The organism is Hyphomonas pacifica (assembly GCF_000682675.1).
GTDB classification, from domain to species: domain Bacteria; phylum Pseudomonadota; class Alphaproteobacteria; order Caulobacterales; family Hyphomonadaceae; genus Hyphomonas; species Hyphomonas pacifica.
Window position 1 is genome coordinate 1 of sequence record NZ_AWFA01000003.1, and the last position, 57,158, is coordinate 57,158.

Below are 57,158 nucleotides of genomic sequence, written 5' to 3' on the forward strand. Positions count from 1 at the left end.
GTCAGCGGTTCGAGCCCGTTACCGCCCACCACTTAACCCGAACATCTATCCGGCATTTCCCGATTCTGGCGATTCTGATCGCCGCAAGTGTGGCTATTTTGCCAGATTTGGGGGGAAATCGAAAAAAAGAAATATTGGAAAATTTTCTTCCTGTTCTGGTCTCATGGGCAATGAGTCTTTGATTTATAGGGATTTGTCCTTGAAAAATTTACATTATTTATGAAACCGGTTTCACAGTTTCCGGACCCGGTTTCCCGAAAGTGACTTTTTTATTTCGAAGCCTACTTGATAGCGCAAACATTTAATGGTGGATTGTGTCTCGGGTAGGTCGGAGTGCAGGGGCATTCCATCTAACCGAGACAAGCATTGAAGACGGGCACCCGCATCGGTAGGCCGCGTCTCAGGGAGGATTGTAATGACTGTTTCCACGGACAAGGTCCGTGCAGCTTCTGCACGGAAGAAAAAATGGGGAACGCTGCTTTGCAGCGCGTCAGCCGTATCCCTGCTTGCAGCCCTGCCAATGGCAGCGCACGCACAGGAAGCTGATGAAGATACGTTGACCCAGGAGACTGTGGTGGTGCAGGGGATCCGCGGATCTCTCCAGCGCGCCATGGATATCAAGCGCGACGCAAGCGGGGTGGTGGACGCTATCTCGGCCGAAGATATCGGCAAATTCCCGGACACAAACCTGGCTGAATCGCTTCAGCGTATCACGGGTGTGTCCATTGATCGGGTGAACGGGGAAGGGGCCGAAATTACTGTTCGCGGCTTTGGTCCGGGGTTCAATCTGGTCACTCTTAACGGACGCACCATGCCGACTGCAGAGGTTCGCGCGATCGGCCAAAGGGGCAATTATGGCGCCGGCGGCGACCGCGCCTTTGACTTTTCCAACCTCGCCTCTGAAGGCGTTAGTAGTCTGGAAGTCTATAAAACCGGTCAAGCGGTTCTGCCGTCTGGCGGCATTGGCGCCACGGTAAATATCAAGACGAGGCGCCCTCTGAACCTTTCGGAGAATTCCCTCTCATTGGGTGCAAAGATCCTCAATGATACGAGCAATGAGAATGGTGACGATTTTACACCGGAACTTTCAGGTGTAGGTAACTGGACTGATAAAACTGGACGCTTCGGCGTCGGGCTGTTCGCGTCTTATTCGAAACGCGACTCTGGTGCACCGACCATGCAGGTTAATGACTGGCTGGTGAATGATCCGGCAACTGCAGGTGCGTTTGAGGACAGCAGCTATGTTCGCTCTGATGGATCTACACAGATCACAAATGCACCCAAGGAAGGCCAACTTTGGGCTGTGCCTCAAGACAGCCGTTATGATTTTTCTGACATTACCCGTGAGCGGATCAACGGCCAATTGGTGTTGCAGTTCCGCCCGATCGACAGCCTTACGTTGACGGGTGACTATACGTTTGCTCAAAATGAAGCTGAAGAGCAGCGTTACGAGCAGACAAACTGGTTCGCTACACCTTTCGATCAAGTCATTTTCGACAATGATGGCCCGGTCGCCACAGCGGTTTTCCTTCAGGAAAACAATGATGGCACGAAGGATATCGGCTTTGAACAGACTTATCGTGCAACCAAGGATACGCTCGACTCTTTCGGCTTTAATGCCGAATGGGAAATGAACAGCGATATGAGAGTTATCCTTGATGCCCATAGCTCTACTGCCGAATCTGGGGGCAACAACCCGCTAGGCCATACGGCGACCTTCGTTGCGATTGGCGCTCCGGTAAACCTTCAGCACCAAGTCGATTTCCGCAATGGATATCCCATACAGGACTTCACAATTGACGACTCTGCCAAGGGCAACGGCAACGGCACTCTGGATGTAGGAGATCTGGCATCCCAAGTTGCTCGCAGCAGTTCCTCGGACATGAAGCATGAAGTCGATGAGATTGACTTGCGCTGGGTCTGGGAAGTCGATGGTAGCAAGCTTGAGGTTGGCGGTAATTATCGTGACACTACGATGACCCGCAAGACACTGACGTCGCAGCAGGATCTTGGTAGCTGGGGATTCTCCAATCCACAGGATGTCGAACAGTTTGCGCCTGGTCTGCTTGAAGCTTTTTGTATGTCGTGTGTTTTTGACGACCTGCCTGTTGGCAAAGCGGACACCGCTTTCAAGGGAGATGCGACAAAGCTCTACACAGCGCTTGTCAATGCGTATTCCCAGCCAATTGGTCCTGGTGATGAGCCTAATGCTATCAACGAGACTCCAGGATTGGATATCGTGGAAGAAGAGATTGCATCTGTTTTTGCTCAATTCACGATGGAAGGTGAGCTGCTGAACATGCCAGCTCGGGTGACCGGCGGCGTGCGCTACGAAGAGACCAAGGTGAATTCCACCACCGAACAGGCGGTGCCGTCGAACATATTGTGGTTCTCTGAAGACGATTTCCTCGTTCAGCAAACGGGCGTTCTGGAAGATGTGACCGGAGAAGGTAAATATGACCACATTCTGCCAAACCTCGATTTCCAGGTAAACCTGACCGAGGATCTTCTGGGCCGTGTATCGTATAGTAAAACGATTGGCAGGGTAGGCTATACCAATCTGTTTGCATCAACCACGGCAAATGCCCCTAACCGGCCTACCGCTCTTGGTGCCCAGACAACGGGTTCTTCTCAAAACCCGGGCCTTCTGCCGCTGGAGTCGGACAACTTTGATGTCGCTCTTGAGTGGTATTATGATGATGCGAGTTATGCTTCCGTCACTTGGTTCAACAAGGATGTTGCGAACTTCACTGGTACAGCTGTTGTAGACCGCAACCTGTTCGGTTTGCGGGATCCATCTTCAGGTGCGCCGGGGTCTCGGTCTGGCGATGCTCTCAACATAATTGCTGATGTTGGTGTCGATGAATCCGCACCGAACCTGTTTGCTCTTGTTGCCCTTATTGACAAGAATAATGGTGACCTAGCAGCTGCGCAGGCAGAGTTTGAGGCGGCACTTGTAAATGGGGCCTTGCCACAATCTTATGTTGACCAGTTGAATGCCACTTACGACATCGTTGCGGATGCGAACGACCCGCTTCTGACATTTGCGGTCGAGCAGCCGATCAACAACCGTGAGGCCAATATACGCGGTTGGGAATTTGCTCTGCAGCACTTCTTCGGCGATAGTGGTTTTGGCTTTGCTGCAAACTACACGGTTGTTGAAGGGGATGTGGACCTTGACCCGGGTTCCAATCCCAACGTCAACCAGTTTGCCTTGGTCGGTCTTTCCGATACTGCCAACTTCACAGCAATTTATGAGAAGTACGGTTTCTCTGCCCGTCTGGCTTATAACTGGCGTGACACTTTCCTCGCGGCTGTGAACCAAACAGGCGACCGGTCCGGTGTTTATGTTGAAGACTATGGTCAGTTTGATCTGAACGTCAGCTATGACATCAACGAAAGGACATCTGTATCCTTCGAGGGCATCAACCTGACCGGTGAAGATCAGCGGACCTATCACCGTGTGCCGGAGCAATTCTACTACGCCTACGAACTGTCGCCGCGTTACCTTCTGGGCGTGCGCTACAAGTTCTAAGGCCGGGCCAACTTGTAGGTAATATCACTATTGCGAAAGGCCGCTGGAGACAGCGGCCTTTTTTGCCCCTGTTGAGTGCCACGCGGCTTTATTCCATGATGTATAGGAAATGCTGCTGTGGGCTGGCTATGGTGCCGGGGCGCTCACAGGTTTTCCCATACTGAAAGGCACAACATGTCGAATATGGCACTCCTGAATAATATCGATCATTCGGATTTGAAGATCATACGTAAATATGGCGCCGAGTTTGGCGACAGCGTGAACCAGTCCGTTGCCTTCCCGACCGAATTTGCTGAGCTGCAGCGCATCTATCCGATCCTGTTCCGCAAGGATGAGAAAGGCGAGTTTCAATCCGTTGTCCTGCTTGGCCTGGACAAGGGCGAGAATTTGTTTCTTGATGGGGACCAGTGGCAGGCGCGCTATGTGCCGGCGCTGCATGAGCGTGGGCCTTTCAAGATCGGCTTCCAGAACCAGGAGGTTGACGGTGAGGTGCACCGCGAGCCCGTCATACATGTCGATCTGGACAGTTCCCGCATCAGTCGGGAAGAGGGGGCGCCGCTGTTCTTGCCACAGGGCGGCAATGCGCCTTATCTGCAGCATGTCACCCATGTGCTGCGCGTTATCAATGTCGGCATGGACATGATGACGCCGATGTTTGAAGCCTTTCAGCAGGCAGAGCTGATGGAGCCGGTGTCCCTGGAAGTGAAGCTGGATGAGGCGACCACATATCAGGTGCCGGATGTCTATACGATCAGTGAAGAGAAGTTGGCGGCGTTGAGCGGGGAGGTGCTGGAGCGTCTGCACAAGGGCGGCTTTCTGCGCGCGGCCTATCTGGTGCTGGCCTCGCTCAGCAATATCAACACCCTGATCGAGATGAAGAACGCCAAGCGTATGGCGGCGGCCAGCTGAGCCATGAGAGGATAAGGCCGGTCATGCTGAACATTGAGCGCAAGACACGTATCATGCAGGGCGTCGCGCCGGATGCCATTCCCTATGATGCGCTGATGCGGGATCAGGAGCCGGTCATTCTTAAAGGCCTGGCCAGTGACTGGCCGCTGGTACAGGCTGGGCAGGAGGGCCCGGAGGCGGCGATGCAATATCTGCTGCGTTTCTATCAGGGACGTCCGGTTGTCGGCTATACGGCCGCGCCGGAGATTGGCGGGCGCTATTTCTATACAGACGACATGCGCGGCCTGAACTTCCAGCGCAGCCGCGTGGCGATGGATGAATATCTTGATACCATCCGTGCACATCTGGGACAGGCGAATGCACCGTCCTATTATATCGGATCAACCGATCTGGACATTTACCTGCCGGGCCTGCGCAGCGAGAATGATCTTGTGCTGAACAATCCGATGTTCGAGGCGAACACACCGATTGTCAGTATCTGGATGGGCAATCACACGATTGCGTCTGCGCATTATGACATGTCCAACAATCTGGCTTGCTGCATGGTGGGCAAGCGACGCTTCACGCTGTTCCCGCCGGATCAGATTGCCAATCTCTACCCCGGCCCGCTGGAGCCAACGCCAGGCGGACAGGTCGTCAGTATGGTGGATTTCCGTGACCCCGATCATGAGCGTTACCCGCGCTTCCGCGACGCATTGAAGACCGCGCAGGTAGCGGAGCTGGAGCCCGGCGATGTGCTGTTCTATCCGGCTCTATGGTGGCACCATGTTGAGGGGGTTGGCGAGTTCAACGCCATGATCAATTATTGGTGGAATACAAGCCCGGCCTTCATGGATACCCCCCAGAATACGCTGTTGCATGGCCTGCTCAGTTTGCGGGACCGTCCGGGGCCGGAGAAACAGGCCTGGAAGGCGCTGTTTGATTATTATATTTTCGGTCCGGCCGAATTGCCGGCAGAGCATTTGCCCGAAGCGGCGCAGGGTAATCTGGGGCCGATGGATGAAATGAAGGCTCGCCGTTTGCGGGCCATGTTGCTGCAAAAGCTGAATCGTTAAGAGACAAAGACCGGGAGGGTCATCAGGAGATGCAGAAAGTCAGGAAAGTCGTCATCGCGGGCGGTGGCACAGCAGGCTGGATCACGGCAGCGGCCCTGTCGCGCATGCTGGGTCCGCTATTGGATATCACGCTGGTGGAATCCGATGACATCGGAACAGTCGGTGTAGGAGAGGCCACGATCCCAACACATCGCACCTTTCATCATCTGCTGGGTATTGATGAGCGTGAGTTCATGCGCGCCACCAAGGCAACCTTCAAGCTGGGCATCGCCTTCGAGAATTGGGGCGGGATTGGCGACACTTACATCCACTCTTTCGGGCAGGTTGGCAAATCGAGCTGGATGGGTGAGTTTTACAATATCTGGCTGGCTGCGCGCGAGAAGGGTATTGGCGAGGATCTGGACGCTTATTGCTTCGAATTGCAGGCTGCCAAGCACAACAAGTTTTACACGGACGAAAAGTTCAACATCAATTACGCCTACCATCTGGATGCTAGCCTCTATGCCAAATTCCTTCGCGCCTTCTCGGAAGAGAAGGGTGTGAAGCGGGTTGAAGGCCTGATTGGCGGGGTGGAGCAGGATGGCGAAACCGGCTTCATTACGGCGCTGAAGCTGAAGTCCGGTGATCGGATTGAAGGCGATTTCTTCGTTGATTGCACGGGCTTTCGGGGTCTTTTGATTGAGCAGACACTGAAAAGCGGCTTCGAGGATTGGGCCCATTGGTTGCCAACAGACAGTGCCCTGGCGGTTCAGACGCGGTCTGTGGGTCCGGCGCTGCCCTATACGCGCTCCATTGCGCATCAATCCGGCTGGCAGTGGCGCATACCGTTACAGCATAGGGTTGGCAATGGCCTCGTCTTCTGTAGCCAGTATATGCAGCCGGATGCGGCAGAGGAGATTTTACGCAATAATATTGAAGGCGAGCTTTTGGGAGAGCCGCGCCTGATCCGGTACAAGACAGGCCGTCGGCGCAAGGTGTGGAACAAAAACTGCGTGGCGCTTGGACTTTCGAGCGGCTTCCTGGAGCCACTGGAATCCACCAGCATCCATCTGATCCAGATCGGCGCGTCGCGGCTGGTTCAGCAATTCCCGTTTGATGGGGTTTCTGAAGCGATTGCCAATCACTATAATGAGCAATCCTTGCGCGAGCTGGAGCGTATCCGCGATTTCATCATCCTGCACTACAAGGTGACCGAGCGCGATGATAGCGCGTTCTGGCGAGATCGCCGCGATATGGACGTCCCGGACTCGCTAGCCCAGCGCCTGGATGTGTTCCGTGAGAATGGCCTGGCCTATCAGGCCACGGATGATCTGTTCCGCGTTGATTCCTGGTTGCAGGTGATGATGGGACAGCGCATGAGGCCAAAGGGCTATCATCATATGGGGCACATGATTACGGAAGATCAGATGCGTCGGGCCCTTGGCGGGCTCAGCAGTGGCATTGCCAACACGGTGGCTAAGATGCCGACCCATCAGGACTTCATTGAACGCTACTGCGCGATTGAGGCCGAAGCGGTCTGATCAGGCTTTCGGCTGCACGTTCAGGCCTGCCAGCATCTGATCGACAATGTTCTGGGAATGTACAACTACGTTCGAGACCAGTTCGTGGGAAAAGCTGGCACCACCAAACCATGTTTGTTGCTGGCCCTGAACGCGGCGCAAGACAGCGAACAGGCCGCCGCGAACGGCCTCAGCCTTGTATTGCGGGAAGTATTGCCAGCATTTCTGCTGGATCACGCTTTCAATATGGAAGCCATGAAAGTCTGCTTCAGCCTGCAGGATTTCGCGCAATTCTGACGGTTCCAGATCCTTGGAGAATTGCCCGGTGACATAGAGCTTGCCGCCAAGTTCTGCGCTTTCGCCTTCGCGCCGTCCTCCCAGAATGGCGCCGCGCAGAGAACTGTCGCGGCTGGCACGGGAAAAGCCGATCACCTGATACCCCTCAAACCAGTCCGGTGAAGAGAAGAGGGTGGTGGTGTAAGTCTGCCATTCGATTGCATCCTTCAGGAAGGATTCATCTTCGCTGAGCTGGCTGAACGCGGAAAAGGCCTGCATCGGCACGGTGGAGAGCACGGCGTCAAATTCCTCGCTGGTGCCCCCTGCGAAGATGACCGGGCGCGGGCCGGATCGGTCGAGAGACAGGACGGGGCTGGAGGTGCGCACGTTCAGGTCTTCAGAGAAGCGCCGCCAGAACTCGCTCCAGCCCTCATCGGGCATGTGCAACTGGTTCAGAACGCCAGAGAGAATGAAGTCCAGATCGCACCATTGCACGGTCTGGCCGATGGTGGCCTCATCAATATAGCCATAGCCCTGTGTGGTCTGGATGCGGTGCATGGCCAGTTCCATTTTGGGCAGGTTCAGTTTGCGCACCCATTCCTGCGTTGTCATCGCCGCTTCGCGACAGACATCCGGATCGGAGGGACGTTCGGCAATGGCCCGGCGCAGGCGGCGGGAGGCGTGGACGAACTTGATTGCCTGCACGGCCAGAGGGGCGCCGCTGCCGGATTTAACATAGTCCACCACCTTGCGGCCATCAAAGCGGGCTTCGCCGAGGCGTGTCAGGTGGATGCCATATTCCTTCATCCATTGTTTGACGATACGGTGGGCCCGCGTGGTGTAGCAGGTACCCAATTCATTGAGCGCATCGCCATGCAAAACGGAATAGGACTTGCCGCCAATCCGGTCTTCCGCTTCATAAACGGTTACCTCGTGGCCAGCATTTTTGATGAATCGCGCAGCCGACAGGCCCGCAGGCCCGGCGCCGATGACGGCGATCTTCCTTGGATTGTCCTGGCGGGGCACGTGTCTGGGAATCCTTCCAAATCGGAATGCATGCTACAGAAGCTGCCTTGGGGGAGGCAACACCCTGTTTCCACCCATGTTTGGTTAATTGACGCGTTAACGACAAGTTTCACCACTCATGAAAACCGCCAGTGCCGGTAAAGCGGAATTTTCACTTTACCGGCTTATAGCGGCAATATGGCTAAACCGGAAAAATCTTTCTTTTCATATCTGACGCGCAGCACTCTGCCGCGTGAGACGCCGGCTGATGCCTTGATTATGCTGCAACAGCATATCGATTTTTCAAAACATGCATTCACAATGGCCATCATCATGACGGTCAACGTGTTCGGCGCCAGTTTCCTGGTGACGCGCTGGGTGAAGGACAGCCATATCCAGATTTGGGGCGCGATCAATCTGGCACTGGCCCTGTTGCTGATCCTGGACACGCTGTTGAAGCGCGGGCGGCCCTTGCCGAAAAAGGTGAGCGGCAGATATTTGCGCCGGTCTGAATTCCTATCCATACTGTTCGGCGGTACCTGGGGGGCGCTGCCTTTCTTTGTTGGGCATGATGAAGACCTGGCGATGATTTTGACGGGGCTGATGATTCCACCCATGGCGTCTGGCATGTCCAGCCTTCTGACGCGTGTGCCGCGTATTGTGCTGCGCTATGCATTCTCTGCGTCTATTTCGGCCTTTGTCTACTGCGCCTATACGCAATCTCTTGCGGGCATGACAGTCTGCATAATGATGAGTTTCTTCCTTGTGGCGCTGTATCTTGGCGCGCGCAACAGTTACGATGCCTACACCTCCGATGTGCACGCTACATTGCAGGCTGAAGAATCCAGGGACCTGCTGATCGGCGCGCTGGAAGCCAGCCACCAGGCCTTTGTCATCTTTGATGCGGATGGCGATATCATTGTCGAAAATCAGCTGTACAAGCAGATATTCGCTAAGGAACAGGATATCCTCAAGCCTATCGATACGCCGATCAAGCGGAGTGGTCTGTACTGGCAGAAATCGGTCCAGAATATTGATGGTGTGGGTGACGTTGTTGTCTATACTGATGTTTCGCGTATCGAAGAGGCGCGCTCCGAGATCGAGCATGCGCGGAATGAAGCCGAAGCTGCCAATGAGGCGAAGACGCGCTTCCTGGGTTCTATGAGTACTGAGCTTAAAGCCCCGCTGGATGTGATCTCTGCCTGTGCTGGTGTGATCGGGTCGTCCTCAAATATTCCCTGTACTGAGGAAGAGGTGCGTGACTATGCTGACAAGATTGCCGAGCAGGCACTGATTCTGGCTTCCACGCTGGATGGCATCATCAGCTTTACCCGTATGGATAATGAGGATTACCTGTCCCATGCGTCTGAAGTTGCTGTGGCGGATACGATTGACTCCGTTGTTCGCAAGGTCATGGATGGGCCGAACAAGCGTATCTCCGGCAATGTGAAAGTCAGTGTTCCGAAGAATCTCTGCGCCACGATGGACCAAGCGAGTTTCGAAGTGATCATTCGCAACCTTCTGAAGAACGCTCTTGAGGCGGGCTCTAGCGTGCCGGTCATCCTGAAGGCAGGCATGGTGTCGGGGGTTGGTCTGGTCGTGATGATTCGTGATCGGGGTAGGGGCATGACGCACGATGTTCTGGAAAGCGCGTTCGAGCCATTTTTCCATTCCCGCCCGGCCCACCAGAAATATGATCAGAATGCGGGCGTCGGCCTTGGCCTGAGTGTAGCCAAGTGTCTCGCGGAAGCTCAAGGGCTGCGCATTCGACTGCGCTCTGAGCCAGGCAAGGGCACAACGGCTTTCCTGACCATTCCGGAAGGCCTTGTCCGCCGCACCAATACGAATGAGCCCGTCGATGACATGCTGGACCTGCCGGGAACAGAACCTCGCACAGCGTGATGCGGACAGGTTTCGCTTTTAGGATTTCCTACATAAGCCCTCGCTAGTGTGCGCAGCTGAAGGCAGCCACGAGCAGGGAACGGACATGCGCCTGAGCGGAGAGAGCAGCACGGGGGTCCCCCTCAAGGCGACGCTGATCTGCTTGCTGGTTATGTTCAGCCTGTTCGCCACCAGCTTTGCGCAGGGCCGCTTTGGCCAGATTGGCTCTGACAATGATGACGTCATGCGCCTGGTTCAGATCAAGGATCTGATGGCCGGGCAAGGCTGGTTTGACCTGACGCAGACGCGCCTTGGTCCGGATGGCGGCACGTTGATGCACTGGTCACGCCTCGTAGACCTGCCGATTATGCTGCTGACATGGTTTTTTGACCTCTTCCTGGCTTCGGATACCGCGCTTGTCTGGGCGTATTCTGTCTGGCCGCCGCTATGTGTGCTGGGCGTGCTGGCGGGCGTGTATTTTGGTTCTGTAAAGCTGGCGGGTCATCAGGCGGCACTGTTCTGCCTGGCGCTGGCAGGCATTTTGCTGCTTGGGCATTACCGCTTCCTCCCGGGAGCCATTGATCATCATAATATGCAATTGGCGCTGATGGTGCTGGCCATCGGACTGCTGGCTGATCCGCGGCGCGGGGCTGTCCAAATGGCCTGGGCCGGATTGGCGACGGCGTTGTCGGTGGCCATTGGTGGAGAGGTGTATGTGTTTGCCGGGACCATCTGCGCATTTGTGGCGCTGGATTGGGCGCTGACGGGGCAGGCGGCGCGCAATGGCGCTATCGGTTTTGGCGCCGGGTTGGTTGCGGGTCTGGAAGCATGTTTCTTCGCCACGATTGCCCCTGCCGATTACACGCGGGTTGCGTGCGATGCGCTGTCCTCGGTCAGCCTTCTTGCGGGCATGGTGGGCGGGCTGGGCCTTGCGGTGGCGGCTTTGCTGACCTCCGGCCGGAGCCTTGTGTTGCGCTGTGTTGCGCTGGGTCTGGTCGGCTGTGCAGCGGGGGCAGTTTTGCTGCTAACGGGGCCGCAATGCCTGTCCAATCCGCTTAGCGAGCTTTCGCCACAGGTCAGGCATCTCTGGTTGGATCAGGTGAACGAAGCTCGGCCTGTGCTCGCGCCGTCCCCGGCCTTCTTACAGGACGTACCGTTCCGGCTGGGCGTTATGGTTGTGGCGCTGATCATATGCGGCTGGCGGATCTGGCGGCGCGTGAATGTGCGCGCGCATCTGTTGTTTTTGGCGCTGATCGGCGCGGCATTGGCACTGACCTTCTACCAGGCCCGCTTCTACGCTTTCGGGCATGTCTTTGCCATCCTGCCTCTGGGGCTGTGGGTGGCTGATCTCTACCGGCAGGGCAAGGCCAAGGGGGAAGGAAGTGTGGTCTATCTCGGTGCGCTGGCCCTGTCCCTGCCAATCGTTTGGGGCATGCCGGGCTTGTTGTTGACCCAACGTAATGCTGAAATCAGCCTGGCCGCGCGGGCTGACAATGCGGCCTGCCTCGGAGACGAACTGTACACCCAGCTCAATTCCCTGCCGCAGGGACGTATCCTGGGCTCGGCGGATTTTGGCCCCATCCTGTTGCTGAGGACGCGCGATAGCGTGCTTTATGGCAATTATCACCGCAATGCGATGGGCATCGAGCAGGCAATCCAGCTGATCCTGTCACGTCCGGGCGAGAGCCAGGCCCTGCTGAACGATGCCGGAATTGCTTATGTTATTGCCTGTCCGTCAGACCCCGAAACGCGCTTCATGACACAGCAGGATTCTGAAGGTCTGATGGCCCGTCTCAACCGCGGTGAAGTGCCGTCCTTTTTGCGGGCTGTGCCGCTGCCGGAGACCCGTTCGGGCGCGGCGACGCTTTATATTGTCCATCCAAATTGGACCGATAATTCTGTGGATGACGACATTTCTTAACGGCGATTACCTCATCGTTAACCATTGCCGTACGATGCGTTCCGATGAGAAGTCCTGGGTAATAAAAATAATCATAAAAAAGATATAAAAAACAAGGCTAGAATTATGTATGAACGGAGCGTACCGTTTATCTGTTGCCTATCCCTTGCATTAAAGCGGCGTTAACGGCACATGGTGTATGGGGCTGTGTATAGAATTGCACACGCGCGCCGGGTTTTGTCTCCTGGCCGCTCAAGAAAGAGCTTGGGTAAGACATGATTGGTAGCCTCCTCGGCATGCTGTCCACGGACATGGCCATTGACCTTGGGACAGCGAACACGCTCGTCTATGTGAAGGGACAGGGCGTTAAGCTCGATGAGCCCTCTGTTGTCGCCTACATGACCCAGGGCGGTCGAAAGATCGTTTATGCGGTCGGCGAGCAGGCCAAGAACATGCTCGGCAAGACTCCGGTGAACATGGAAGCTATCCGCCCGATGCGCGATGGCGTGATCGCCGACTTCGAAGTCGCCGAGGAAATGATCAAGCACTTCATCCGGAAGGTTCACAACCGCCGGGCGTTCGTGTCTCCCCTCATCATCATCTGCGTGCCCAGCTCTGCGACCAGCGTCGAGCGCCGCGCCATTCACCAGTCGGCCCTGGCCGCCGGGGCGCGTGAAGTGCAGCTGATCGAAGAACCCATGGCCGCCGCCATCGGCGCGGGCCTGCCGATTGATGATCCGGCCGGCTCCATGGTGGTTGATATCGGTGGCGGCACGTCGGAGGTGGCCGTGCTGTCGCTGGGCGGTATCGTCTATTCGCGCTCCGTCCGCGTGGGCGGCGACAAGATGGACCAGGCCATCGTCAATTATCTGCGCCGCGAGCAAAAGATTCTCATCGGGGAAATGTCTGCCGAGCGCATCAAAAAGGAGATCGGCACAGCCATGCCGCCGGAAAACGGCACCGGCATGGCGCTGACCGTGCGGGGCCGCGGAACGCTGGACGGCGTGCCGAAGGAAACCGAAATTACCGAAGCCATGATCGCAGAAGCCCTGCGCGAACCGGTGACGGATATCATTGATGCTGTTAAAATTGCCCTCGAAGCCATGCCGCCGGAACTGGCGGCAGACATCGTGGATCGCGGCATTGTGCTGACAGGTGGTGGTGCACTGCTTCGCAATCTCGACACGGTGATCCGGGAACAGGCACAATTGCCTGTGATGATTGCGGACGATCCTTTGAAATGCGTCGTGAATGGATGTGGACACGTGCTGGAGAATTTCTCCAAGATGCGCACTGTTCTTTCGCCCGAAGTCTGACGCAGACTGAACACTTGGGGTAACGGCAAGGAAACAGGCCAATGGCACGCCTCGGCCGATCAGGACAGAAGACCCGAAAGCGCTCTCCAAAGCGCCTGATCCTCGGCGTGTTCATTTTCGCCGCAGCGGCCCTTGTCCTTGCCCAGTCTGCCCCGCAAATCCGCAGCTTTTTTGATCCTGTCCGCACAACCGTCGGTGACCAGCTGGGCGGCAGTGACGGCTTTGATGTGTGGGCTTGGGCAACCGGCCAGACCGCTCGCGAGCGTCGTATTCGCGAACTGGAAGCCGAAGTGCGCGATCTCTCGCGCTACAAGGCGGCGGCCATCTCCATGGCCGAGCGGATGGAAGCCTATGAGGAAATCCTGAATCTGATGGGAGAGCCGCCCGCGCGCGGTGTGACCGCTCGGGTTTCTGCCGAAAATAACGGTCCGTTTGCGCAGACCATTCTGGCCAATGCCGGCCGGGCCCAAGGCGTTGAGCCGGGCGCTGTGGCCCTGAATGAAGGCGGGCTTGTTGGCCGCGTCATCCAGCTGGGCGAGCATTCAAGCCGCATCCTGCTGATCACGGACTTCAACAGCCGCGTGCCGGTGATGGGGGAGGTGAGCGGTGTGCGCGCCATTCTCTATGGTGGCCGCGATGGCCTCGGCAGCCTGACTGACATGCCGGAGCACGATGCGTTCATTGAAGGCGAACGTATCCTGACTTCTGCCGAAGGCGGCGCGTTTCCGCGCGGTCTGATCGTGGGGGAAGTGCGCAATGTCGGCGGAGACTGGCGCGTCAAATTCTCTATGGCTGACCGCGAGGGCGGCTATGTGCAGATGGTGCCGCCGCCTGTAATTGCCGAGCCGGAAACGGTGGAGGCGCAGCCCATCTCTGCCAGCCCGGCGCAGGGGGTGCGTCAGTAATGCCAGCCTCATCCCCCCGCAAGAAAAAGAGCCTCTGGTCTCAGACCGGACCTACGCCCCGCCTTTTGTTCGGGGCGTTTGTCATTGCGACCATCGGCTTGCTGGGACTGACTCCAAAGGAATTTTTCGGCCTGTCGATCGCCTGGCCCTATGCGGCGCTGTGGGGCGCGGTCGGTTGGGGGCGTGTCGGCCTGTCTGTCCGCCCCATGCTGTTGCTGATCGTGTTCGGCCTGATACAGGATGTGACATTCCATGCGCCGCTCGGCTGTTTTGTCATCGTGAACCTTGTCTGTTACGGTGCGAGTGCGATGATTGCTGACATGTTCGATGTGATGAACGAGCCGCTGATCGCGATCCTGTCCCCAGTTCTGCTGTTCTCCGGGGCTTTCCTGGTTTTGTGGTTGATAGCATCTACTCTTGAGGACCATCCTGTGCGGGCCGTACCTTTGATGGCCTCTCTTCTGACGACGGGCATCATCTATGCTGTGAGTCAGAAGATTTTCGATCTCGGGCGCGCGCCCGGCGAAGGCGTAGGTCAGGCGACATGAGCAACAAGAAGACAGCCGATCTCGATTTTGCCTTTTCCCGCCGCACGGCGATTGCCGGCGCAGCAGGCGGTCTGGTCTGGGCCGGCCTTGTGGCACGCCTGTTCCAGCTGCAGATCCTTGAGCAAGAACAATATCGTCAGCAGGCGGAAGCCAATCACATCAAGCTGCAATTGGCCCCGCCCCAGCGCGGGCGTATCCTTGATCGGTTTGGACGGCCACTGGCCTCTCACCGCCGGGCCGGTCGGGTCTCTGTCATACCGGAGCAGACCGACAATCCCGAGCGCACACTGGCGCAGATTGCCGAGCTGATCGAAATTCCGGATGACAAGCTGGAGCGCCTGGCCAATGACATCCGCTATAACCGCCGCCGCAATGCCGCCTTTGTGCCGGTCACGATCGCGAACGAGCTGACCTATGAAGACTTTGCACGGATGAATGTGCATGAGGCCGAAATTCCCGGCCTGAATGTCGAAATGGCGCTGACGCGATCCTATCCCCGCGGGCGGGATTTCGCGCACGTTCTGGGTTATGTCGCACGGGCCAGTCAGGATGATCTGACCCGTCTTACAGATGGTATGACCGGCAAGGAAGCCGAGACTCTGAAAACCATGTTCCGACATCCGGACATGCGCACCGGTCGTCAGGGCATGGAGCGCTTTGCCGAGGAATGGCTGCGTGGCAAGCCGGGCTATCGCAAGCTGGTGACCAATGCGCATGGACGAATCATTGAGGAAATTCCGGATGAGCGCCTGGCGCCGATGCCGGGCCGCGACCTGTTTGTGACCATCGACTCCGATTTGCAGCGCGTTGCGATTGAGCGCTTTGCCGGCGAAAGCGGCGCGGCGGTCGTGATGGATGTCGAGACCGGGGATGTGCTGGCCATGGTGTCTACCCCGGCCTTTGATCCGAACGACTTCGTGAACGGAATATCCTCGGCAAGCTATGCAGAGCTGCGCGATGACAGCCGGTCTCCGCTCTATCCGCGCGCGCATGGCGGTGTGTACCCGCCGGGCTCCACCTTCAAGATGGTGGTGGCGACCGCCGCGCTTGAGGCCGGGGTGATCAAGCCGGAAGAGCGTGTGCACTGCAACCGCTACTATCATTTCGGAAACCGTACCTGGCACTGCTGGAAACCGGGCGGTCATGGTTCGGTCAACATGCACCAGGCCATCAAGGGCTCCTGCGACGTCTATTTCTATGAAATTGCGCGCCGGACCGGCGTCGACAAGATTGCCGAGACCGCGCACAAATTCGGCTTTGGCGAAAGCTGGGTGCTCGGCATGACCGGGGGGCGCAGTGGCTTGGTGCCGGACCGCGAATGGAAACAGCGCGTTCGCAAGGAAAATTGGTATGAGGGCGAAACGCTGAATTTCGGCATTGGGCAGGGACAGCTGGGCGTAACGCCACTCCAGCTGGCGCTGATGACCGCGCGGATCGCGACAGAAGGCAAACCGTTCAAGCCCCGCATGATCGGTATCGGTCCGCAATCGGATGAAGATCAGGTGCTGGATGCGCCGCTGGATCAGGAGATTATGGCGCGGATGAAGGCCGGCATGTATGGCGTGACGTCCGAAGGCGGCGGCACAGCCTATCGCTCAGGCGATCTGGGGCTTGGCGGTCCTCGGCTCGCAGGCAAGACCGGCACCGCGCAGGTGCGCCGCATCACGCGTGAGGAACGGGCGAGCGGCATCCGGAAGGGCGAAAACATTGCCCGCGAGCTGCGCGATCACGCCCTGTTCGTTGCCTACGCTCCGGCGGACGACCCGAAATATGCCATCTCCGTCATCGTGGAACACGGGGAAGGGGGCTCCAGTACGGCCGGGCCTGTTGCGCGCGATATTCTGCACTATGCGCTGAAAACTGACAGCCGGCGCAAGCCAGCCTATTCGCAAAGCGCCTCTCTCTCTCCCAATCTTTCCGATGAAGGGGAGCCGACATGAGCCGTGATGGCTATACCGGCTTTTCCCGCGGAGAAGCGCGCACCCGGACGGCGACTTCGCTCAGCTTTGAGACACAAGGGCCGCTGGACAAGTTCATGCGGCTGCCCTGGGGCTTTATCCTTCTTATCGCCGCCATGGCGCTGACCGGCATTGCGATGCTGTATTCCTCCGCCCACACCAACCCAGCAGAGTCGCATCTGTGGCGCCTTCAGCTGATCCGCTTTGGCGTCTGCTTTGTCATGATGATTGTGCTTGGCCTGTTGCCGCTGTCCTGGTGGATGCGGCTGGCCTTTCCCGCCTATGTCGGTACAATTGTGTTGCTGGTGCTGGTGGAGGTTATGGGCTTTTCAGGCGGCGGCGCGCAGCGCTGGCTGCGCATCGGGCCCATCGGTGTTCAGCCTTCGGAGTTTGCGAAACTTGCCGTGACGCTGGCCCTGGCGCGTTATTACCAGATGGTGCTGCAACCGCAGACGGGGCGCATTCTGGTGCATCTGGGGGCGGTGGCCATCATGGTCATTCCAGCTGCACTGATCTTCATACAACCGGATTTCGGCACCACGCTGGCCTTGCTGGCATCCGGTGCCGTGGTGATCTTCCTGGCTGGCCTGTCGGCGCGGGTAATCCTGACCGGCATTGTCGGCGGCGTGGCCTCTGTCTGGCCAATCTATCAATTCGTGCTGGCACCCTATCAGCGAGAGCGAGTCGATACTTTCCTGGCGCAGCTGTTTGGCGGGGCTACGAATGCCCTCGGCGAAAGCTATCAGATCGAGCAGGGCAAAATCGCGATTGGCGCAGGCGGCCTGAACGGGCGCGGCTATCTGCAGGGCATCCAGTCCCAGCAGGACTATGTGCCCGAGCAGCATACAGACTTCATCCTGACCGTGATTGCGGAAGAGTTCGGCTTTATCGGAACGACAGCCCTGCTGATCGGGTTTGCCGTGCTGCTTGGCTGGTCACTCTACAGCGCCGGACGTTCGGCCAGTTGGTTCGGGCGGCTCGCTTCAGCAGGGGCGACGGCGACGATTGCGTTCTACATCGTGTTTAATGTCGGCATGGTGCTGGGCCTGTTGCCTGTGGTAGGCATGCCATTGCCGCTGATTTCTTATGGCGGTACGGCGATGCTGACGACGATGGCCTGTTTCGGCTTGATTTTGGCGGCGCACATGCACCGGGATGAAAAACTGACAGCCCGGGGGCTGTTCTGACCACAATATAACAAGAGATGTTGATTTTTGTTTCGCGCTATATAGTTTCCCGCGAAACATTATACCCGGGGAGAGGGATATGGCAGGAGAAATTGGCCGCAAGACGGAGCACTGGGGCTCACGCTTTGGTTTCATCATGGCGTCAGTCGGTTCAGCCGTCGGACTCGGTAATTTCTGGAGATTTCCATACACGGCAGGGGAGAATGGCGGCGGTGCCTTCATCCTTTTCTACATTATTTGCGTTCTGCTGATCGGCCTGCCTCTGCTGATGGCGGAATATGCCATGGGCCGAAAGTCCGGCATGTCGGCCATTGAGGGCATACAGTCTCTGGCGCGTGCCGAAAGCCGGTCCCAGAATTGGGGCGTTGCGGGCTGGGTCGGATCTTTGACCTCTTTCTTTATCCTGTCCTTTTACATGGTGATTTCCACCTGGCTGATGGCCTTCCTGATCCAGTCCTTTGGCGGGTTTGAAGGCATGGACGCTGCCAGCTCCGGTCAGAACTTCGTGGATACGATTGGCCAGGGCGAGCATCCGATGCGGTCCAAATGGTACATGTTGGGCCTGCTGGCGGTCTTCCTGGTCGCGAACATCATCATTGTCGGGCGTGGTGTTAAGGGCGGGATCGAAAAGGCGGCGACCTTGCTGATGCCGGCCTTCTTCATCATGCTGCTGGTTGTGGTCGGCTTCTCGATTGCCAATGGCGATACGGGCAAGGCTGTGTCCTTCATCTTCGAACCGAAATGGGAAGATGTCGGCTTCAAAACCTTCCTTGCGGCGCTGGGCCAGGCCTTCTTCTCGCTCAGCATCGGTGTTGGCCTGATGATCACCTATGGCGCCTATCTGGAGCCGGATACCAATATTCCGCGCTCTTCCGGCCTGATTGTTGCGTCCGATACGCTGGTCGCGCTGATCGCTGGCTTTGCGATCTTCCCGATCGTCTTCTCGGCAGGCCTTGATCCGAGCAGCGGCCCAAGCCTGTTCTTCATCTCCATGCCGGTGGCGTTCGGCAGCATTCCGGGTGGGGCGATCATTGCGCCGGTCTTCTTCGGTCTCGCCCTGTTCGCTGCGTTCACCTCCTCCATCTCCCTGATGGAAGTGGCGGTATCCTGGCTGGAAGAGCGTCAGGGTGTGACCCGTCTCGGCGCGTCCATCGGCGTTGGCTATGTGTTGTTCATGATCGGCGCAGCTTACGTGTTCTCGCTGGAATATCTGGACTTCATGGACTTCATGACCGAGGGGCTGCTACTGCCGCTTGGCGGTCTGCTGGCGTCCTATTTTGCCGGTTGGGTGCTGAGCCGCGAGATGCTGACCTCGGAACTAGGCGAGGGCACGATCATGAATGCGTGGCGCTTCCTGATCCGCTGGTTCGTGCCGCCCTTTATCTTCCTGATCCTGGTGTTTGGTTTCATGGACAAGATCCAGGACCAGTACCATGTGCCGCTGCCAGGCTTTCTGACCATGCTACTAGGGCCGAACTGGGTACCGCCAGCCGGCTGAGGGGCAGCCATCTAATTTCATGAAATCGGGGGCGGTTATCCGCCCCCTTTTTCATGTCCGGACTGCAGGCGGGCGCGCGCGAATCCGGCGGGCATCAGGCCATGGCAAAGTGCACGCCGTCATCCGGTCCTCATGGGAGCGGATGGGTCCGGCAGAGCACCAGATCTGCAGGTCCAGTGGGCAGAAGGCTCAGGGTCGCAACCTGATCCCTCTGTTTGATATCCCTACCTGCGGCGTCTGAGTTTTCTGCCCGCTACATTTCCTGACAAATCCGGAAGGCGAGGGGCCTGTCCGGCCCTTGGCGCTACCTGCCAATCAGGCTGGCATACTTCACAGCGAAATCATCCGTTGCCTGAATCAGGCGATCAACAATACCAGGCTCCATGGACGAGTGGCCAGCATCCGGAATAATGTTCAGCTCAGCCCTCGGCCAAGCCTTTGACAGGGCCCATGCTGTCGACAGCGGTGTCACCACATCATAGCGCCCATGGACGATGACGCCGGGCACATCCTTCAGCTTGGTTTTTGCCTCTTCGAGCAGCCAGTTGTCTTGCGCGAAGAAGCCGCGATTGACGAAATAGTGGCACTCGATGCGTGCGAAGGCATCTACGAAATCATCCTCATTGAAGCGCGCAGGCGTCGTGGTCGGGCCCTTGATTGACAGGGTTTCGCCTTCCCAGCGGGCCCAGGCGCGGGCGGCTTCTACACGCGTCTGGCGGTCATCCCCGGTCAGGCGACGATGAAATGCCATCAGCAGGTCATCGCGCTCGTCTTCGGGGATAGGGGCAAGATAGCGGTCAAAGGCATCCGGGAACAGACGGCTTGCGCCGGACTGGTAGAACCACTGGATCTCAGCCTTTGAGACCAGGAAAATGCCGCGCAGGACGAGGCCCAGCGTGTTTTCCGGATGGCTGACCCCATAGGCGAGTGACAGTGTGGAGCCCCAGGAGCCGCCAAAGACGAGCCATTTCTGCACGCCGAGCATCTCGCGCAGCGCCTCCATGTCGTCGATCAGATCCCAAGTCGTATTCTCACGCAATTCGGAATGCGGCGTGGAGCGTCCGCATCCTCTCTGGTCGAAAAGGATGATGCGATATTTCCCCGGATCGAAGAAACGCCTCATTTCCGGGCTTGAGCCGCCTCCGGGGCCTCCATGTACGGCAATAACCGGAATTCCCTCCGGATTGCCTGATTCTTCCCAATATATCTCGTGAATTTCGCTCACGCGGAGTCTGCCGGAGCGCCGGGACTCCAGTCTGGGGTACAAAATGCGGCGGGCGGGACGTCTGTTCATGCAGTCTTCACTTATTCTCAGCCAATATTAGCCTTGTTACTGGACTTAGTTCCTTACCGTTCGTAAACTTTACTGCAGGTGTGGTCCAATTCAGGTGTGCAGGTGGCTGTTAGATGCGTAGTTTAGTTCTGGGTGTATCCCTATGCCTTCTGACGGGATGCGCAACCGTCTCTATGATTCCAGGCGAGGCATCCTTCGAGACAAGCCTTACACAGCACCAGTCTGCTCTTCGTAAAATTTCAGCTGATTATTGTGATGCAACGGTCGAGAATGGCTGGGTCGAGGCGTCCGGTGGACTGATGGGCTTTGCTAACACCCTGATCAATGGCCGCTCGGAAGAGGCGGAGGACTATGCTTCCCGCATCGGCGCGGCAAGCTCTGCCCCCTCTCTGGTCTTGGCCCGTATCGTTTCCGATACCCAGGCTGCCCGCAATGGACTGTCCAATGTCAGCCGCGAAGCCCGCGATCTGCTCCGGTCTGAAGCAAATGATGCGGCAAGCCGCACGGATGTGATGAGCTATGAGCGCGCCCTTGTTCGCGCGCAGATGGCCTATCGCAATTTTCAGGGTGCGCTGGGCGAAGTTACGGCTCGCGAAGACATGGACATGGATGTTGCCCCTGTGGATCGCGAACTGAAAGCCTTTGCGGACACGATCGACAGTGCACGTGACACGGCCGATGGTCTGGCTGACAAATACGCCTCGCTGAGCAGCTCTTCCAGCTAGCCCTCGCTTCGTGTGGCGCCCCAGCCGCACAGCGCCCATCCCGCCAGAAATGACAAGCCGCCAATCGGCGTGATTGCGCCTGCCCAGCCAGGTGCTCCTAGCGCCAGCGCATACAGCGTTCCGGCAAAGATGACCGCGCCCACCAGCATCGCCCAGCCCCCTGCGCGGACCAGTCCGGCTCGTCCGCTGAGTGCAATGGCAAGCGCCGCCGCAGCGTGGGGCAGGGCATACATGGTCGCGGTGTTCCACCACTCATGGCCCTGAACGGTCAGTGTGCCATCAAGTGCATGGGCCCCGAACGCGCCAAGGGCGACAGCAAGAAATCCGACAAGGGCGGCTGCACGTGCAAGCATGGGTCAGTGTCTCTCCGACTGGTTGGTGTATATTATGTCATACCACTGGGGGTGCGGGGAATGGCATAGGTGACAACCGCATGGCTGGAGGCTTTCTCTGCGCCCTCGATCCGCACATCCACATCCATCACAGCCAGTGCCTGGCCAATCTTCATCACGCGCGCGTCCACGATCACGACATCCCCGATGCAGGGTCGTAGGAAATTGATATTGAGATTGCTGGTCACCGTCATCGGTTCCAGGCCTGTATAGGTCATCACCGCAAAATAGGCGGCTGTATCGACCAGAGACATCTGTGTTGGCCCGGAGATATAGCCACCCGGTCGCAAATGGGTGTGGTCAGCTTTCAGGCGCACCATGGCGCGGCCTTCTTCCATCAGGATGATTTCACTGGGGGGGTGGGCCGTATCCCTGTCAAAGGATCTTTGCAGATATGCGTTTGCCTCATCGGCCGTCATTTTTGTCATGGGTCTTGCCCTCCCTCTGCGTCACGTCTTGAACCGCGCGTTTGCCTCGTCCACCCTAGCCGGGAGATGTCGCCCGCCAAGTGGTGACCCAGAGGAAGGGAACGCCCATGCTGACCGCCGGAGATGAATATCCTATCCACCAGACCCCTGAGCCGGTGGCCTATGCCGGGTCTGATCGGAATTTCTATGACCGCTATTTTTTCAATGGGTATTCAGCAGATGGCAAAACCTTCTTCGCTGCGGCGATGGGCATCTATCCGCATCTGAACATCATAGACGCTGCCGTTTCTGTTTTACGCGACGGCAAACAGCATTCGGTTTTCTTTTCCCGCTCTCTGAACATGGAGCGGATGAATACATTTGTGGGCGGCTTTTCCGTGGAAGTGATTGAGCCGCTGAAGCGGGTCAGGCTGAAAGTGGAAGAGACAGAAGGCATCGCGCTGGACGTGGAGTTTGAGGGGCGGGCCTTCCCGATTGAGGAGCCGCGCTTCACTCGCCGTCAAGGACCACGTATGCTGATGGATGTGACGCGCATGACGCAGAATGGCCGTTGGTCCGGTATACTGCGTCTCGACGGGCATGAGTTCAATGTGACGCCCGATAGCTGGATGGGCACGCGCGACCGCAGCTGGGGTGTGCGGCCGATCGGGGCGCAGGATACCCAGCCGCTTATCCCAGCCCTGCCGCCGCAATTTTACTGGATCTGGACCCCGACGAATTTTCCGAACCTCTCAATGTTCTATCATGTGAACCATGATGAAGCAGGCGAAGCCTGGAATACGCGCGCTGTATTGGCCATGGATGGTGCAGGGCAGGGGGAGCTGATTCACCTCGAAAAGCCGCACATGGATATCAAATATGCCCGCGGCACACGGCGCATGCAGTCTGCCATGCTCCACCTGGAAGACGGGCAGGGAAATCCGCACACGGTCAGCTTTGAGCCAATGGGAAGTTTCTTGATGAAGGGAATAGGTTACGGGCATCCGGACCGCCGACATGGATCCTATCATGGAGAGGAATTGTCCGTTCTCAGAGAGGATTATGAGCCGGGCAAGATGCCATGGCAGGATCCTGAAAATCTGCATATTCAGGAAATTGCCATGGCGCGGCATCAAGGACCGGACGGACTGTCCTCCGAAGGCATTGGCGCGTATGAGCAGCTATTCCTGGGGCCTCATGTGCCCAGCGGCTTCAAGGATATTCTGGACGGCGCGGCCTAGACCGGATGGGGCGCGACACCGTTCAAGAATATATCCACCGCTCGTCTTACGGTAGACTCAACTTCTTCCTGTGTCGGGCGGAAGCCTGAATCCAGCAGGGCCCGCGATTGCAGGCCCATGCGCACCATGTCCAAAAACAGGCTGGCCAGCTGGGTCGGGTTCTCCGCATTGATCTCTCCAGCCTCTTCCCGGTCTCTGAGATAAGCCGCCAGGGCTACACGCACCTTGTCAGGGCCTTTTTCCGAGAAGGATTTTGCGACGTCCGGAAACTGGCGTGCCAGGCCCACGATCAGGCGATAGGTTTCCAGCGAGTCCGGGCGCGTCAATTGTGAAACGAACTGAATGCCTATCCTGTTAAGTCCTTCGCGCACAGGCGCGTGGGTCTGGGATTCAACTTTCATGGCATGCGTGATTTCTGACAGGCTTTCATCCAGCATCGCCAGGAAGATACCTTTCTTGTCGCCAAACTGGTTGTAGAGGGTCGTCAGCGAACCACCGGCCCGGCGGACGATTTCCGACATGTTTGCGGCTTCGTATCCTTGCTCAAGGAAGACTTGGCGGGCTGCCTGAAGAAACGCCTTGCGACGCAGCTCGGCGCGATTATTCGCGATGGGGGGAGAGTCAGGAGAGGGCATTTATGTAAGCGTGACTTGATTCTTGTGTAATGATCATTACTTTCGGATCGGTGTAATCATTATTACATATTTTCGGGGTTTATACATCCTGTAGCTGAGAAGATGATGCCATGAACGTGCGCTTCCTGAAAAAATCTCCGCAATCTGATGCCGAAGTGGCGAAAGGGGAGGGAGCTCCCTTGCCATTGAATGATGATATGCCGATAGCGCAAACAGACAAGGAAGAAGACGGTCGCCTTAGCCCGCGCCGCATCATCATGATGCTGGTCGCTGCGGTGGCTGTTCTTGCCATTGGGTACAAGGCCGTGGACTGGTTTGTTGCAGGCCGGTTCGAAGTCTCAACCAATAACGCCTATATCCGTGCGGACATCGCGACGATTGCCCCGAAAGTGCAGGGTTATGTCACCAATGTGCATGTTCTGGACAACCAGCAAGTGAAGGCAGGCGACCTGCTCGTGACGCTGGAGAGCGCCGATTATGCAGCGCAACTCGCCGAAGCAGAAGCGACCCTGTCGCAGGCTGAAGCAAATGCTGTGCAGTTGCGGGCAAGGGTTGCCTCAGCAGAAGCCGCTCTTGAAACGGCCCAATCAGAGATTTCCGCCCAGCGTGACCGTCTGGCAGAGGCCTCTGCGCAGGCCGATGCCGCTGCGGCGAATGCTAACCTCTCGGCCTCAGACTACACCCGCTACGAAGAGCTGGCAGCGAGGGGACATTATCCGAAGGCGGCGCTGGAAGCGGTTGCCTCCAAGGACAAGGCCTCTCAGGCCAGTCTGCAGCAAAGTCGCGCCGCCATTACAACCCGCCGGAGTGAACTAAGCGTTTCTCAGGCCTCTTACCACCGCGCCCAGGAAGAGTTGAGCGCCGCAAAGGCAGCTGTGACCGGTGCCGATGCCAACGTGGAAGCCGCACGGGCCCGTGTGGATGCGGCGAAACTGAATGCTGCCCGTACCGAATTGCGTGCGCCAATTGACGGTGTTGTGGCAAATCGTGCGGTGACAGAAGGCCAGTTGATGAATCCCGGCCAGCAAGCCATGTCCGTCGTGCCGATCCAGTCATCTTATATCATCGCGAATTTCAAGGAAACGCAGGTTGAGAACATGCGGGAAGGCCAGCCCGTGCATGTACGTGTGGATGCCTATCCGGGCCTGAAAGTTGAAGGCTATCTTGCCTCCATCGCCCCGGCGACGGGCTCCCAGTTCAGCCTTATCCCGCAGGATACGGCGACGGGCAATTTTACCAAGATCGTGCAACGTGTGCCTGTGCGGATCGACCTGTCAGATCACGCGCTTGCCACGGGGCTGATGCGGCCTGGCCTCTCGGTTGAGGTAACGGTTGTCACACGGAATGATGGCTGAGTGTCATGCAAGAGCAGACGCTTTCCCGGGGTGAACTGATCCGGCTGAACCTTGGCTTTCTGGCCATGGTCATTGGCATGTTCATGGCCATTCTTGATATCCAGATCGTCGCCAGTTCAATCAATGAAATTCAGGCGGCCATGTCGGCCAGTTCCGAAGAGATCGCCTGGGTTCAGACTGGGTATCTGATTGCGGAAGTTGTCGGTATCCCGCTGTCTGGATTCCTGAACCGGGTGTTCGGGATGCGCAAGCTGTTCGTTATGTCCGCAGGCGGATTTGTGCTGTCGAGCGTGATGTGTGCGATGGCGTGGGACCTGCAATCCCTCATCGCTTTCCGTGCCATTCAGGGCTTTGCCGGCGCTGCCATGGTGCCGACCACGATGGCCGCTGCCTTTACACTGTTCCCAGGCGGACGGTCCATGACCCAGCAGGTGATGATTGGCATGGTAGCAACACTGGCCCCTTCCATCGGGCCGACGCTGGGTGGATGGATCACGCAGCATATGAGCTGGCACTGGCTGTTTTTGGTCAATGTTCTGCCGGGCATTATTGCCATCGGGGCCGTCTGGTGGCTGATCCCGCGCCAGAAGATGAACATGAATCTGCTGAAGCGTCTGGATGTGATGGCGCTGATCGCCATGGCGCTGTTTCTGGGGTTGCTGGAATGGGTGGTCGATGAAGGCCCGGGGGAAAACTGGCTGGAAAGCCGCGAAATCTGGGAGGCGGGGATTGTCTGCCTGATCGCGGCGGCAGTGTTTTTCTGGCGCGTGTCGAAGAATGACACACCGCTGGTTGATCTTACCGTCTTCAAGGACCGGAACTTTGCATCTGGTGCCTTCATTGGCTCCATCATGGGCTTTGGCCTCTATGGCGCGACCTTTATCCTACCGCTCTTTCTGGCGCAGGTGAGAGGGTATTCCTCATTCCAGATCGGTCAGATCATGAGTGTGGCAGGCATTGCCATGTTCCTGTCTGGGCCTGTGGCAGGTGCACTGACACGGCGGCTGGATGCCCGCATCGTTGTGGCATTGGGGCTTTGCCTGGCGGCAAGTGGCACATGGCTGAATGGCCATCTGACCAGTCAGAGCGGGTTTAATGAATTACTTTGGGCGCAGGCGCTGCGCGGCAGCGGCCTTATCCTGACCATGGTGCCCGTGACCAATCTGGCGCTCGGCACATTGCCGCCGGAACGGGTGGCGAATGCGTCCGGCCTGTTCACGGTCTGCCGAAATTTGGGCGGCGCAATTGGCATCTCGGTGCTGACGACCATGCTGCAGCATTATAATCGTCTGCATCAGCAAGAGATTTTTGCCGGGCTTTCGCCTGCGCGCCCTGAAGTGCAAGGTTTCCTGGCTGCGGCAAAGTCACGGCTGGAGGCAGCAGGAGTGGCAGACCCCGAAACTGCAGCTATGGCGCAACTGGTCATGCGGGCCAAGCTGGAGGCGACGGTGATGACCTACAACAATCTGTTCATGACGATGTCCATGTCATTCGCCATGGTGGTCCTGATCGTCCTGATGCTGGATAAACCGAAGACGGCGCCTTCCGCACAGCCAGCCCATTAGATTCTTATCCCCAAAGCTCAGGGGTCGGCGGGTTGACCGTGCCTTCTGAATACACAAGGCCGTTCTCTATGTCTTCTACCAGCCAGATCGGGCCGTCCAGGTCTACCGCATCTGCCAGGCTGGCCAGAAGCATGGCTGGTGCCATTGAGAGAGAACTTGCCACCATGCAGCCGATCATGACGCCCATGCCGCTTGCGCGTGCAGCTTTCACCATACGGATGGCTTCTGTCAGCCCCCCGGTCTTGTCGAGCTTCACATTCACGGCATCATAGCGGCGGGAAAGATGCTGGATCTCTGCGCTCGTATGCGCGCTTTCATCTGCGCACACGGCAATAGGGCCGGGGCGTCGCAGCAAGCTATCATCCTTGCCGGCAGGGAAGGGCTGTTCGATCAGGACAACGCCAAGGCTTGCGGCGCGTTTGACGATCTGGGGGAATTGATCCGGCAGAAGACCTTCATTGGCATCGACGATAAGCCGTGCTTCCGGCCGCGCCTTGTGGACGGCTTCAATACGGGCGAGGTCTTCCGGGTCGCCAAGTTTCAGTTTCAGCAGCGCGCCGGGCGTGGACTTTGCCGCATCACCCATCGCGTCTGGCGTATCCATGCTGACCGTGACAGCCGTCTCAACGGGTTTGGGCTCCGGCAGGCCCGCCAGCTGCCAGACCGGTGTGCCGGTCAGTTTGGCTTCAAGATCCCAGAGCGCGCAATCGAGCGCGCATCGGGCGGCGCCTGCAGGCATTGCGGCGTTCAGTTCTTCGCGCGTCATGCCAGCCTCAATGCGGGGCTTCATCTCTTCAAGCGCCGCTTGCACGCCGGGCAGGGTTTCGCCATATCGCGGATAGGGCACGCATTCCCCCCGGCCGATGGCGCTGCCTTCGCGCAATTCCACGCGCAGGGTCTCGGCAGATGTCTTCGCGCCTCGCGAGATAGTAAACGCGCGGTTCAGGTTTGAAGAAACATGAGTAATTTCAAGTGTTCGCTGGGCCATGTAAGGTTCTGATCTATGAAATTTTATGGATTGCGCTGCGCCGACGTTAAGCATGTTTGGATACAGTGATCAGGTGATTAACACTGAATGATTGAGACTAGCACCCCCGAATTCGCGTTGGAAACCAGCGGCGAACAAACAATCCTCCGTGTCTCGGGAGATTGGACCGTGCGCACTGTGCAGGCGGTCGATTCCGATTTGCGCGCGCTGACGCACACTGGCCGGGTTGTGATTGACGTCTCGGATCTGGGCCAACTGGATACGGCTGGCGCGTTTGTGCTCGACCGGACAGCTCGACAATTGTCAGATGACGAGCCCGAAATTCGCGGAGAGCATCCAATTGCAGATAACCTGATCAGTCAGGTTCATGCCGTTACCGATGTTGAAGAGCCCAAACGCAAGCGCGATGGTGGCCTGATCGATATGCTGGAGCGGACCGGGCGCGGGTTTCACCACATGCTGCAGGAAGCCATGGCAACACTGGCCTTTCTGGGCGAGACGTTGGTGACGACCTCCCGTCTGCTGCTAACGCCATGGAAGCTGCGCTGGACATCCATTGTCGCCGTGATGGAAGAGGCAGGCCTCGATGCGATGCCGATCGTCGCCTTCCTGTCATTCTTTGTCGGCCTGGTTGTGGCTTTTATCGGTGCGACAACGCTACGTGATTTGGGGTCTGAAGTTTTCACGGTTGAACTGGTCGGTTTTGCCATGTTGCGGGAATTGGGTGTTCTGCTGACAGGCATTGTTCTGGCGGGCCGGACGAATTCCTCCTTCACGGCACAGATTGGCACCATGAAGATGCGTCAGGAAATCGACGCCATGCAGACATTGGGCCTGAAGCCCATGGATGTTCTGGTCGCGCCGCGCATCATCGCGATGGTTGTTGTCACGCCTGTGCTGGCCTTTGTCGGGACATTGTCGGGTGTGATTGGTGGTATCATTGTCGGCTGGCTGGCGCTGGATATCAATCCGGCCCTGTTTCTGGACCGCCTGCAGAACAATGTACCGGTTGACCAGTTCTGGATCGGCATGTCGAAAGCGCCGGTCTTCGGCTTTGTCGTGGCACTGATTGCTTGCCGTCAGGGCCTGAATGTTGGTGGCAGCGTGCAGTCGCTGGGCAGCAAGACGACCACATCCGTGGTGCAGGCCATCTTTTCCATCATTGTCATTGATGCGCTGTTTGCCATCTTCTACATGGAGATGGGCGTATGAGCGAACATATCATTATCCGCATTCGTGACCTCAAAACCGCCTATGGCGATCATGTGGTTCATGAACATCTGGACCTTGATGTCCGCAAGGGTGAGATCATCGGGATCATCGGGCCGTCCGGGTGCGGCAAGTCCGTTCTGCTGCGGGCGATTACCGGCCTGAAAAAGCCGGCCGCCGGAAGTATTGAGGTTTTTGGCAAACAACTTGAGACCTTGTCGGAACGCGAACGTGGCGAGATTGAGCGCCGTTGGGGTGTTATGTTTCAGGATGGTGCCCTGTTTTCGAACCTGACCGTTCGTGAAAACGTCATGGTGCCGATGAAGGAACACACAAATCTGTCAGAGCAGCTTAGCCGCGAACTGGCCGACATGAAAATTCTAATGGCGGGACTGGAGCCGAGTGCGAGCGCCAAGTTTCCGTCTGACCTGTCCGGCGGGATGCGCAAACGTGCAGCCCTGGCCCGCGCGCTGGCGCTGGACCCGGAACTTCTGTTCCTGGATGAGCCAACGGCAGGCCTCGACCCGATCACGGCAGCCGCTTTCGATGAATTGATCCGGCGCCTGCAAAAGGCGCTAGGTCTGACGGTTTTTCTGGTTACGCATGATGTCGACACGCTGAACGCAACCTGTGACCGGATTGCTGTGCTTGGCGATAAACATGTGCTGGCGGTTGGAACCATAGACGAGCTGAGAGCCTTCGATCATCCGTGGGTTCAGGAATATTTCGGAGGTCCGCGTGGGCGGGCCGCGACGGGACACTAGAAAGGGAGCCCGGAGACGATGGAAACGCGTGCGAATTATGCGCTGATCGGAGCCTTTGTGATCGCTGCTGTACTGGCAGTGGCGGCCTTTGTGCTATGGTTGGGACAATCTCAATTCCGGCAGGATTTCGAGAATTACGACATTGTGTTCGAAGGCCCGGTCAATCTGGAAGAGGGGGCCTCTGTCCGATACATCGGCATCAAGGTGGGTGAAGTCTCCTGGGTGCGGATCGACCGGGAAGACGCCTCCAAGGTGCGTGCCCGCATCCGCGTGGATTCCGAAACGCCGGTAAAGACAGACTCGACAGCATCCATCCAGCTAGCCGGTATTACAGGCGTTACCTTTATTCAGATTACGGCCGGGTCAGCCAATGCGCCCACGCTGAGGGCGCGGCCGGGACAGCCTGTTCCAGTCATCAAGGCGGAGCGGACGCAGCTGGACGAGATTGTGGCGAGCGGAGCAGAAGTGCTGGGCAAGGCATCCCTCGCGATCGAGCGGATCAATAGTGTGCTGTCGGATGAAAACATCACATCGGTGGAGAATTCGATCAGGAACGTGGAGATGATTACACAGAATCTGGCCAGCAATGATGGCCTGGTCGGGCAGGCTTCCACGACAATGAAGGATATTTCCGCAGCGGCGGACCGGGTTGAGGCTGCGGCCGCGTCTGTCCAGAAACTGGGCGATGATACGAACCAGCAGGTGGCCGAGATCGGCACACAGCTGGAGGACCTGATCGACGAAGTCAGCGAAGTTGCCACCAATACGAACAAGACGGTCGAGGAGAGCGGACGTGCCGTCACGGCAGCGGCAGATGCCATAGAGGGACCGGCAGTGCTGGCGCTGAATGATGCCCGTATCGCCACCCGGGACCTGCGTATCCTGATCAGCCGGCTTGACAAGGTTGCACGTGAACTTGAGCAGAACCCGCAGGGTTTCGTTGTCGGCGATCCGGTCCCATATGAGGAGAAACGCTAATGTTGCGTCCACTTACTGCCGGGCTTTGTGCCCTTGGCCTGACGGCCTGTGTCTCTGTTCTGCCTGAACCGAAAGTGCCAGATGGTCTCTACCGTTTTGGCCCAATGGAGGCCGAATATGATCTGCAGGCATCCGTAATTGTGCGTGAGCCTGATGCCTCCCGTCTGGTGGCAGGACGCGCGATTGCAGCCGTGGATGAAACCGGCGCTGTGCGACTTGTGCCTGGGGTTGAGTGGACAGATTCTTCAACGCATCTGATGCAGATGGCCATGCTGGACCTGCTGAAAGGTCCGCGAGGTGCAACAGCCGTTTCGCCCGATTCCGGTGGATTGGCTGACTACGAACTATTCTGGACCGTGACGGATTTCAGTCTCTCCGGCAGCACAGGTCATTGCCGCATTCGTGCCAGTCTGCTGGACGGCAGCAGCCGCGCTGTTCTGGAGCAGACTGTTGTCTCAACCTCCGCTGAGGCGACAGGGAAGGGCAATCCCGCCCGCGCTCAGGCGCTGAGTGAGGCAGGCCGTAAGTGTGTGAGAGATGTTGCCGCCTTCGTTTCGGAAAAAGCCGTTCCAAAGGATGAGGAAACGCCTGAATTGGAACTGTAAGTCCGAGCGTGTGAAACAAACCCATGTAAAAAGCCCCGGCCGCATGGTGCAGCCGGGGCTTTTCTGTCTCAGGGGAATGAGACGAAATCAACCGCTTTTCATCTGGTCGAACGGGATATCCTTGTCGACCCGTACATCCTGGGGCAGCCCCAGAACGCGCTCGGCTATGATGTTTTTGAGGATTTCATCCGTACCGCCTGCAATGCGCAGGCCGGGGGCCCACATGAAGCTTTGCTGGAAGATGGCATCTGCCGGCATCCGGTCTGAATCGGTCATGATGCCGTAATGATCCTGCATCTCGATGGCCGAGTTGCAGATATCCTGCAAATGATTGGCAGTGATGATCTTGCCGATAGAGTTTTCCGGGCCGGGTGTCTGGCCGCGGGAAAGCGCCGTCTGGGTGCGGAACTTGGTTAGCTTGTAGCCTTGCGCGGCGACATACCAGTCTGCCAGTTTCTCGCGGAAGGCCTGGTCTGACATGGTGCCCGCCTGTTGGGCGTAAGCCATGATCTCTCCCCAGTCCGGGCCGGGGGAACCGCCAACGGCGAGGCGTTCATTCATCAGCGTGACGATGGCGACTTTCCAGCCCGCGCCGACTTCCCCGAGACGGTCTGAATCCGGAATGCGGACATCCGTGAAGTAAACCTCATTGAACTCCCGGCCGCCAGAGGCCTGGTGGATCGGGCGCACTTCAACACCGGCCTGCTTCATATCCACGATGAACATGGTGAGGCCCTTGTGCTTTGGCACGCCAGGGTCTGTCCGGGTCAGGAGAATACCGTAATCGGAATAGTGTGCGCCGGACGTCCACACTTTCTGGCCATTGATGACCCATTCGTCGCCATCCTTGACGGCGCGAGTCTTGAGGCCGGCCACATCGGACCCGGCAGACGGCTCGGAGAAGAGTTGACACCAGATTTCCTCGCCCTTCAGGGCCTTGCCGACATAGCGTTTCTTGTGCTCGTCAGAGCCGAAAGCGATAACGGTGGGAATGCACATGCCGAGGCCGATGGTGAACGGGCCGGTCGGCGCATCGAACTTGCCTTCTTCCTGGTTCCAGATGACCTGCTGCATCGGCGTGCCGCCGCGGCCGCCGATTTCCTTCGGCCAGGTGATTTGAGCATAGCCGTTTTCGGCCTTGGTCTTTTGCCACTCTTTCGCGCGGCGCATGAATTCGGTGCCGTCCACGCGCTGGCGCAAGGGTTTGTCACCTTTCGCGTCGAGATGCTTTTTCAGGAAAGTGCGCGCTTCTTCGCGGAACTTTGCTTCTTCAGGGGTATCGTTGAAATCCATAACGTTATTTCCTCCCTATGCTGCATTCTTTTGTTCTAGAGCGCGGACGAGTTTTTCCTTCCACACTTTGGGGGCACCGGCCTGAACGGCCAGTAGCTTCGCGCGGCGGTAGAAGAGGTGACAATCCACCTCCCAGGTAAAGCCCATGCCGCCATGGGTCTGGATGTTTTCCTTGGAGGCAAACCAGAAGGCTTCGCAGGCAGCAATGCGAGCCGCGGCGGCCGCTTCCGGCAGTTCCGCAGCATTCGTGGAAACCGCCCAGGCGCCATAGAAGCAGTTGGACCGCGCCACTTCATTCTTCACATACATTTCGGCCAGCTTGTGCTTGATGGCCTGATTGCCGCCAATCGGACGGCCGAAGGCGTAACGCTCTAGCGCATAATCCTTCGCCATTTCCAGCGCGCGGGATGCCCCGCCAAGCTGTTCAAAGGCGAGCAGCACAGCCGCGCGGTCCATCAATTGGGTGTTGAGAGCGTCTCCCTCACCAGCCTTGCCGAGGCGGGTGGCCGGGGCCTTGTCAAAGGTGATCTCGGCATGGCTGCGCGTCGGGTCCAGCGTCTGGACGGTCTTGCGGGTCACGCCATCGCCGGTGAGGTCGACCAGAACAAGGCTCGCGCCGGAGCCTTCCTTGGCGAGGACGACAGCATGCGTTGCGACATCACCATCCGTAACCGGAATTTTCGTGCCGGACAGTGTGGAACCGTCAAAGCTGGTTTTCACATTCGAAGCGTCCGCGTTGCCGGGGCCTTCGCTCGCCGCGTAGCAACCGATTACGTCGCCGCTGACAATCTTCGGCAGGATGTCTGCCTGTTGCTGATCAGAGCCGGCAAGCTTCAGGGCTTCGGTGAAAAAGTATACTGTCGAGGCCCACGGCACTGGCGCCAGGACGCGCCCCATTTCTTCTGCCAGAACGCAAACTTCCAGCATGCCGAGCCCCAGGCCGCCATGTTCTTCCGGAATGGCCGTGCCCAGCCAGCCCATTTCTACAATCTGTTTCCATACATCCTGATTGTGGCTGATATCGTCATCATTCAGCACCAGCCTGACCGCCGTCATGGGACATTGGGCTTCGAGAAACTTCCGTGCCTCATTGGCAAGGAATTTCTGGTCTTCGGAAAAGTCGAAGTTCATCTTGTCTTGCGCTCCCCTTGGTGGCCGGGAAGGGCCACTCGTCTTGTTGCTATAAATCGAAAATAGCGCGGTTTACGTGCGCGGAAAGCCGTCACCCAACGGAAAGGACAGGGCGTTGCGCGAACAACGTTGCGGAAGGTCTTTCAAATTTGACCGTTTGGCTTCACGTGAGTGAAAGCTGGGGCAGGCATTTTGAGGAGTTGAGATCCGGGAGCTGCTGATGGCCAAGGCGCAATTTCATAAATCCCAGCGCGTTTTCGTGAAGCCTGTCGGAACATGGGCGCTGGTTGAGCAAGTCATTCCGCATTGGGTGAAGGATGTGGACGAGCCGCTGCGCATTTCCTATGAGTGCGGCCTCGGTAGGCAATTTCAGGCGCATGAACTGGTCGCCGAGCAAAATCTCACGGATAAACCTTCCCGCTTGTCCCAGGATGAGGACGATTTGCTGGTGGAGCAATGGCAGATTGTCCGCCGCAAGGCGAAATGGCGCGCACGACTTGGCGAGGTATCCCTGTCTGAGGTGGGCTCCTATCCCGTTATTGTGACGGATGAGGATGATATTGGCGGCTGGCGCGTCTCCGGCAGCGAATATGACCGAGATCCTACGCGTATTGAACACCAGGCGCGGATGATCGCTTGTACGCCCGACCTGTTGCGCGTCGTGCGCAAGTTTTCGGAATATGCAGCAGAACACCCGGATGAATGCCCGGCAGAGTTGAAGCTGGTAATGCAACGGTGTGCTTCGATTCTGCGCTTTGTCTATCAGGTGACCGATGAGGACACCGCGACGCCTTCATTCGTAGCGGCAGAGTAGGGCTTAAGCTTTCAATTCCTGCGTAGCAGTTTCGCGGCGAGCACGCCGCAGGCTGCCCCTGCCGTATTCGCAAGCGCGTCTGCGATGGAGCCTTCACGGCCGGCATCTCCCATGTCCTGGGCGACTTCCATGGCGAGGCCGTACAGGATGGCCACGATCAGGGCATAGATCCCTCGCTTCGGTCCAAATGCCGTGGCGAGTGTACCCACCAGCACGAAATACGCCGCAAAATGCTTCACCTTGTCCGAGACTTGCGGGGCAGGCACGTCCGCTGCTGGGGAGAGGGACAAGTGGGCAATCACGATGATGAGAATGATCGTGGCAATCACGGCCAGCGCTCTGGTCAATTTGTGGGATAGCAGGGCGCGCATCAGATTTCTTTCATCTTCACTGCATGGACATAGCCTGTAGACCTCGACGCAGCCAGTTGGAGCCCCTAACTCAGAAGGGAAATCATTCCATCTGGAGATATCATGCGCACCGAAGCCCCCGTCGCGGTCAAGCTATCAGACTATACACCCTATCCGTTCGAAATTGAGCAGGTGGACCTGCGTTTCGATCTCGATCCGGAAGACACACGTGTTCGAGCGGATCTTAAGATCAGGCGGACCGGGGACAAGGGCGCTGCGCTGGAACTGGATGGTGAGGCGCTGGAGCTGAAATCTGTTGCGATTGACGGGAATGCGCTGGACACGTCTGCCTATGAGTTGACAGAAACCGGGTTGACGATTGCCTCTGTGCCGGATGAGTTCACGCTGACGACGGAAGTGAAGATTGCTCCGGCGAGCAATACGGCGCTATCCGGGCTCTACATGTCCGGCGGCCGTTTCTGTACGCAGTGCGAGTCTGTCGGCTTCCGTCGCATCACCTTCTACCCGGACCGCCCGGATGTGATGAGCAGCTTCAAGGTCCGCATGACGGCTGACAAGGAAACCTGCCCGGTACTGCTCTCCAATGGGACACCGGGGGATGCAGGCGATACGGGCGAGGGCCGCCATTTTGCTGTCTGGGATGATCCGCACAAGAAACCATCCTACCTGTTTGCGCTCTGCGCGGGCGATTATGATATCTACCGCGACCAGTTCACGACAATGAGCGGAAAGGTCATCGACCTCGCGATCCATGTCGACAAGGGCGATGCTGAACGCGCCGCCTGGGCCATGGACAGCCTGAAGCGCTCCATGAAGTGGGACGAGGAAACCTATGGCCGGGAATATGATCTCGGCGTCTTCAATATTGTCGCTGTACGGGACTTCAATTTCGGTGCCATGGAGAATAAGGGGCTGAACATCTTCAACTCCGCCTATGTCCTGGCGGATGAGACCTCTGCCACGGATGCCGACTTTGAAGCCATTGAGAGCATTGTGGCGCACGAATATTTCCATAACTGGACCGGTAACCGGATTACCTGCCGGGACTGGTTCCAGCTGTGCCTGAAGGAGGGCCTGACAGTCTTCCGTGATCAGAACTTCTCTGCAGACATGCGGTCTCGCCCGGTGCAGCGCATCAAGGATGTGATCCGTCTGCGTGCCCGCCAGTTTGCTGAAGATGCCGGCCCGCTGGCGCATTCGGTTCGCCCGGATACGTATGGCGCGATCGACAATCTCTATACGGCCACCGTCTATGAGAAGGGCGCCGAACTGATCGGTATGCTGCGCCGGATGATTGGCGAGGAGACCTATCGCAAAGGCATGGACCTCTATTTTGAGCGGCATGATGGTCAGGCTGTGACGATTGAAGACTTCTATGCCTGCTTTGAAGAGGTGAGTGGACAGGATTTCACCCAGTTCCGCCGCTGGTACGCCCAGGCGGGAACTCCTGAGGTGAAGGTTGAGGAAACCTGGAAGCCGGACAGCAACGAGATCGAAATCACGCTGAGCCAGAAAACGCCTGCCACGCCGGGCCAGCCGATCAAACAGCCTGTTCCCATTCCGTTGAACATGGCGCTGTTGGATGAAGAGGGCAATCTTGCGGAATGGATGACCGTTCTGGAAGATGAAGAGGTGACGCTGACCTTTGACCTGCCGGAGGGCACAAAGCGGCCGCTGGTCTCCGTGAACCGGGACTTTACCGCGCCTGTGCGTGTGGCGCGTTCGCTTAACCGCGAAGAGCGCCTGCAGCTCGTCCGTCTGGAAACAGACCCGTTCAATCAGTGGGATGGAGTGCAGACTCTGGCCAAGGAAGAAATCCTGGCGCTAGCCGAAGGTAGCCAGGCCGAGCCGGACGCTGATCTGGTGGACGCTATTGCCACTGCCATCGAGGGCGCGCTGGGCGATCCTGCCTATGCCGCGTTACTGACGCGCCTGCCGGATGTCGGCGAGATGTTTCTGGAACGCCAGCCAGCCGATCCGGTGGCACTGAACACTGCGCGCAAGAAGCTGCAAAAGGCTGTGGCTGACAAGCTTGAAGATCTGATTATCCGTGTGCTGGGGCAGCCATCTCCGCAGCCCTTTGATCCGGGGGCCGAGCAGGCCGGAACACGCGCGCTGCGCACCGCCTTCATCACCCTGCTGGCAGGTTCTGGCCGCGAAGATGCCGATACGCATCTTCTGAAGCTGTACGAAGCCGCGCCGAACATGACAGAGAAGCTGGCAGCCTTGCGCGGTTTGGCTGGCCTGGAAGGGCAGGCACGCGACAAGGCGCTGACCGATTTTGAAGAAGCCTGGAAAACCAATCCCCTTGTGATGGACAAATGGTTCAGCGTGCAAGCGGTTACGGGCGATGCGGGAACCGTTGCCAAATTGGCGTCTCACCCGGATTTCGACCTGCGCAACCCGAACCGGGTTCGCTCTGTCGTTGCCGCGTTCGCGATGCAGAATTTGTCGGCTTTCCATGCCCCGGACGGGGCCGGCTATAAAGTGGTTGAAGAGATTGTGCTGAAGGCGGACAAGGCCAACCCGTCGCTGGGCGCGCGCCTGCTGACGGCTTTCGAACAATGGCGGGTTCTGGAACCACAGGCGCGGAGCGAGGCCGAGGCCTGCCTGCGCCGCCTGCAAGGTTCTGATTTATCTAAAAATTCTGCCGACATCGTGGCCCGTGCCCTGGGGTGATTTTCATAAGGTTAACGAAATCGTCAGATTCCTTAACTTTTGCGCAAGGATTACGTCAGACAACGGAAGCTGAGCCCTTGTTTTTGTACGAAATGGGCAAGTGAGAAGTGCCTTGTCGCAGACAGACGCCACAGCCCAGAGTGAACCGGGTTCGGAGCCGTCTTCCGAGCGTGATTCTGCGCGTCTGAAATGGACCATTGCCGCCATCATCCTGCTGATGGCGGGGGCACTTGGCCTGAAAGCCTGGGATGAGCGCCAGACAGCTGATCAGGCGTCTCTCAGCCACCTGCAGGCCGAAGCCCGCGCAATTGCCGCCAGCCTGACCGGACATGCCGATACGGCGGAAATGGCGATCCGCCTGATTGCGGATACGGGCGCGTCACGCTCTGCCGTAGCTCGCGCGACGCCGGGGGTGGATGCGGTTGTCACTCTGACGGATGCGGACGCTGCGCCGGATGGCAGCCGCCTCAAAGAGGCCGCCCGGACGGGCGAGGCCCTGCTGAAAGAAGGTCGCCGCATTGGCCTGAGCGAGCAGGGGGATATTGTTGTCATCAGCGAGACCGGCAAGGGCCTTTCTGTTCTTGCGCTGGCGCCTGCAGGAACATGGCTGCCGCCCGTTTCTTCCGCCAGGCGCCTGACCCTGATCGACGGGGCGCAGCGGGCTGGCAATGGCGAGGAAGCGATGGCACCTGGTGTTGAGACCGGGTTTACGTCAGTTGGCCGCCTTGATCGTCTTGCGACAGGGTGCGCGCCCGTGGACGGCGCGGGGCTGGTGTTGTGTGCCAGTCAGCAGGCCCCTCTCTTTACCCTAGATGATTTGATCCGTATTCTAATCTTTGGGCTTCTGCTGGCTGCGCCGGTTCTCGCCATTACCGGCCTGATGGCGCGCCTCACCCATCGGGAAGAGGAAGTGATCATGGATGAGGTTCGCGATGATGAAGTGAACCGCATCATGAATATTGTCATGCATGGCGCGCGAGCAGGCTATTGGGAATGGTCGCATGAAAGCAATGCGGTCTACCTCAGCGATGGCGCGTCGGAACTGATGGGGATGCGTGGCCATGGCGAGCTTAGCATTGAAGACCTGCTGCATCAGGTGCATCCCGAGCATCGTGACCGTATCCGTGAAGCCTTCCGGAAGGGACAGGAGATCGGCTGGGTGCAGGCGCATTTCATGACCAGCTTCCAACCTGCGCGCTGGATGGAGCTGCGCGGCAGCGTCACAGAGATCAGCGATGATCATACGCGTGTCTTTGGCGGGATTATTCTGGACATTACGGAAAGACGGCAGTCGGAAGATCGCGTGAAAGCGGCCGAGCGTCGTCTGCGCGGCGCCATTGAAGGCTTCAACGGGCCATTCGCCTTGTGGGACCATCGTCGCAGGCTGCTCTACTGGAACCGGGCCTTCGCGCTGGATTTCGGCCTGGAAGGTACGCTGCGGGCAGGAATGGGACACGAGACGGTGATGATTGCGAGGGCAGGCGCTCTGAGATCCGAGCAGCCGTCTGACACAGATCCGCAGACGACACTTGTTGCGTTGAATGATGGGCGCTGGCTGAAGATGGTTGAACGCCCGACAGCCGATGCAGGCTTGATCTCGGTCGGTGTCGATGTGACGGAAAATGTCCGTAATGAAGAAGAGTTGAAGCGCCAGACGGCGCAGATGCGCAAGACCGCTCTGGAGCTTGAGCGCTCTGAAGGGCGCGCGAGTGAATTGTCGCGCAAATATTCCGAAGAGAAGGCCAAGGCTGAGCATGCTGCGCATACCAAGTCTGCCTTCCTTGCGAATATGAGCCATGAGCTGCGCACGCCCCTGAACGCCATCAATGGCTTCTCGGAGATCATCTCGAATGAGCTGTATGGTCCGCTTGGGGACGAGCGTTACAAGGGCTATGCCCAGGACATTCTGACATCGGGGCAGCATTTGCTCGACATGATCAATGACATCCTCGACATGGCGAAGATCGAGGCGGGCAAGATGACGATTGATCCGCAGACGATCGATCCGGTCGATCCCGTGGATGCAGCTGTGCGGATGATCCGCCGTAAGGCAGAAGACAAGGAAATAGAACTGGTTCTGGATACCCAGCCGCACCTGCCGGAGATCGACGCAGACCACCGCGCGATCCGCCAGATGGTGCTGAATCTTGTCTCAAATGCCATCAAGTTTACCGATGCGGGCGGCAAGATCACCGTCTGTGTCGAACAGCGCGGTCCGGACATCTATGTCGGCGTCACCGATACGGGGATCGGGATTCCGGCGGAAGACCTGCCGCGCCTTGCCACGCCGTTTGAACAGGTGACCGGCAGCAAGGACCGCAATTATGAGGGCACCGGGCTGGGCCTGGCGCTGACCAAATCTTTTGCGGAAATGCATGGTGGACGGATGATCCTGTCCTCCATTGAAGGCGAGGGCACGACTGTCGCCTTCACGCTGCCGATAAGCGGCCTGCCAGATGATGTGGAAGAAGACGCCCGCGACGTTGCCTAAGGGCGAACATTCCAGGCCGTGATGCGGGCTTCGCCTGCGGTGATCTCCACCTCTCCCCACGCACCGGTTTTCAGTTTGCGATCAAGACTCTCTGGCTTGTTGGTGATGACATCCGGCAGGAAACGGGCGATGCCGTTTGATGTCACAACAAGAATGTTGGCGTCTTCATCCAGCGTCGCGGCGCGGTGCAGGAAAGCCGTCCAGGCAGCCTTCAGCGCTTCCGGGTCCACAAGCCAGCCTTGCGGGGGAATTGCATCTTCGTCCCACGCGGTCAGGGCTGCTTCGCCAAGGCGCGCGAGGACCTTGTCTTCCGGCTGGTTTTCGTCTGGCCCGTAATCGATCTCTGTCAGGAAAGGCAGGATCAGCAGGGTAGGTGATCCGGTCCGCATACCGATCATCGCGCGGGTTGTCGCGCGCGTACGTTGCAGGGGAGAGCAGAAGGCCGCCTGAAAAGAAATGTCCGAGAAGTGCTTTGCCAGCGCGTCTGCCTGGGCTTGCCCGGAAGAGGACAGGGGCAGGTCTGTCCGCCCACCGACGCGCGTGACGGTATCCCCCTTGTCAAATGTGTTGCCGTGGCGGACGACATAGATGCGGGTCATGCCTATGCCTCCAGCGGGTCGCCATGCTCGGCGATCAGGCGTTCGGCCAGGGCGACATCTTCCGGGGCGTCAATGCCCGGTATGGCGATGCGGTCCGGCTCCACCTCGACACACTGGATGCTCATCCCGTTCTCCAGGAAGCGCAGCTGCTCCAGGCCTTCGAGCTGTTCATAATGCCCTTCCGGCAGGCTGACATATTTGCGCAAGGCAGGCAGGCGGTAAGCATACAAACCAATATGCCGGCAGACTGGGGAGAGAGGGCCTTTCTCCCGCAGTGCCGCTTCCTTGCGGATGGCCGGGATCAAATTCTTTGAGAACCATAGCGCGCGACCCTTGCTGTCATGGGCCAGGGTGGTGCCGGAGAAGGGTGTCGTTTTCTTGTGTTCCCGGAACTCGTCGAGTGCTTTCCAGGTAAGGCGTACATAGGGCGTCGCGGCATCGGCGCCGGAGTCTGCCGCCGCTTTCGCGACAGCCACGACATGGTCTGGGGGTGTGAACGGGGAATCGCCCTGCAAATTCACGATGACTTCCGGTGTCATGCCGAGCGCATCGACTGCGGCCAGCGCGCGGTCTGTGCCCGAGGGAACATCAGGATGGGTCATGACAGCCTGAATGCCCAGCTCCCGGCAATGGCTGGCGATACGCTCATCATCGGTTGCGACAACACTTGTTGCGTTTTCCAGCGCTTTGGCAGCCCGGGCGGCCATGGCGGCCACGCGGCTGACCATGGTGCGGCCGGCGATTTCAACAAGCGGCTTGCCCGGAAAGCGGGTCGAGCCATAGCGGGCGGGAACGACAATCAGGGTCTTCATGGGCGCCGTGTTACATGTTTTGCGAGCGGTTGCCTACGTCATCCCGCATGTCCTGCATCAGGCCAATGATAGGCGCGACCCATTCGAGCGCTTCCTCGCTGACGCCTTCCTCGCGCAGGAAGCCTGTCAGGGCCGGCACGAATTCCTCCCTGCTGCCACATTCCTGGACTGCCTGTTCCAGTTCCGGCAGGACGATGGTCTGAAAGCTGTCGGCAAAGCGCTGAAGATCATCGGCGCGCGACATCAGCTGCAGCGTTGCAAATGTGTTGAGGTCTCCCTCGGCATTGGTCAGGCGGCGCAGATCGTTGATGATGGTGCGGTTTTCAGAGGCAAACTTCCGCAGGATGCGGTCTGTCTTGTAGTCCACCCATTCCTGCGTGCACGGCTTGGGCGTGGTGGCGCAGCCTGCAAGCGGCACGACGGATATGGCCAGAATAACAAACAGGCGTTTCATGCGGTATCTCCAGGCTGAACCAGACCGCTCCACCCTAGCGGGGCGCGGTGCAGGCGCAAAGCATTCCTGTGCAATCGCATGAAAAAGGCCCCGGCGCATTTTCTGCGCCGGGGCCGACATCCAACGGGCGTTCCGTGCAACACCCGATGGGGGATCAGTCTTCCGTTTTGCTGGTAGAAGAGTGGCTGGTTGTTATTTCCCATTTGGACTTGCTTTTGCCTTCGGCCTTTTTGCGGAAGGTTTCTTTCTCTTTTTCATCCAGCTTCGGGTTGGACATCACTGCGTTCAGCGTGCTGCTGGCTTTGAGTGCCTCGGGGCCACCTTTGACGCAGGCGATCTTCACCTTGACCGGTTTGCCGTCATGCGCCTTGCCGCCCACTTTTTCCATGATGCGGGTTTCACCGTCTGAAAGTTTGGCATCCTTGCATTCCTCGATAAGGTCCGTCAGGGCAAGGTGTGTACCTTCGACACTGGCGCTCAGCTTATCGCTATATTCGGTGTCGATGCGCGTCTCCAGTTCAGCGGCATGGGCCTGGATGCGGGCTTCGATTTCTTTAATCCGGGGTTCCATGCGCGCCACCCAGACCTGAGTTTTTTCTTCGGCGCGGGCAGCGACCGCTTCGGCCTGGGCGGACATGGCTTCAGCGCGCACTTCCCATTCCCGGGCCTGTTCCTCGATGCGCTTGGCCCATGCTTCCCACTCTTCATCCGTCTTCGGCATGTTTTCTTCAGTGAAGTTGAAGGCAAACTCCATCTTCTGGTTCAGCTCTTCATCAAAGCCTTCAAAGTCAAACTCCATTTCGGGCATGTCGGCGAGCAGTTCGTCCAATTGAGCAGTCTCTGCGTCAATCTTCAGCGTCAGGGTCTTGATCTCTTCATCAAGGCCCGGGGGCAGGCCGTGGCCGTCCATTGGATCCCGTAGGAGAACGACCTGGCGGTCTTCGATCTTCTTGCCGTTGATATAGACCGTTCCGGATTCCAGCATCAGGCTTTCGGATGTGCTCTCTCCTGCCAGTTCTGCAGTTTTTTCTTCGGCGGTTGCTGTCGTGCAGGCCGTAACTACAAGCGCGGCGCTTCCAAGGATGCCAGCCAGGCCAGCGCCCATCAGGCGGCGGGAGCGGGAAGGAGTTGGATTGGTCATTCTGATCATTCTTTCTTTCAAAGCGTGGGTCAGGGGCAGGCTGGCTGCTGCAGTCAGGCGTTCAGGCAATGTGATCTGCACCGCCTTGAGCAAGGTTTGTCCGTAGGCGTGGGGTGTCGCTGCGCCCGAATTCAGCACGTCGCTGTCGCAAGCGGCTTCCTGGTCTGTGCGGAAGGCACGCCGGGCATAGTAGGCAAGTGGATTGAACCACAGGCAGGCCACAACAATCTCCGACACCTGAAGGGCCCACAGGTCGCCACGTTTGACGTGGGTCAGCTCATGCGCCAGGGCAGCGCGTTGCTGGACGGGGTTATAGTCATGCTCGAACCAGGCGGGCAGTAGAACGGTGGGGCGCAGCAGGCCGGAGACCAGCGGTCCGGAGGAAACGAAGCTGGTCGCAATTTGCGGCATCCGCTTCAGGCCCACCTGACGGGCGACATCCTCTGCCAGGGCCTGCAGGGCAGGAGAAGCTGGTTGTTCTTCGCGGCGCAGCGTCTGCATGAAGCTGTGATGAGCAAGCCAGCTGCGGGTCATCATATAGATAGCCCCACCAGCCCATAGAGCTAGGACAAAGGTCCAGAAGGCACCATCCGACAGGAAGCCCATCAAATCGGCAAGGCCGGTTGATCCGCTGTCTGTTGAATGGACCACCACGCTTGTTGACATGGTCTCTGGGACTGGTGGGGCCGGGACCACCTGGAAGGTAATGCCATTGGGCTCAGGTGAATGAACAATGGCGGGGGCGTCACCAGGTGTTCCCGTCATTGCCGGGCTGGACGCAGGAGAGATCCCCTGAAGACCCGGCAAAGACACTGGGGATGAGATGGGGGGCAGGATCAGCCGGATGACGGGAATGGCCCACAAGGCGTAGGCAACACTCGCTCCGAACTGACGCGCGATGAACTGCCGGCTGGCAAGAACCAGCGCGAAGAGCACAGATACGGCGATGACTGTCTGGATGGCATAGGCCGTGTCGAAGGTGTTCAGTGTGGTGATCATTTCTTCAACTCCCCCAGAAGCTTTTCAAGTTCGGCAATGTCATCGGCGGTCAGGCCATTTGTATCTGCAAGATGCGCGACAAGCGGCGCAGCCCGGCCGGAGAAGACCCGGTCAACAAACTGGCGTGCGGCGCTGGCCTTGTAAGATCCCTCTTCAATGAGTGGGTAATAAAGGTAGCGTCGGCCATCCTCTTTGGTGCGCAAGGCGCCTTTCTCAACAAGACGGGCCAGCAGGGTTTTCACCGTCCGACTGGTCCAGTCCTTCTCGTCTCCGAGAGCGTCGTGGACATCCGTGGCCGCCAGACCAGGCTTCTCCCACAGCACACTCATCACATCGAGTTCAGCAGCAGATATTTTCATCGTGTAGATCCCCTCTCTGGACTACAGGTGTAGTCGATACACATGACTACAGGTGTGGTCAATGGGATTCTTGTGACAAGACCGTAAGGTTCTACACAATGCATATTGCTTGCCGAGATGGCTTCAAAAGGGGGGCGCCGTCGAGTACGGTCATATGAATCGTCGTTTCCAGGGCGATCATGGGAGGTTCGTCATGAAACGCGTTATTCTCGCTGCGGCTTGTTTGGCTCTGATGCCAGCAGGGTGCGCGACCACAGGCAGTACGGGAGATTTTGGACGCGTTCTGGGTGATGTGCTGGGCCAGCCTTCAAGTCAGGTGCCGCTCAGCCAGGCGGAAATCGATGCCGGACTGCGTGAGGCGCTGACGGTCGGGACCAATCAGGTGGCCAGGCAATTGGGACGGCCGAATGGCTATTTTGGTGACCCTAAAATTCGTATCCCGCTGCCCAAGACCTATCGTGAAATTCAGTCTTCCCTGTCGAAGGTTGGTGCGAGCGGACCGCTGGATGATCTGGAGTTGCGCATGAACAGGGCTGCCGAGGCGGCTGTGCCGGAAGGTAAGGCACTGATCCTGGGAGCTATTCGCCAGATGACCATTCAGGACGCCGTGCAGATATTGAGGGGTGGAGACACTGCTGCAACAGACTATCTGCGCGCCAGAACAGAGACGCAATTACGTGCGGCGTTTACACCTTATGTGAGAACGTCACTTGCAGAAGCCGGCGCTTTCACGTCTCTTGAGCAAGTGGCCTCGAATTATGGTGTGGGAGGTGTCACGTCATCCCTTCAAGGGGAGCTGACCAATTATGCTGTGACTTTGGGGCTGGACGGCATGTTTTACTATGTGGCGCAGGAGGAGAAGAAGATTCGCGAGAATCCGCTTGCCAGAACGACTGACCTGCTGCGCCGTGTTTTCGGAGCTTATAGCTGATGCGGCGTTTCCGGCACGAAGCCACCACCGGCGGCGAAATGGCCGGTATTGAATTTGGCGATCCTATCAAGCCTTTCAGCGCGGTCTGGCTGCATGCAACCGGCTTTAACGGCATGACCTATCAGTCCTTACTGGCGCCGCTGGGACTGCGTCAGCGCGTTGCAGCGCTGGACATGCGTGGTCATGGCCGCTCGACCCTGCCGGCCAAACCGAGCCGGATGAAATCCTGGAAACGCCACCGCGATGATGTGATCGAATGGCTGGAGAAGGAAGCGCCGCACGGCGTGATCCTTGGCGGGCATTCCATGGGTGGCTGTGTTGCCCTGATGGTGGCGGGCAAACGCCCGGATCTCGTGAAGGGGCTTGTTCTGGCAGACCCGGTCATCATGGCGAAGGATGTCTATTTCTGGCAGCATGTGCTGGCGCCGGTTTCCTTCCTGCTCTCAATACGCGGCAATCACATGTCGCGGCGGGCGAAGAAGCGACGGGCAGAGTTTGGCTCCTTCCGTGAGGCGCTGGATTCTTATACCGGCCGCGGCGCATTCGAGACCTGGCGGGAGCCCTTCCTGGCGGATTACCTGTTGGACGGGTTGGAGCGGACAGACGACAGACCGGCCGATAGTGACGAGCAGACCTGGCGTTTGCTGTGTGATCCGAAATGGGAAGCGGCCACCTTTGCCGCTCAACGCAATCGCCCGTGGAGCGCGCTGCGCCGCGTGAAGAAGCATAAAATTCCGATGACCATACTGCGGCCTACACGCAATTCGGTCATCAGCGACAAGGTCCGGGCGCGTCTGATCATGGCCTATCCGGCGATGATGATGAAGGCCGTGAGGGGTACGACACACTTCCTGCCCATGGAAGCGCCCTATGAAGTACGCGACCAGCTGTCGGCCTTCCTGGCACGGCTGGTTGAACGGTTTACGCTGGAAGAAGACGCCTTTGTGGAGCGCTCTCTCAAGGTCCGCCGACGCAGGACGGGCTGACACGCTTTCTGCCTTTAGAAAAGCTGATTGGTGCCATTCGGTCAGACTGGATATGATCCCCGGTCTGATGAAGTGGAGCCCGGCTATATGCCTGCCGATTTTCTGGCCCTGCCAGGTGTAGAGATCACGATTGTTCTTTCGCTGGTGGCGATTGTGTTCTTCGGATTCATTCGGGAAACCTTGCCGGCGGACGTAGTCGCCCTGCTGGCCATGGGCGTCTTGCTGTTGACCGGCATTCTCTCGGTTCCGGAAACCCTGTCTGTCTTTTCCAATTCGGCGCCGATCACGATTGCGGCCATGTTTGTCCTGTCGGCGGCTTTGGAGCGGACCGGTGTCATTGATGTGGCCGGTCGGATGGTGTCGCGCGGCGTGGCCGGGAAATCTCCCTTGCTGGCGCTGGTGGCGATGATGCTGGGCGTGATGGTCATGTCCGCCTTCATGAACAACACGCCGATTGTTGTGGTTCTCATCCCCGTCGTGATCCAGCTGTCGCGGACCCTCGGTATGGCAGCATCACGACTTTTGATCCCCTTGTCCTTTGCCTCCATCTTTGGCGGCACGACAACGCTGATTGGTACGTCCACAAATATTCTGGTTGATGGTGTCGCGCAGGAGCTGGGACTTAAAGCCTTCGGCGTTTTCGAAATCACGGGTGCAGGCATTCTGCTGGCCATGGTCGGCACCATCTATTTGGCAATCACCAGCCCGTTCCTGCTGCCCAGCCGGGAGACGCTCGTGGATCTGCTTCCGAATACAAAACAGCGGCGCTTCATTGCGCAGATCCTGATCCCCATCGAGTCTGTGCTGATCGGGCGCACGATTGCCGAGACAGGGTTCAAGCCTGAAAAGGGGTTCAAGGTGATCGACGTGTTTCGGGACGGCCTGTCGCTTAGGGCGGAGCTGGAGCAGGTCGTGCTGAGGGCAGGGGACCGGATCGTGCTGAGGTCTCCGGTCGCGGAAATGCTGACGCTGAAGGAGACGGGCCATGTCGCCATTGGCTCTGCCGCGAATGATGTGCGCCCGGCGTTCGAGCCGATCCAGACCAGTGAGACGGTTATCATGGAAGGTGTGATTGGCCCGCATTCCCGGATGATCGGACGCCCGCTCGGCGGACTGGGGCTTGCCCGGCTGTATGGCGTGTATGTGCTGGCCATCCATCGCCGCGGAGAGAATATTACCGATACGGACAAGATCCATTTCGATGTCGGCGACACGGTTTTGCTGGAAGGGCCCGCGCGCGGGATGCGCCAGCTGTTCGATGATGGCGTTTTGAACAATCTGACCGAAACGACCGAACGGGCCATTCGCCGGGGCAAGGCACCGATTGCCATCATTGCGGTGCTGGCCGCGATGAGCCTTGCCGCGCTGGGCGTCCTGCCGATTGCTGCCCTGGCGATTATTGCTGGGACCGCTGTTGTGGCGCTGGGGTGCCTGGACCATCAGGAGGCCTATCGCTCCATCCGCTGGGACATTCTGATGCTGATCTTCGGCATGCTGGCCCTGGGGCAGGCGATGAACACATCCGGCGCGGCGGAGCTGGTTGTGGGCCATCTGGCCGGGCTGACCGAAGGCTTTGGCCCGCTGGCCGTTCTGGCGGTGCTCTATCTCGTCACATCCTTCCTGACAGAGATCATGAGCAACAATGCGGCGGCCATACTGCTGACGCCAATCGCTGTGGGCCTTGCGACACAGCTGGGGATCGACCCGCGCCCTTTCGTGGTGGCCGTGATGTTTGCGGCGAGCGCCAGTTTCGCCACACCTATCGGCTATCAGACCAATACGCTGGTCTACAGCGCGGGCGGCTATAAATTCTCTGACTTCCTGAAGATCGGTGTGCCGCTCAACCTTGTCATGTTCGTGGCGTCCATGATCATCATTCCGATGTTTTGGCCGCTTGGTTGAGGTCTACCAGAGCGGCCGCTCCGGAGAGGCGCTGCCTGCCAGCTTTTGCATCAGGCGGGAAAGCTCGGCCTGTTCCTCGCTCGTCAGGGGGGCCATCAGCTTGCGTTCGGCTTCCAGCGCGATGGGCACGATCATCTCGTAAATATCCTGGCCTGCAGGCGTGAGGAAAAGCTGCGACCGGCGACCGTCAGACTCCGATGTCTTGCGCTCCATATAGCCAAGCTCGATCAGGCCGGCGACGGCACGGCTGACGGCAACCTTGTCCATGGCGGTGCGCTGGCCGATGTCCGTGGCGCTGATGCCCGGTGTGTCACCGGTGACGGCCATGACGCGCCATTGCCAGATCGTCAGGCCGAACTCCCGGTCATACAGATTGGCGATGCCGCGCGAGACCGTGTTGGAGAGAACGGACAGCCTGTAAGGCAGAAATTCACGAAGACGCAGACGGGCTTTTTTCTCTTCATCAGACATGCACCGCTTGTTTCAGGGTTGAAGTCTGCTTGTCAATTAGTTACATATGAAACTAATAAAATAGCCTAATCCAAATCTTGTCAGGAGTGCGCCATGGCAGACCTATTCGAGAACCCAGCCGGCCTCGACGGCTTCGAATTCATTGAATTTTCCGCCCCTGAAAAAGGGCATCTGGAAAAAGTGTTTGATACCATCGGCTTTACCCGGATCGCGCGCCACCGCACCAAGGATGTCGAGCTGTGGCGCCAGGGCGGGATCAATTTCATCACCAATTATGAGCCGAAATCCGCCGCATGGTATTTCGCGCGCGAGCATGGCCCGGCAGCCTGCGGTATGGGCTTCCGCGTGCGTGATGCCCGTCAGGCCTATGACCATTTGCTGGAGCAAGGCGGCGAGCCTGTGCATGTGAATACAGGCCCCAGCGAGCTTCACATTCCGGGCATTCGCGGCATCGGCAATTCCATCATCTATCTGATCGACCGCTATGGCGACGATCTGGATATTTACGACATTGACTTTGAATACCTGCCGGGAGTCGACCGCAATCCGGAAGGGGCCGGGTTCCAACTGGTCGACCATCTGACGCACAATGTCTATGGCGGGCGCATGAAGTATTGGGCGGACTTCTACGAGAAGCTCTTCAATTTCCGCGAAATCCGCTATTTCGACATTAAGGGCGAATATACCGGCCTCACCTCCAAGGCGCTGACGGCGCCGGACGGCAAGATTCGCATTCCGCTGAATGAGGAAGGCGAGGGCGGCAAGGGCCAGATCGAGGAATTCCTCCGCGAATTCAACGGCGAAGGCATCCAGCACATCGCGCTGATCTGTGATGACCTGGTCGCGGCCTGGGACAAGCTGAAAGAGATGGGCGTGCCGTTCATGACGCCGCCGCCGGACACCTATTACGAGATGCTGGAAGAGCGCTTGCCGGGCCACGGCCGCGATGTGGCCGCCCTGAAAGAGCGCGGTATCCTGCTGGACGGCACCACGGAAGAGGGCGATGCCCGCCTTCTGTTGCAGATCTTCGCCGAAACGCAGATTGGCCCGGTCTTCTTCGAATTCATCCAGCGCGTGGGTGACTATCGCCAAGGCTTCGGCGAGGGCAATTTCAAGGCCTTGTTCGAAAGCATGGAACGTGACCAAATCAAGCGCGGAGCACTCAAGGTATCGGAGGACGCGTAATGACTGCCCCAGCCCCGCTGAAAGGCATTCACCACGTCGCATATCGCTGCAAGGATGCGAAAGAGACGGTTCAGTTCTATCGCGATGCGCTGGGCATGGATTTCCAGCTCGCCATTGCTGAGGACAATGTGCCCTCTACCGGAGAGCATGATCCGTACATGCATGTTTTCCTGGATGCCGGGAATGGCAATGTGCTGGCCTTCTTCGAACTGCCTACCCAGCCGGATATGGACCGTGACAGGAACACACCGCAATGGGTGCAGCATATTGCGTTTCGTGTCGGCTCGCTGGATGAGCTGCTGGCCACCAAGGCCCATCTGGAAGGTATGGGGCTGGACGTTCTGGGCCCCACGCATCACGGCATCTTCAAGTCGATCTATTTCTTTGATCCCAATGGCCACCGCATCGAACTGGCCGCCGACATCGGCACGCCGGAACAGATGGCTCAGCTGAAAGATGTTGCTGACCCGATGATCAAAGAGTGGAGCCAGACCAAGAAAGCCCCGCGCCATGCTGCGTGGCTGCACGAAAAAATCGCTGAAGAAAGCTGACGCATGGATGAGTCAAAGACGAATACGCCTATCTCCACCTACATCGAATCGTTGAGCAAGGCTGGCGCTGGTGTCGTCGCCCATCTGCGAGAAGGCAGCTCGGCGCCGGGTAAGGCCTTTGAAACGAAGGTCAAAGGTTTGATGTTGCCCGACGAAGTGAAATGGTTATGGCGTACGTTTGATGGTATGAATTCAGAAGACACCACACTGGATCAGTTGTGGCTGGAGGGCTGCTTTTACTTCTTCTCCGAGGCTGAAGCTCTTGATGATTTCATGATCACGCAACGCCTCTGGGAAAAAGACGAAGCTTTCAAAGACTACTGGCCACAAGGCTTCTTTCCAATAGCGACGCCGGGTGATGGATCGCGGATGCTGGTCGACTGTAGTCCGCAATCAGAGACATTCGGCGCCGTGTTCGAGTTGTTTCATGGGGGCGGCGTATCAGCGCTTGCACCGAGCCTGTTCGACTATTTCACACTCGCGCGAAAATGGCTTGAAGAGAATGCTATCTGGATTGACGAAGACGGAAATGTCGATCGGGATTTCGACCGTTCGGATGATATTCAGCAACAAATGTTTCCGGATGCGATGTATTAAGGTCGTGGACCAGTCACTCCGCATGAATTTTTGAGGAATAAGATGAAACTCTCTACCCTGAAGAATGGCGCCCGTGATGGCCGCCTTGTCGTCGTCTCCAAAGACCTGACCCGATACACAGATGCGGCGGGAATTGCGCCGACCCTGCAGGCGGCGTTGGACAAATGGGACGTCTACGCTCCGAAGCTGCAACAGCTGGCAGAGCAGGTCGAGCTGGGCTCCGTGCCGACCGCACGCTTTCACGAGCATGATTGCGAAAGCCCGCTGCCGCGTGCCTATCAGTGGGCGGATGGATCGGCTTATATCAATCATGTCGAATTAGTGCGCAAGGCGCGCGGCGCCGAAGTGCCTGAAAGCTTCTATGATGATCCGCTGATGTATCAGGGCGGCTCCGATGCTTTCCTTGGTCCCCGCGATGCGATTCCGCTGGGCGACACGGCCTGGGGCTGTGACATGGAAGGGGAGATCGCGGTCATCACCGATGATGTGCCGATGGGCGTCAGCGAGGCAGATGCCGCAGGGCACATCAAGCTGGTCATGCTGTGCAATGACGTGTCGCTGCGTGGCCTGATCCCGGCGGAACTCGCCAAGGGATTCGGTTTCTTCCAGTCCAAGCCGCCAAGCGCCTTCACGCCAGTCGCCGTCACGCCGGATGAGCTGGGCGATGCCTGGAAGGACAGTCTGGTGCACCTGCCGCTGCATGTGGACTATAATGGCGAGGCCTTTGGGCGCGCAGAAGCCGCGCAGGACGCAACCTTCAGTCTGGCACGTCTGGTGGCGCACGCCGCAAAGACACGCCCGCTCAGCGCGGGCACGGTGATTGGCTCCGGCACGGTTTCCAACAAGGATGCCGATGGCGGGGCAGGCAAGCCCGTGTCGGAAGGTGGCCGGGGCTATTCCTGCATCGCCGAAATCCGCATGATCGAAAAGATTGCCACGGGCGAGTTCAAGACGCCTTTCATGTCTCCCGGCGATACGGTGCGCATTGAAATGTTCGACAAGGCTGGACATTCGATCTTCGGTGCCATTGAACAAACCGTCGAGCAGGTCTAGAAACCTCGCTGCACCGCAGCATTACCCAAGGGGAGGCCTGCACTTAATGGCGAGCAAAATCTATAAAACAGCCGCAGAGGCTCTGGATGGCCTGTTGTTTGACGGCATGACAATTGCCGCAGGCGGCTTTGGCCTGTGCGGCATACCGGAACTGGCCATTGCGGCCATCCGCGATGCAGGCACGAAAGACCTGACGGTCTATTCCAACAATGCCGGCGTCGACGATTTCGGTCTGGGCGTCCTGTTGCAGACACGGCAAGTGAAGAAAATGTGCTCGTCCTATGTGGGCGAGAATGCCGAGTTCATGCGGCAATATCTCTCCGGTGAGCTTGAACTGGAATTCAACCCGCAGGGCACGCTGGCAGAGCGTATGCGCGCGGGCGGTGCAGGCATTCCGGGCTTCTACACCAAGACCGGTGTCGGTACGCTGGTCGCCGAGGGCAAGGAGCACAAGGATTTCAACGGCGAGACCTACATTCTGGAAGAGGGGATCTTCGCAGACCTCGCTATCGTGAAGGCCTGGAAGGCGGACACGACCGGCAATGCGATCTTCCGCAAGACGGCGCGCAACTTCAACCTGCCCGCCGCGACTTGCGGCAAGGTCTGCGTCATGGAAGTGGAAGAAATTGTTGAGCCGGGCGAATTGGAGCCCGACGCCATCCACCTGCCGGGCATCTATGTGCACCGCTTGGTACAGGGCGAATTCGAAAAACGCATCGAACAGCGGACCGTCCGCAAGAAGGAGAGCGCCTGATGCCCTGGGATCGTGACCAAATGGCCGCCCGCGCGGCGCAGGAACTTGAAGATGGCATGTATGTGAACCTCGGCATCGGGATTCCGACGCTGGTGGCAAACCATATTCCGGAAGGCGTGAACGTTACGCTGCAATCGGAAAATGGCATGCTGGGCATGGGGCCATTCCCCTATGAAGGCGAAGAAGACCCGGACCTGATCAATGCGGGCAAGCAGACGATCACCGAACTTCCGCAGTCTGTCTACTTTGACAGTGCGACCAGTTTCGGCATGATCCGTGGCGGCAAGATCGCCATGGCCATTCTCGGCGCGATGGAAGTGGCCGAGAATGGAGACCTCGCCAACTGGATGATTCCGGGAAAGTTGGTGAAGGGTATGGGCGGCGCGATGGATCTGGTGGCCGGTGTTGGCCGCGTTGTCGTCGTGACCGATCACGCCAACAAGAAGGGCGAGTCCAAGGTTCTGAAGGAATGCACCCTGCCGCTGACCGGCACAGGCGTGATTGACCGCATCATCACCGACCTCTGCGTGATGGACGTCGTCGAAGGCGGTCTTAAAGTGATTGAGCTGGCACCCGGCGTGACGATGGAAGAAGTGAAATCCAGGACTGAAGCTACGCTGGTCGAGTAGGGATCAGTCTATAGGCGATGCGAGCGTTTTGAGCGTGTCGCCTGCCAGCTTCGGCACAATGCGGTAGCGGGCCATTACAAAACAGTACACGGCAAATCCGCACAGGCCTGCGCCCGTCAGGGCCAGCAATGTGCGTCCAAAGGGCTGGGTTTCCAGTATCTGCAAGGCTTCCCCCAGTCCGGCGGCTTTGTCAGCATCGGCAGATATGCCTGCCCACAGGATCAGGCCGCCAACGATCAGTAGCACAAAGCCATGCGCGGCGAGGCCAAAGCGGACCGCTGGTTCCAGCATTTCGGCCATATCGGTACGGATAATGTCCTTTCGGTGTGCGGCGGCCCAGGATTTATAGAAAAGATAGATCGCGACAGACAGGGTCGTGATGCCTGCGGCGATGACCACAAGGCGGCCTATGGGGTGTTGCATCAGCGTCGCGCTCCAATTCTCTGCGCCGCTTCCTCCGCCGCCTGTGTCTTCTGAGCCCTTGATCAGGATAAGGATGGCTGAAATGCCGAGCGCAGCGTGCGTCAGGCCAGACATGATCTGCCCTAGACGGTTCGCGTACCCCTCCGCATCATCGCCTTCATCTTCAAGGTCCATCACGCCATCTACCAGGCGCCAGAGCGTGTAGGAGAACAGCCCTGCTGCCGTAATGGCTAGCAGTATGACCCCGAAAGGCTGGCGGATCATAAATTCAAGTGCTCCGGAGGTCCCCTCCGCCTCACCGCCATTGATGGCCGCAAACAAGGCAATGCCGCCGACAATCAAATAGACAACCCCGCGCGCGCCATACCCTGCACGCATGAGCCATTCGAGGGCGGTATTGGCCGTGTGCTTCATGTGCTGCCTTTCAAGGGTGTGGCAAATCAATTCGCAGCTTGGGTATAGGTTCCGAAACATGCCGCTGGCGGTTGCGATGAGCGGGGCAAGTGCTTAATGTCCGCCGCGTTCCTCCACTCCAGAAACGGATCGCACACATGTCTCAATTCTCCACTCTTTCGGCTTTGCCGCCAGACGCTTTGCTGGGCCTGATGGCCGCCTATCGTGTAGATCCGCGCGATGAGAAGTTTGATCTGGGTGTGGGGGTCTACAGGAACGAGGCTGGTCAAACGCCTGTCATGTCCGCCGTGGCCAAGGCAGAGGAGAAAATTCTTAAGTCTCAGACCACGAAAGTGTATGAAGGCCCGCGCGGGAATACGGACTATTGCGCCGCCATCGAGAATTTTGTGTTCGGCAAAGGCTCCGCCGCCATCAAGGAAGGCCGTACCCTGTCATTTACCGCGCCGGGCGGCTGTGGCGCATTATTCCTTGGGACGGGGCTGATGAAGCGGATGGGTGTGAAGAACGTCTGGGTCTCGAACCCGACCTGGCCAAACCATCCGAACGTCGTGAAGTTCACGGGCCTGGATGTGCGCGAGTATGCTTATGCCGATCCGGAAACCGGAGAGCTGGACCTTGATGCCATGCTCGCAGACATCGCCAAGGCAGAGCGCGGTGATGGCCTGATCATTCAGGGACCCTGCCACAATCCCACCGGTATTGACCTGACCGTTGAAGACTGGTGCAACGTGGGCGCGCTGGTGAAGGAACGTGGCCTGATTGCCATGCTGGATGTTGCCTATCACGGCTTTGCCAATGGTCTGGATGAGGATGTTGCCGGTGTGCGCGCCTTCATCGAGACGGCAGGTGAGGCGCTGATCGCTTATTCCTGCTCTAAGAATTTTGGCCTGTACCGAGAACGCGCGGGTTGCTTTATGGCCATTGGGAACTCTGCCGAAGGCATCGCCGCCGCCGCAACACATGTCGCCTCTCTGGCGCGGGCCAGCTACTCCATGCCGCCAGCCCATGGTGCCGCCATCGTTGCGACCATTCTGGGTGATGCAGAACTTCGCGCCGAATGGGAAGCAGAACTCACTCAGATGCGTGAACGGATGATTTCGCTACGAAAATCCCTGGCAGAGCAACTGGTCAGCAAGACGGGCTCCAATCGTCTGGGCGCTGTGGCGCATCAGAACGGCATGTTCAGCCAGCTGCCGCTGTCAAAGGATGCGATCACGGCCATGCGTGAAAAGAGCGGTCTCTACATGCCTAATTCCGGGCGCATCAATATTGCGGGCCTAAGCATGAAAGACATTCCCGCTATCGCAGAGATTATTGCGAAGGACGCCTAAACCGCCAATCCTGGAGGAGCGATCTCTGTCAGCTCCTCCACCATTTCCAGCGGGGCAGGGATCGCCTTGCGGGCGTCGAGGTCCAGCGTAATGGCCGTTACCTGCATCGTCGCCCATGGTTTTCCTGTGGTCGGGTCCATCATCCAGTGGATCAGAGCGTGTGTCTTTCCAGATGCTCCGCCAAAGGAGGAATAGATCTCATAGAGGTCTCCCGCCATCGGCATCGCGTGATAGCGGATGCGGTATTCCAGAACAGCTGCGCCCATGCGGCGGTCTCCCGCCGATTCCGCCACGCGCTTGCGCCAGTCGAACAACAAGTTCGGCACGGAGTCTGATGTGCGCCCGATCATCCAGTAGGGATACATCCACCCATGGACGTCCAGATGCTGGTGCGGCACCGCGCCTCTGCCGATCATGGGCGCTCCGCACGATTTTACCTTGTCCAATGTAATCTTTTCAACGGGCAGGCCCGGTTGCGAAAGATCGACAGAGCGCGGGGCAGATTCTTCCGGTGCTGTGCCCATATGCTCTGCGAACGCTTCACGGGTGCGGCTGCTCCACGCAAAAGGTTCGCGCGCCGTCGTATCTATATGCGCAACGCGCGTACGCATGGCGGCTGCCAGTCCGCCGTCGGAATGGCGCAACTCCTGATACACTAAGGCGTCCGTTTCCCCGGTTTCCAAAAGGCAACCCTTCATGCTGAGCGGACGACCTGGTAGCACTTCACGAATAAAGCGAATATGCTGGTCAACTGGTACAATTGTGGAAGGGGAGTCCTTCCGAAAGGCGTGGGCCATATTCAGGTTGACTGAAAATGCGGCGAGGCCTTCCATCTGTTTTTCCAGATAGACCCGCACATTCATGTGCCCCATCTCGTCGCAATCCCATTGATTGCAGCTACCCATCCATAAAGTGATCACGCGGCGCAGTCCCGGCAAATGCCGCGTACTTCGACGACGGCGCGGTTCATGTGAAAGCCTGCCGCATCCGTTTCAGCTCGCAGGGCTTCGCTTGTTGCGGTGGCATGCAGCTCTTCAGCGGCATTGCACTTGTCGCAGATCAGGAATACTGCCGAGTGGCTGTGGCTGGCATGGCCGCAGGCAACATAGGCGTTGAGGCTCTCGATCTTGTGGGCAAGGCCGGTATCCTGCAGGAAAT

52 protein-coding genes (1 of these 52 running past the window's edge) are annotated in these 57,158 nt (G+C 58.1%); 34 read left to right on the forward strand and 18 right to left on the reverse strand.

What is annotated here, in order from left to right; all coding sequences use genetic code 11:
• The 5 genes from HY2_RS17580 to HY2_RS01510 form a co-directional block, all read left to right on the forward strand.
• Positions 1-182: hypothetical protein (locus HY2_RS17580; protein ID WP_206740972.1), on the forward strand; the 182-nt coding region annotated here is incomplete at its 5' end.
• A gap of 233 nt (positions 183-415) precedes the next feature.
• Positions 416-3,535 (forward strand): TonB-dependent receptor, encoded by a 3,120-nt coding sequence (locus tag HY2_RS01495; protein ID WP_081814861.1) that lies wholly within the window; start codon positions 416-418, stop codon positions 3,533-3,535.
• A 183-nt stretch (positions 3,536-3,718) separates the two neighbouring features.
• On the forward strand, positions 3,719-4,444 hold the full coding sequence (locus HY2_RS01500) for a SapC family protein (protein WP_206740973.1): 726 nt from the start codon (positions 3,719-3,721) through the stop codon (positions 4,442-4,444).
• Between the two features lie 23 nt (positions 4,445-4,467).
• Positions 4,468-5,499 (forward strand): cupin-like domain-containing protein, encoded by a 1,032-nt coding sequence (locus HY2_RS01505; protein ID WP_034824020.1) that lies wholly within the window; start codon positions 4,468-4,470, stop codon positions 5,497-5,499.
• A gap of 29 nt (positions 5,500-5,528) precedes the next feature.
• Entirely contained in the window at positions 5,529-7,019 is a 1,491-nt protein-coding gene (locus HY2_RS01510) for a tryptophan halogenase family protein (protein ID WP_034824022.1), read from the forward strand.
• On the opposite strand, the gene HY2_RS01515 is transcribed toward HY2_RS01510, so the two are convergent.
• Positions 7,020-8,300 carry an FAD-dependent oxidoreductase gene (locus HY2_RS01515; RefSeq protein ID WP_034824024.1) on the reverse strand — a complete coding sequence of 427 codons (1,281 nt, stop codon included), beginning with the start codon at positions 8,298-8,300 and terminating at the stop codon, positions 7,020-7,022.
• Positions 8,301-8,600: 300 nt separating this feature from the next.
• Here HY2_RS01515 and HY2_RS01520 point away from each other — a divergent pair, with 300 nt between their 5' ends.
• The 8 genes from HY2_RS01520 to HY2_RS01555 all read left to right on the forward strand — a co-directional run bounded on the left by HY2_RS01520 (position 8,601) and on the right by HY2_RS01555 (position 19,472).
• Positions 8,601-10,181 (forward strand): sensor histidine kinase, encoded by a 1,581-nt coding sequence (locus tag HY2_RS01520; RefSeq protein ID WP_162173273.1) that lies wholly within the window; start codon positions 8,601-8,603, stop codon positions 10,179-10,181.
• A gap of 85 nt (positions 10,182-10,266) precedes the next feature.
• Positions 10,267-12,081 carry a hypothetical protein gene (locus HY2_RS01525; RefSeq protein ID WP_034824028.1) on the forward strand — a complete coding sequence of 605 codons (1,815 nt, stop codon included), beginning with the start codon at positions 10,267-10,269 and terminating at the stop codon, positions 12,079-12,081.
• Between the two features lie 254 nt (positions 12,082-12,335).
• Positions 12,336-13,376, forward strand: a complete 1,041-nt coding sequence (locus tag HY2_RS01530) for a rod shape-determining protein (RefSeq protein ID WP_034796728.1) — start codon at positions 12,336-12,338, stop codon at positions 13,374-13,376.
• A gap of 41 nt (positions 13,377-13,417) precedes the next feature.
• The gene (gene mreC / locus HY2_RS16545) at positions 13,418-14,281 is read left to right on the forward strand and encodes a rod shape-determining protein MreC (protein WP_051594602.1); all 864 of its coding nucleotides are present in this window, start codon (positions 13,418-13,420) and stop codon (positions 14,279-14,281) included.
• Complete coding sequence (locus HY2_RS01540; protein WP_034824031.1) at positions 14,281-14,829, forward strand: hypothetical protein; 549 nt, start codon at positions 14,281-14,283, stop codon at positions 14,827-14,829. The genes mreC and HY2_RS01540 overlap by 1 nt, the downstream gene beginning before the upstream one ends.
• Positions 14,826-16,769 carry a penicillin-binding protein 2 gene (gene mrdA, locus HY2_RS01545; RefSeq protein WP_034824033.1) on the forward strand — a complete coding sequence of 648 codons (1,944 nt, stop codon included), beginning with the start codon at positions 14,826-14,828 and terminating at the stop codon, positions 16,767-16,769. The genes HY2_RS01540 and mrdA overlap by 4 nt, the downstream gene beginning before the upstream one ends.
• Positions 16,766-17,974, forward strand: a complete 1,209-nt coding sequence (gene rodA / locus HY2_RS01550) for a rod shape-determining protein RodA (protein ID WP_233346297.1) — start codon at positions 16,766-16,768, stop codon at positions 17,972-17,974. Before mrdA ends, rodA begins: the two co-directional genes overlap by 4 nt.
• A 79-nt stretch (positions 17,975-18,053) precedes the next feature.
• Positions 18,054-19,472, forward strand: a complete 1,419-nt coding sequence (locus HY2_RS01555; protein WP_034824035.1) for a sodium-dependent transporter — start codon at positions 18,054-18,056, stop codon at positions 19,470-19,472.
• Positions 19,473-19,776: 304 nt separating this feature from the next.
• Here the strand turns inward: HY2_RS01555 and pip are convergent, their stop codons facing one another.
• Complete coding sequence (pip, locus tag HY2_RS01560) at positions 19,777-20,766, reverse strand: prolyl aminopeptidase (protein WP_034824037.1); 990 nt, start codon at positions 20,764-20,766, stop codon at positions 19,777-19,779.
• A 113-nt stretch (positions 20,767-20,879) separates the two neighbouring features.
• Here pip and HY2_RS01565 point away from each other — a divergent pair, with 113 nt between their 5' ends.
• A complete protein-coding gene (locus HY2_RS01565; protein ID WP_146617199.1) occupies positions 20,880-21,491 on the forward strand; it encodes a hypothetical protein in 612 nt (203 codons plus the stop codon).
• On the opposite strand, the gene HY2_RS01570 is transcribed toward HY2_RS01565, so the two are convergent.
• A complete protein-coding gene (locus HY2_RS01570) occupies positions 21,488-21,844 on the reverse strand; it encodes a DUF423 domain-containing protein (protein ID WP_034824041.1) in 357 nt (118 codons plus the stop codon). The two genes, HY2_RS01565 and HY2_RS01570, sit on opposite strands and share 4 nt — an antisense overlap.
• A 32-nt stretch (positions 21,845-21,876) precedes the next feature.
• On the reverse strand, positions 21,877-22,311 hold the full coding sequence (locus tag HY2_RS01575) for a PaaI family thioesterase (RefSeq protein WP_034824043.1): 435 nt from the start codon (positions 22,309-22,311) through the stop codon (positions 21,877-21,879).
• A gap of 107 nt (positions 22,312-22,418) precedes the next feature.
• Here HY2_RS01575 and HY2_RS01580 point away from each other — a divergent pair, with 107 nt between their 5' ends.
• Positions 22,419-23,531, forward strand: a complete 1,113-nt coding sequence (locus HY2_RS01580) for an Rv3169 family protein (RefSeq protein WP_034824045.1) — start codon at positions 22,419-22,421, stop codon at positions 23,529-23,531.
• Here the strand turns inward: HY2_RS01580 and HY2_RS01585 are convergent.
• The gene (locus HY2_RS01585; RefSeq protein ID WP_034824047.1) at positions 23,528-24,166 is read right to left on the reverse strand and encodes a TetR/AcrR family transcriptional regulator; all 639 of its coding nucleotides are present in this window, start codon (positions 24,164-24,166) and stop codon (positions 23,528-23,530) included. The genes HY2_RS01580 and HY2_RS01585 overlap by 4 nt on opposite strands.
• A 110-nt stretch (positions 24,167-24,276) precedes the next feature.
• Between HY2_RS01585 and HY2_RS01590 the strand changes: the two genes are divergently transcribed.
• Both HY2_RS01590 and HY2_RS01595 read left to right on the forward strand, forming a co-directional pair.
• Complete coding sequence (locus tag HY2_RS01590; RefSeq protein WP_081814862.1) at positions 24,277-25,521, forward strand: HlyD family secretion protein; 1,245 nt, start codon at positions 24,277-24,279, stop codon at positions 25,519-25,521.
• 5 nt (positions 25,522-25,526) lie between these two features.
• A complete protein-coding gene (locus tag HY2_RS01595; RefSeq protein ID WP_034824049.1) occupies positions 25,527-27,086 on the forward strand; it encodes a DHA2 family efflux MFS transporter permease subunit in 1,560 nt (519 codons plus the stop codon).
• 4 nt (positions 27,087-27,090) lie between these two features.
• On the opposite strand, the gene dgcA is transcribed toward HY2_RS01595, so the two are convergent.
• Positions 27,091-28,074 carry an N-acetyl-D-Glu racemase DgcA gene (gene dgcA, locus HY2_RS01600; RefSeq protein ID WP_051594603.1) on the reverse strand — a complete coding sequence of 328 codons (984 nt, stop codon included), beginning with the start codon at positions 28,072-28,074 and terminating at the stop codon, positions 27,091-27,093.
• Positions 28,075-28,161: 87 nt separating this feature from the next.
• Between dgcA and HY2_RS01605 the strand changes: the two genes are divergently transcribed.
• Genes HY2_RS01605 through HY2_RS16555 form a run of 4 tightly spaced genes read left to right on the forward strand, consistent with a single transcriptional unit; the run spans position 28,162 to position 31,630 of the window.
• Positions 28,162-29,286, forward strand: a complete 1,125-nt coding sequence (locus tag HY2_RS01605; protein WP_034824051.1) for an ABC transporter permease — start codon at positions 28,162-28,164, stop codon at positions 29,284-29,286.
• Positions 29,283-30,047: an ABC transporter ATP-binding protein gene (locus tag HY2_RS01610; protein WP_034824053.1), complete on the forward strand. Its 765-nt coding sequence runs from the start codon at positions 29,283-29,285 to the stop codon at positions 30,045-30,047. The genes HY2_RS01605 and HY2_RS01610 overlap by 4 nt, the downstream gene beginning before the upstream one ends.
• Before the next feature lie 18 nt (positions 30,048-30,065).
• Positions 30,066-31,025, forward strand: a complete 960-nt coding sequence (locus tag HY2_RS16550) for an MlaD family protein (RefSeq protein ID WP_051594604.1) — start codon at positions 30,066-30,068, stop codon at positions 31,023-31,025.
• Entirely contained in the window at positions 31,025-31,630 is a 606-nt protein-coding gene (locus HY2_RS16555; RefSeq protein ID WP_051594605.1) for an ABC-type transport auxiliary lipoprotein family protein, read from the forward strand. The genes HY2_RS16550 and HY2_RS16555 overlap by 1 nt, the downstream gene beginning before the upstream one ends.
• 87 nt (positions 31,631-31,717) lie before the next feature.
• Here the strand turns inward: HY2_RS16555 and HY2_RS01625 are convergent, their stop codons facing one another.
• On the reverse strand, positions 31,718-32,923 hold the full coding sequence (locus HY2_RS01625) for an acyl-CoA dehydrogenase family protein (RefSeq protein ID WP_034824055.1): 1,206 nt from the start codon (positions 32,921-32,923) through the stop codon (positions 31,718-31,720).
• A 15-nt stretch (positions 32,924-32,938) separates the two neighbouring features.
• Positions 32,939-34,054 (reverse strand): acyl-CoA dehydrogenase family protein, encoded by a 1,116-nt coding sequence (locus HY2_RS01630; RefSeq protein ID WP_034824057.1) that lies wholly within the window; start codon positions 34,052-34,054, stop codon positions 32,939-32,941.
• Positions 34,055-34,274: 220 nt separating this feature from the next.
• Here HY2_RS01630 and HY2_RS01635 point away from each other — a divergent pair, with 220 nt between their 5' ends.
• A complete protein-coding gene (locus tag HY2_RS01635) occupies positions 34,275-34,868 on the forward strand; it encodes a hypothetical protein (protein ID WP_034824059.1) in 594 nt (197 codons plus the stop codon).
• A gap of 11 nt (positions 34,869-34,879) precedes the next feature.
• Here HY2_RS01635 and HY2_RS01640 read toward each other — a convergent pair whose 3' ends face one another.
• Positions 34,880-35,239: a VanZ family protein gene (locus HY2_RS01640; protein WP_034824061.1), complete on the reverse strand. Its 360-nt coding sequence runs from the start codon at positions 35,237-35,239 to the stop codon at positions 34,880-34,882.
• Positions 35,240-35,341: 102 nt separating this feature from the next.
• On the opposite strand from HY2_RS01640, the gene pepN reads away from it, so the two are divergent.
• Entirely contained in the window at positions 35,342-37,918 is a 2,577-nt protein-coding gene (gene pepN, locus HY2_RS01645; protein WP_034824063.1) for an aminopeptidase N, read from the forward strand.
• A 112-nt stretch (positions 37,919-38,030) separates the two neighbouring features.
• Positions 38,031-40,409 carry a sensor histidine kinase gene (locus HY2_RS01650; RefSeq protein WP_051594606.1) on the forward strand — a complete coding sequence of 793 codons (2,379 nt, stop codon included), beginning with the start codon at positions 38,031-38,033 and terminating at the stop codon, positions 40,407-40,409.
• Here HY2_RS01650 and HY2_RS01655 read toward each other — a convergent pair.
• From HY2_RS01655 to HY2_RS01675, 5 genes are all read right to left on the reverse strand, one after another.
• On the reverse strand, positions 40,406-41,008 hold the full coding sequence (locus HY2_RS01655; protein WP_034824065.1) for a histidine phosphatase family protein: 603 nt from the start codon (positions 41,006-41,008) through the stop codon (positions 40,406-40,408). The two genes, HY2_RS01650 and HY2_RS01655, sit on opposite strands and share 4 nt — an antisense overlap.
• 2 nt (positions 41,009-41,010) lie before the next feature.
• A complete protein-coding gene (kdsB, locus tag HY2_RS01660; RefSeq protein ID WP_034824067.1) occupies positions 41,011-41,820 on the reverse strand; it encodes a 3-deoxy-manno-octulosonate cytidylyltransferase in 810 nt (269 codons plus the stop codon).
• A gap of 10 nt (positions 41,821-41,830) precedes the next feature.
• A complete protein-coding gene (locus HY2_RS01665; protein ID WP_112063333.1) occupies positions 41,831-42,274 on the reverse strand; it encodes a hypothetical protein in 444 nt (147 codons plus the stop codon).
• 154 nt (positions 42,275-42,428) lie between these two features.
• On the reverse strand, positions 42,429-44,414 hold the full coding sequence (locus HY2_RS01670; protein ID WP_034824070.1) for a M56 family metallopeptidase: 1,986 nt from the start codon (positions 44,412-44,414) through the stop codon (positions 42,429-42,431).
• Complete coding sequence (locus HY2_RS01675; protein ID WP_034824071.1) at positions 44,411-44,773, reverse strand: BlaI/MecI/CopY family transcriptional regulator; 363 nt, start codon at positions 44,771-44,773, stop codon at positions 44,411-44,413. The genes HY2_RS01670 and HY2_RS01675 overlap by 4 nt, the downstream gene beginning before the upstream one ends.
• A 193-nt stretch (positions 44,774-44,966) precedes the next feature.
• On the opposite strand from HY2_RS01675, the gene HY2_RS01680 reads away from it, so the two are divergent.
• The 3 genes from HY2_RS01680 (at position 44,967) to HY2_RS01690 (ending at position 48,592) form a co-directional block, all read left to right on the forward strand.
• On the forward strand, positions 44,967-45,704 hold the full coding sequence (locus HY2_RS01680; RefSeq protein ID WP_034824156.1) for a DUF4197 domain-containing protein: 738 nt from the start codon (positions 44,967-44,969) through the stop codon (positions 45,702-45,704).
• Positions 45,704-46,690, forward strand: a complete 987-nt coding sequence (locus tag HY2_RS01685) for an alpha/beta fold hydrolase (protein ID WP_034824072.1) — start codon at positions 45,704-45,706, stop codon at positions 46,688-46,690. Before HY2_RS01680 ends, HY2_RS01685 begins: the two co-directional genes overlap by 1 nt.
• An 87-nt stretch (positions 46,691-46,777) precedes the next feature.
• On the forward strand, positions 46,778-48,592 hold the full coding sequence (locus HY2_RS01690) for an SLC13 family permease (RefSeq protein WP_034824158.1): 1,815 nt from the start codon (positions 46,778-46,780) through the stop codon (positions 48,590-48,592).
• 3 nt (positions 48,593-48,595) lie between these two features.
• On the opposite strand, the gene HY2_RS01695 is transcribed toward HY2_RS01690, so the two are convergent.
• Positions 48,596-49,063 (reverse strand): MarR family winged helix-turn-helix transcriptional regulator, encoded by a 468-nt coding sequence (locus HY2_RS01695; RefSeq protein WP_034824073.1) that lies wholly within the window; start codon positions 49,061-49,063, stop codon positions 48,596-48,598.
• A 93-nt stretch (positions 49,064-49,156) separates the two neighbouring features.
• On the opposite strand from HY2_RS01695, the gene hppD reads away from it, so the two are divergent.
• From hppD to HY2_RS01725, 6 genes are read left to right on the forward strand one after another with little or no spacing between them, the layout of a single operon-like run.
• Positions 49,157-50,248 (forward strand): 4-hydroxyphenylpyruvate dioxygenase, encoded by a 1,092-nt coding sequence (hppD, locus tag HY2_RS01700; protein ID WP_034824074.1) that lies wholly within the window; start codon positions 49,157-49,159, stop codon positions 50,246-50,248.
• On the forward strand, positions 50,248-50,799 hold the full coding sequence (locus HY2_RS01705) for a VOC family protein (protein ID WP_034824075.1): 552 nt from the start codon (positions 50,248-50,250) through the stop codon (positions 50,797-50,799). Before hppD ends, HY2_RS01705 begins: the two co-directional genes overlap by 1 nt.
• 3 nt (positions 50,800-50,802) lie before the next feature.
• Positions 50,803-51,396: an SMI1/KNR4 family protein gene (locus HY2_RS01710; RefSeq protein WP_034824076.1), complete on the forward strand. Its 594-nt coding sequence runs from the start codon at positions 50,803-50,805 to the stop codon at positions 51,394-51,396.
• Between the two features lie 42 nt (positions 51,397-51,438).
• The gene (locus HY2_RS01715; RefSeq protein WP_034824077.1) at positions 51,439-52,449 is read left to right on the forward strand and encodes a fumarylacetoacetate hydrolase family protein; all 1,011 of its coding nucleotides are present in this window, start codon (positions 51,439-51,441) and stop codon (positions 52,447-52,449) included.
• A gap of 46 nt (positions 52,450-52,495) precedes the next feature.
• A complete protein-coding gene (locus HY2_RS01720; protein ID WP_034824078.1) occupies positions 52,496-53,203 on the forward strand; it encodes a CoA transferase subunit A in 708 nt (235 codons plus the stop codon).
• Positions 53,203-53,832 carry a CoA transferase subunit B gene (locus HY2_RS01725; protein WP_034824080.1) on the forward strand — a complete coding sequence of 210 codons (630 nt, stop codon included), beginning with the start codon at positions 53,203-53,205 and terminating at the stop codon, positions 53,830-53,832. The genes HY2_RS01720 and HY2_RS01725 overlap by 1 nt, the downstream gene beginning before the upstream one ends.
• A gap of 3 nt (positions 53,833-53,835) precedes the next feature.
• Here HY2_RS01725 and HY2_RS01730 read toward each other — a convergent pair whose 3' ends face one another.
• Positions 53,836-54,669 (reverse strand): DUF1206 domain-containing protein, encoded by an 834-nt coding sequence (locus HY2_RS01730; protein ID WP_034824082.1) that lies wholly within the window; start codon positions 54,667-54,669, stop codon positions 53,836-53,838.
• 137 nt (positions 54,670-54,806) lie between these two features.
• On the opposite strand from HY2_RS01730, the gene HY2_RS01735 reads away from it, so the two are divergent.
• Complete coding sequence (locus HY2_RS01735; RefSeq protein ID WP_034824084.1) at positions 54,807-56,000, forward strand: amino acid aminotransferase; 1,194 nt, start codon at positions 54,807-54,809, stop codon at positions 55,998-56,000.
• Here HY2_RS01735 and HY2_RS01740 read toward each other — a convergent pair.
• On the reverse strand, positions 55,997-56,920 hold the full coding sequence (locus HY2_RS01740) for a thioesterase family protein (protein ID WP_081814869.1): 924 nt from the start codon (positions 56,918-56,920) through the stop codon (positions 55,997-55,999). The genes HY2_RS01735 and HY2_RS01740 overlap by 4 nt on opposite strands.
• On the reverse strand, positions 56,917-57,158 hold the 3' portion of the coding sequence (locus HY2_RS01745; RefSeq protein ID WP_051594608.1) for a transcriptional repressor. 238 nt of this gene lie beyond the right edge of the window; the window shows 242 of its 480 coding nt (coding positions 239-480); the start codon falls outside the window, past its right edge — the gene reads right to left on this strand; the stop codon is at positions 56,917-56,919. Before HY2_RS01745 ends, HY2_RS01740 begins: the two co-directional genes overlap by 4 nt.

What these genes read in the sequence shown, in the direction of transcription:
- HY2_RS01580 (WP_034824045.1), top strand. Translation starts at nt 22,419, where the DNA reads ATGCTGACCGCCGGAGATGAATATCCTATCCACCAGACCCCTGAGCCG.
- kdsB (WP_034824067.1), bottom strand. Translation starts at nt 41,820, where the DNA reads ATGAAGACCCTGATTGTCGTTCCCGCCCGCTATGGCTCGACCCGCTTT.
- HY2_RS01630 (WP_034824057.1), bottom strand. Translation starts at nt 34,054, where the DNA reads ATGAACTTCGACTTTTCCGAAGACCAGAAATTCCTTGCCAATGAGGCA.
- HY2_RS01655 (WP_034824065.1), bottom strand. Translation starts at nt 41,008, where the DNA reads ATGACCCGCATCTATGTCGTCCGCCACGGCAACACATTTGACAAGGGG.
- dgcA (WP_051594603.1), bottom strand. Translation starts at nt 28,074, where the DNA reads ATGGCCCAGCGAACACTTGAAATTACTCATGTTTCTTCAAACCTGAAC.
- HY2_RS01575 (WP_034824043.1), bottom strand. Translation starts at nt 22,311, where the DNA reads ATGACAAAAATGACGGCCGATGAGGCAAACGCATATCTGCAAAGATCC.
- HY2_RS16555 (WP_051594605.1), top strand. Translation starts at nt 31,025, where the DNA reads ATGTTGCGTCCACTTACTGCCGGGCTTTGTGCCCTTGGCCTGACGGCC.
- HY2_RS01720 (WP_034824078.1), top strand. Translation starts at nt 52,496, where the DNA reads ATGGCGAGCAAAATCTATAAAACAGCCGCAGAGGCTCTGGATGGCCTG.
- HY2_RS01715 (WP_034824077.1), top strand. Translation starts at nt 51,439, where the DNA reads ATGAAACTCTCTACCCTGAAGAATGGCGCCCGTGATGGCCGCCTTGTC.
- HY2_RS01730 (WP_034824082.1), bottom strand. Translation starts at nt 54,669, where the DNA reads ATGAAGCACACGGCCAATACCGCCCTCGAATGGCTCATGCGTGCAGGG.
- HY2_RS01705 (WP_034824075.1), top strand. Translation starts at nt 50,248, where the DNA reads ATGACTGCCCCAGCCCCGCTGAAAGGCATTCACCACGTCGCATATCGC.
- HY2_RS01590 (WP_081814862.1), top strand. Translation starts at nt 24,277, where the DNA reads ATGAACGTGCGCTTCCTGAAAAAATCTCCGCAATCTGATGCCGAAGTG.
- HY2_RS01500 (WP_206740973.1), top strand. Translation starts at nt 3,719, where the DNA reads ATGGCACTCCTGAATAATATCGATCATTCGGATTTGAAGATCATACGT.
- HY2_RS01530 (WP_034796728.1), top strand. Translation starts at nt 12,336, where the DNA reads ATGATTGGTAGCCTCCTCGGCATGCTGTCCACGGACATGGCCATTGAC.
- HY2_RS01710 (WP_034824076.1), top strand. Translation starts at nt 50,803, where the DNA reads ATGGATGAGTCAAAGACGAATACGCCTATCTCCACCTACATCGAATCG.
- HY2_RS01585 (WP_034824047.1), bottom strand. Translation starts at nt 24,166, where the DNA reads ATGCCCTCTCCTGACTCTCCCCCCATCGCGAATAATCGCGCCGAGCTG.
- HY2_RS01525 (WP_034824028.1), top strand. Translation starts at nt 10,267, where the DNA reads ATGCGCCTGAGCGGAGAGAGCAGCACGGGGGTCCCCCTCAAGGCGACG.
- HY2_RS01690 (WP_034824158.1), top strand. Translation starts at nt 46,778, where the DNA reads ATGCCTGCCGATTTTCTGGCCCTGCCAGGTGTAGAGATCACGATTGTT.
- HY2_RS01640 (WP_034824061.1), bottom strand. Translation starts at nt 35,239, where the DNA reads ATGCGCGCCCTGCTATCCCACAAATTGACCAGAGCGCTGGCCGTGATT.
- HY2_RS16550 (WP_051594604.1), top strand. Translation starts at nt 30,066, where the DNA reads ATGGAAACGCGTGCGAATTATGCGCTGATCGGAGCCTTTGTGATCGCT.
- HY2_RS01695 (WP_034824073.1), bottom strand. Translation starts at nt 49,063, where the DNA reads ATGTCTGATGAAGAGAAAAAAGCCCGTCTGCGTCTTCGTGAATTTCTG.
- HY2_RS01505 (WP_034824020.1), top strand. Translation starts at nt 4,468, where the DNA reads ATGCTGAACATTGAGCGCAAGACACGTATCATGCAGGGCGTCGCGCCG.
- HY2_RS01495 (WP_081814861.1), top strand. Translation starts at nt 416, where the DNA reads ATGACTGTTTCCACGGACAAGGTCCGTGCAGCTTCTGCACGGAAGAAA.
- pepN (WP_034824063.1), top strand. Translation starts at nt 35,342, where the DNA reads ATGCGCACCGAAGCCCCCGTCGCGGTCAAGCTATCAGACTATACACCC.
- HY2_RS01685 (WP_034824072.1), top strand. Translation starts at nt 45,704, where the DNA reads ATGCGGCGTTTCCGGCACGAAGCCACCACCGGCGGCGAAATGGCCGGT.
- HY2_RS01555 (WP_034824035.1), top strand. Translation starts at nt 18,054, where the DNA reads ATGGCAGGAGAAATTGGCCGCAAGACGGAGCACTGGGGCTCACGCTTT.
- HY2_RS01565 (WP_146617199.1), top strand. Translation starts at nt 20,880, where the DNA reads ATGCGTAGTTTAGTTCTGGGTGTATCCCTATGCCTTCTGACGGGATGC.
- HY2_RS01670 (WP_034824070.1), bottom strand. Translation starts at nt 44,414, where the DNA reads ATGATCACCACACTGAACACCTTCGACACGGCCTATGCCATCCAGACA.
- HY2_RS01540 (WP_034824031.1), top strand. Translation starts at nt 14,281, where the DNA reads ATGCCAGCCTCATCCCCCCGCAAGAAAAAGAGCCTCTGGTCTCAGACC.
- HY2_RS01595 (WP_034824049.1), top strand. Translation starts at nt 25,527, where the DNA reads ATGCAAGAGCAGACGCTTTCCCGGGGTGAACTGATCCGGCTGAACCTT.
- mrdA (WP_034824033.1), top strand. Translation starts at nt 14,826, where the DNA reads ATGAGCAACAAGAAGACAGCCGATCTCGATTTTGCCTTTTCCCGCCGC.
- mreC (WP_051594602.1), top strand. Translation starts at nt 13,418, where the DNA reads ATGGCACGCCTCGGCCGATCAGGACAGAAGACCCGAAAGCGCTCTCCA.
- rodA (WP_233346297.1), top strand. Translation starts at nt 16,766, where the DNA reads ATGAGCCGTGATGGCTATACCGGCTTTTCCCGCGGAGAAGCGCGCACC.
- HY2_RS01610 (WP_034824053.1), top strand. Translation starts at nt 29,283, where the DNA reads ATGAGCGAACATATCATTATCCGCATTCGTGACCTCAAAACCGCCTAT.
- HY2_RS01625 (WP_034824055.1), bottom strand. Translation starts at nt 32,923, where the DNA reads ATGGATTTCAACGATACCCCTGAAGAAGCAAAGTTCCGCGAAGAAGCG.
- HY2_RS01680 (WP_034824156.1), top strand. Translation starts at nt 44,967, where the DNA reads ATGAAACGCGTTATTCTCGCTGCGGCTTGTTTGGCTCTGATGCCAGCA.
- HY2_RS01675 (WP_034824071.1), bottom strand. Translation starts at nt 44,773, where the DNA reads ATGAAAATATCTGCTGCTGAACTCGATGTGATGAGTGTGCTGTGGGAG.
- HY2_RS01570 (WP_034824041.1), bottom strand. Translation starts at nt 21,844, where the DNA reads ATGCTTGCACGTGCAGCCGCCCTTGTCGGATTTCTTGCTGTCGCCCTT.
- HY2_RS01735 (WP_034824084.1), top strand. Translation starts at nt 54,807, where the DNA reads ATGTCTCAATTCTCCACTCTTTCGGCTTTGCCGCCAGACGCTTTGCTG.
- pip (WP_034824037.1), bottom strand. Translation starts at nt 20,766, where the DNA reads ATGAACAGACGTCCCGCCCGCCGCATTTTGTACCCCAGACTGGAGTCC.
- hppD (WP_034824074.1), top strand. Translation starts at nt 49,157, where the DNA reads ATGGCAGACCTATTCGAGAACCCAGCCGGCCTCGACGGCTTCGAATTC.
- HY2_RS01520 (WP_162173273.1), top strand. Translation starts at nt 8,601, where the DNA reads ATGGCCATCATCATGACGGTCAACGTGTTCGGCGCCAGTTTCCTGGTG.
- HY2_RS01510 (WP_034824022.1), top strand. Translation starts at nt 5,529, where the DNA reads ATGCAGAAAGTCAGGAAAGTCGTCATCGCGGGCGGTGGCACAGCAGGC.
- HY2_RS01605 (WP_034824051.1), top strand. Translation starts at nt 28,162, where the DNA reads ATGATTGAGACTAGCACCCCCGAATTCGCGTTGGAAACCAGCGGCGAA.
- HY2_RS01665 (WP_112063333.1), bottom strand. Translation starts at nt 42,274, where the DNA reads ATGAAACGCCTGTTTGTTATTCTGGCCATATCCGTCGTGCCGCTTGCA.
- HY2_RS01635 (WP_034824059.1), top strand. Translation starts at nt 34,275, where the DNA reads ATGGCCAAGGCGCAATTTCATAAATCCCAGCGCGTTTTCGTGAAGCCT.
- HY2_RS01725 (WP_034824080.1), top strand. Translation starts at nt 53,203, where the DNA reads ATGCCCTGGGATCGTGACCAAATGGCCGCCCGCGCGGCGCAGGAACTT.